Source organism: Agathobaculum sp. TL06, assembly GCF_054658635.1.
Window position 1 is genome coordinate 1 of record NZ_BAAGGY010000012.1, and the last position, 57,189, is coordinate 57,189.

The window sequence follows — 57,189 nt, forward strand, 5'->3', positions numbered from 1 at the left end:
CCGCGTTCCAGAACCCCGCGAACACATACACAAGGTAATCCGCCAGCGTCTCCTCAGGAATGATGATCGTCCCCTTCTGCCCCAGATGGTGATACGGGTGGGAGCCGTACCAGATCGGCTGCGCCACCGTGCAGCCCGTCGCCTTTGCCACCTGCTCGCACAGCCGCGTGTCAAGATAGGTATCCTCTCCAAACGGCGCGCTTGCTCCATGGTTCTCTGTGGAGCCTACCGGAATCAGGATCACGTCGTTCTTCTCCAGACGCTCGCTCACTTCCTTGCGCGTCATGTTCTGATAATAGATACCGTTATCCGCTTCCATATTCCCGCCCTTCGCCGGAATCTCCCATTTGCTCATCTTTTTGTACCTGCCTTTCGTCCTATTCAGTCAAGTCCAAATGTCAACATTACCTTGCGTGCCACATCCTTATGATTGGCTGCCATATCCATCGCTTCCTCCAACCTTTCAAACGGGAAATGATGCGTATTTAGGGCGGCAAAATCATATTTGTCCTTGATTTTGGACATGAAGCGAATCGTCCGCGGGAACCAATGATAGGTGCCGCCGGAACCTGCCAAACGCAGTGTTTTCCATTGTATCTTACCGATTTCAACCGGTACCTTACGGCCGATGGAATGACCTACCATGCCAATACGAGCGCTGTGTCCCGCAATATCGAACACCGACGCAATCCCTGTGTCATTGCCCGAACATTCAATCACCACATCCGCTCCACGACCGTTTGTCAATGCAAGGATCTGTTCTTCAATCGGGCTTTCCGTGGGGTCTAAGACGATGTTCGCGCCATACTGCAGCGCGTTCTCTCTTCGACTTGCAATCGGATCGATTACAACAACTGTCGCACCTGATTCCGCGCACACCATGGCGGCACACAGGCCGATCGGCCCCCCTCCAATAATCGCAACCACATCGGAAGCATCCGGATCACAATGGTTTCCCCAAACTCCCCAGTAGCCGACATTGAATGTTTCTACCCATGCGCCCAACTCATATGTCCAGTCATTAGGGATCACATGCGTATATGCTTCTTCAAGAATCAAATATTCTCCCATACCACCGGGAGAATTAGGGTGAAATCCCACCTCACGCCAGTTCAGACAAGCGGACGGCATTTTCCCGTCTTTACAGTTCGCACAGTTATTGCATGGCAATACGCAGTCTCCTACGACCTTATCTCCAACCTTTACCGAGGTCACTTTACTGCCGACCGCAACCGCTTTGCCCGCCCATTCGTGTCCGGGGGTATATGGCGCGAGATCGTAGCGGCCTTCCGCCGATTTTCCTTCAAAGCACTCAACATCTGAGCCACAAATTCCGCAGGCACCAATCTGAATCAAAATTTGATCCGGTTTCAGTTCCGGCAGCTCCACCTCCTCGATTCGAAGATCAAATGGGCCATACATAAACGCCTGTTTGCATTTCATCATTTTCACCTCATCCAGTCTGTTCCTACTGTTGTGTATTTCCGTTAATCCTCATTGCAAATGACCTGTATCTTCATTTCCTTTTTTTCTTTATTTCTCGCCAGGCACTCAAATCCCTCGGCAACTACGTCCTCCAATGCGATATGTTTTGTAATCAGCTTAGTAACATCAATACGCTTATCTGCCACAAGCTTAATGATATTGTCATAATCATACGGATTGCAGCACCACAAACCTATCATGTTGATATCCTTAAGCGCCCACTGCCAAGGACGCACCTTGACCTCTCCCAAGCTCAATCCACTCTGCACATAGCATCCCTGCTTGCGCATCGCATCAAAGCAAAGGTTAATCCCGCTCTCGCTGCCCGTGCATTCAATGGCAATATCCACACCCAAGCCGTCTGTGCGCCTCATGACCTCATCGAGTACATTCACCTCTGTCACGTTAAATACTTCGCTTGCCCCCAGCTCCAATAATTTCTGGATACGGGCAGGGTGCTTTTCCGTCATATAAACCTTTGCCGCTCCTGCAACAAAAGCGCACATCATATTGAGCGCCGCGATCGGCCCGCCGCCCGTGATCAGTACGGTATCACCCGGCTGCAGATGGGACCGCCGTATACCATACATGGCAAGGCAGGTTGGCTCCACCATAGCGCCCTGTTCGTAGGTCATGTGGTCAGGCATTTTCCGCAGTTGATAATCCTTTACTTTGCAGTACTCCGCAAATCCACCCTCCTTTGTCTGCAGACCAAGACCTGCCTGCACTACACAAAGATGGTGTAAACCACGCTGGCAAAAATAACATTTACCACAGTTTTGCAGCGGAGCGATAACCACACGATCGCCTGACTTCCATCCCGTAACACCTTCTCCCAGTTCGGTTACGACGCCGCACAGCTCATGCCCCATCGTGACGGGTGCAGTCGCACCGGTCAGCGGATCAGGCTTATCCACAGGGATACTGTGTGGTCCTGACATATAGTCATGGATATCTGTCCCACATATCCCGCAGCGCTTGACCTGTATTACGACTTCTCCTGGACCGGCTTTCGGCTTTTCAATATCTTCCACCCTGATATCCCTTGCTGCATACCATCTTGCTGCTTTCATAGCTGCCTCCTTACTCCTGTGGGAGTTGTTCCCAGTTTTATCTTTTTCTACTTTCTTTCGGCGTATTTTCCTTGCCGTGCATTCATAATATACTATTTTTTCAAATGAAGGCTATCACATCAGTGCCGCCTTGCGGGCAGATTTACACATGGCTGCTTATTTTCCTTGATCCGACTGTATTACCCGCCTTTTCTGCCAAAGAAACGCCAAGCGCCTGCAGCAATGCTGCAGGCGCTTGGGCGTCTGTGAACGAAACGAGTCCGCTTTACATGCAGGCATGCACCAATGCATGCACGTCCTCCCGCGTCGGTATCCGGACGTAGTTGGACATATCCCCCTGATAATTTTCAAAAATAAAATCCGCGAATTCCTTCTCCTGCGCCGGCTGCAGGCCATACGTCTGCATGGTCACACGCGCGCCGAGGATGCGCTCGAACAGGCTGTCCAGAATATCCGGCAGGGCAGCGGCCGCCTGCTCCTCCGTTTTGCCGGACAGCGAATGGTCGAACAAACGCGCGATGCGGGCAAGCTTTTCCCTGCCCGCCGGCAGCGTCCAGCGGATGATCTGCGCCGTACACACCGCCAGGCTCGCGCCATGCGGCGCGTTGGTGTAGCCGGACAGGCATTGCCCCAGCACATGCCCGATCGTACAGGGACAGTGTGCGATCGCCAGGCCGCCCAGCATGCTGGCAAAGGCCATATTGCTGCGCGCCTCGATATCCCGCCCGTCCGTACAGCAGGTCAGGATATTTTCCGCGAACAGCCGCATGCTCTCCAGCGCAATCATCTCGGAAAACTTGGTTGCCTTTTTATTGGTATAGGACTCATATGCATGGGCGAACGTATCAATGCCGGTCATCGCGGTCAGCATGGGCGGCGCGTCCAGCGTCAGCGCCGGATCGATGAGCGCCACGGTCGGATACAGGTAAAAGCTGCGGATCGAGCATTTCCGACGCAGCTCGTGATTGGTGACAACCGAATAGATCGTCGCTTCCGCGCCGGTACCCGCTGTTGTCGGCACCGCGATCAGGGGCAACGGCGGAATGGTGATCTCCTCATACGGCCTGGTTTCCAGCGCCGCGTAATCCCAGCTCGAGCGGCCGTTGGTCGCCACCGCAGCGACCGCCTTGCCGATGTCGATGCTGCCGCCGCCGCCCAGCGCCACCACCAGGTCACAACGGTTTTCTACACACGCCGCGGCCTTGGGGTCGATGTCCTCCGCACTGGGGTTGGTCGCCACCGCATAGGTCACAACGGTTTCCACCCCTGCCTCCCGCAGCAGGCTGAGCGCCCGCTCCCCAGCGGGATGTTCCTTGAAAAACGGGTCGATCACGCAATACGCGCGCCGGCCGTATTGCCGGGCGATGCCGCCCAGCTTTTCCAGTGTACCTGCGCCGAATTCCACGATCGTCGGAAAGCGGATAAAGCTTCGCTGCAATGCCATTGCGCTCCCCCCATTCAGTCTCCGGCGTACCGGTCCCAGTCCGTACAGCCCTGCAGGATCTCCACACCCCGGCGGCTGCCCAGGCGCTGCGCGCCCGCATGCAGGAACGCAACCGCGGTGACAAAATCACCGATCGGCCCCGCGGCCTTGACGCCCATATCCGTCCCGACCGTGTCCTTCATCAGCTTGACGTCGCCCAGCACTGCCGCGCCCGAACCGAAGCCCGTGCTGGTCTTGACGTAATCCATTCCTGCCTTTTTCGCAATCTGACAGCTTTTAACAATTTCCTCGCGCGTCAGGTAGCAGCATTCCAGAATCACCTTGACCTCAATACCGTGCTTATGCGCCGCTTCCGCGCAGGCCGCCATATCACGGTACAGCAGGTCCCAGTCGCCCGACTTTGCCGCGCCGATATTCATTACCACATCCACCAGCCCCGCGCCGCGGGCGATCGAATTTTCGATTTCCCTGGCCTTGTCCTCCGGCGTCAGTGTGCCGAACGGGAACGACGCGACCGTTGCGACCTTCACCCCCGTTCCCGCGAAGCGTTCCGCCGCGTATTCGGTGTTGCAGTTGTTCAGGCAGGCGACCCGAAAGCCATACTTGAACACATCTGCGATAAACCGGTCCAGATCACTGCGGGAGGCATACGGCACCAGAAGCGAATGGTCGATTAGCGCGGCCATTTCCGCGACGGTGAACTGTTCCTGTTGAATGACCTCATAAGACATATGACAACTCTCCTTTTCTTTTGTTGTGCTGCAGCGGCCGCTACCCTTACTGTATTCAGCATAGCGCGGCACGGCGCAATAGTTTGTAGCCCCTGCTACAATTCCGGAATTTTCCCTCCCAACCGCCGGACGTCCATGCTATACTATTATAAAAAGGAGGTATCCCTTATGGCTTTGCCGCAGGTTCCGTCCACTCATTTTGATACGCTTTCCGCTTTGGCCCGCGCCGCGGGCATCCCGAAGACGCTGCGCCAGGGGGATATCCTGCATCTGCAGGGGGACGCGCCCACCGGCTTCTATCTGGTGGAGAGCGGCGAGCTGCAGAGCTATGTCATCTCCGAGGAGGGGAAGCAGGTCGTAATCGAGGTGTTCTCCCCCGGCATGCTGTTCGGCGGCGCCTCCTATTTCAATCACCTGCCTCGCCCGACTTCAATCATGGTGAGCACGCCGGCCCGTCTATACCTGTTGCGCCTTGAGGACATCCTGCCGCATCTGCTGCGCTCCCCCGCGCTGATTGAAGCCCTGTGCGGGCTGCTATGCAATTCCATTTTCCCGCTCTCGGTAAAAATTGCGAGCCTGGCCTTCCACACCGCAGACCGCCGCGTGGCCTGCATCCTGCTGGGGCTGGGGCAGCATTTCGGGCAAACCGCGGACGGTGGCTTTTCCATCCCTTACACCCACCAGAACATCGCCGACCTGGCAGGCATTAACCGTGTGACCGCCACCCGCGTGCTGCGGTTTTTCGAGCGAAAGCATTGGCTCGCGCTGCATTACAAGCAGATCGATGTATGCGCCCCCCGCGCGCTGCAGGCATTTCTGGCCTCCCCCGCGCGGTAAAAAAACAGGCCGCCGCCGCGGCCTGTTTTTCTTTTGCGCCGGCCGCGCTTTACCGTATTGTCCCGCGCGTGCCGGATGTGAAATTCCATTTATTGATTACCTATGAAAAATATGGTATAATTGGACGAAAAAGCATGAAATAACCATTTAATTTACCAGAATAATACTATTATATACAGTTTCTTCATTTTATTTTTTTGTTGTTTCAGCGAAAATTCCTTATATTCCCAGAACTACCGCTGTGATTTGTATAAAAGTTCCGTTTCTTACAAGTCACATCATTAAATTACCGCTTATTGTTGGCTTATTTCCGTTAAACGACTTCTACAATCGGAGTCTTTGGGGAATCTATGTTGTATCATCAATGCAAGAGGTGATTCTCCATGTACTCTCATTTTATTGGCCAGCGCATCACGCAGCTTCGGCTTGAGAAGGATATATCCGAATACCAGCTCTCTTTGGAGTTAGGCTTGAGCAAAAGCTATATTCAGGGGATCACTTCGGGTAAATCGCAGCCTTCCATCAAGCAGCTGCTCAATATATGCGACTATTTCGGTATCACGCCCGCTCAGTTTTTCGATACCGATCCGGCGTCCACGCTGCTGTTCAACGAAACGGTCAACGCACTGAAAGAACTCAGCGATACCGATATCCAACTGATCCTGCACTTTGCTCAGCGCATACAGGAGCTTACCCCCAAAAGTATAGCCGGTCTTCCGGCGCTGCCGTTTTCCGATCCCCCCATCATCCCACAGAAATGAGTATGCTGACATGATATCTTCTCTTTTCTCCAAAACCGAAGAAAATGACCCCGCATCACAAGCTCTGCTCATCCATCTCTATGCGGACCACTATGGTCTATGGGTGAGCAAGCTGAGTTCGTTTTCCGGCATCGGTGATGTAAACGACATCATTCAGGACACCTTTGTGGCGATGCTTTCCAAGACCGAACTGCTGAAAACACTTCCTGAGTCCAAGCAGATCGCCTATATAACCAAATCACTCCTTAACCGTGCGCGGCGGGTGTATGCCAACCGGATCCGTTACAAGATAACGGATGAAATTGAAACCGATCTGGCGGACCGGTCGATCGATCCGGCGCTGCTGTTTGATAAAAAGGCAACCACTGAAGCATTCCGGCGCGCGTTGGAGCGCTTGAGCGACCGTGACCGCGAGCTGCTGCTCGACAAATACTTTGCGGACTTGCCCGACGCCGCGATTGCGGATTTGGTCGGGCTCAAGCCGGCGTCTATCAGAAGCGCTCTGACCAGAGCGCGACGGGCTTTGAAAAAGGAACTGGAAAAGGAGCTCGAAGATGAGTAACGACTCTTTTGAACATAAAGGGACAGACAAGGAAGCGGAACTCCAAAACCATCTGGAGGAGGCTTATCTGCGCCTGATGATGCAAAAATATATGGAGCAGTACGGGGAAGAACTGCTCGAAGAAGAGAAAAACCTGCCGGACAGCGTACCCAAGCAGCCGACCGAGGCGCAGATTCAGCAGTTGAAGAACAAGCTGGCGCAGGCTGCCCAAAAGTCCGCGCCCCCGAAGCGGCGCCGTATTGCAAAGCGGCTTATTCCGGTGGCGGCGGTGCTGATCGCGCTGTTTTTAGCCACCTTGGCGAACGCTGGAGCGAGGTCGAAATTTTTTAATTTCTTTAATACGAATGGTTCATTCTCTACAGAATATAAAGCTCAAGATTTTTCTAATAGAAGTTATGTCTTTAGCTATTTGCCTAACGGTTTTAGCGAACATCTTTATGAATACAACGATGATACTATCAGGGCATATTTTGTTAATATTCATAATGAAGACGAATACATACTGCTTAATATAGCTGAAGCTGGACAAGTATTACTTGCAGATACAGAAGATGCTCAAAACATCTCTGTTGTCGATATTAATGGAATGGCTGGAGAACTTTCTGAAAAGGATGGTTTATATAGTCTTGTATGGTCAGATGTATCTACCGCCTCTACTTTCTTATTGCAATCAAGTATAGATAAAAATGAACTAATTAAAATGGCAGAAGGAATAGAGCAAAATTAATTGGTGCAATTTTTACTTTCCTGTATTTATTAATTGGAGGATAAATCAGGAGGGTAAAATGAAAAAAAGAATATTGTCTATTTTTGCAGTCTTTTGTTTTGTTTTAAATTTAAATATTGCAATGGCCGCAAATGTATCCACTAAAGACGATGGCGATATTGAATTAATGTACGAACAAGTTATGAATATGTCTGCAAAGCTTAATATTTCCTCATATGGGCAGGCAACATGTACTGGAACTGTAAGTGTTCGCCCTGGCTATAATGTACGTCTTACAATTGAACTTTTAAAAATGGAAAATAATTCTTGGACCTCTATTAAATCTTGGGTCCATACAGGTTCCGGTGTTTTGGGAGTCAATGAAAGTGAGACTTACTGGGTTGACCACGGAACATATACAACTAAGATAACTGCTTATGTAACTGATTCAAATGGGAACTACGTTGAGTCCCCTACCGCAACTTCATTAATTAAGGAATACTAAAATATAAAAATAAAAAAACATCCTCCACCCATCCTGAAAGGCTTGCCTCCGCGCAAGCCTTTCTTTTTCCATATATTGTATGATTTCAAAAAAATTTGTATATTTTTCCTGCAACCGCATAGAAATTCAATCGACAAATATCGCGCTTTCATTCAGGATTTTCGACACAATTTTCTGTTATTATTCCGCTAATCATTGGATTAACAGGAAATATTCGTCATTTTCCACAACCTGAACCATGAGTTCGTTTCTGTTTCATTTTTCGTGGTTTATGTTTCCTCTAAAGAAGGAGGTAATAAACCATGTCTCTAAATTCTACAATTTCTCGCGAACTCTTCAAAGCGCGCACCCAGCACGGCTGGACGCAGCAACAGGTCGCGGAGGCGGCCTCGATCTCGGTACGCTGGTACCAGCATATTGAAAAAGGGACGCATCTTCCCAGTACGCCTGTTATGCTCCGGCTGATCATCCTACTCGAAATTGATGTCACGTCATTTACCCAGGAGGTCGGTCTCAATGCCACAGCTTCAGTATTATCCTGTTAGAGAAACGCTCTTTTCCGCGGAGGCCGGAACACGCTATGTCTCTTTCGGCCTGCGCTGCTGCGCGCCGGAACAGGGCGCCCCGCAGCTTGCTTTTATCCCCGACGTTTCTTGCGACGAGGCTTTTGTCCGCGGCCTTGCGGACAGGTTCACTAAGCATCAGCTATCACCCTGTCATTTTCTCGACGCGGTGCTGGATTCCCTTTGCTGAATCCAGACCAGCCGCATAAAACAGCGCCGAAGCGGCCCTACAGCCGTTCCGGCGCTTTGTTTATCCTTTTTGTTCGTTCCGTATCAGGTCCATCACCTGCGCCATGTTCTTTTTGCCGAATGAAACCTTGCCGTCATTGACGACCAGACACGGTACGCTCATTACATGGTATTGCTCCCGCAGCGTGGGGAAATGGTTCAGGTCATATACCTCCGCGGAAACCAGCGGACTTTCCGCTGCAATGCGCTGCGCCGCCGTGACCAACTCCGGACACATCGTGCAGGACAGGGAAACCAGTATCTTCAGCTCGACCGGCTTGTCCAGCGCTTCCACCGCCGCCTTTACCGCAGGCTCGATGGCCTGCCCCGGCCCTGCCGCGTTGTACAGCCCCAGAACGAACGAGGTAAACTCATGCCCGCCCGGCACGCCGTGGAACGCAAGGCCGGTCGGCGCGCCGTCCGCACGGCAGATGCGGACAAACGGCCGGTCCGCCGCTTCGGACTGTACCACTTCGACCGACAGCTTATCGGTCAGTCCGGCCAGTTCCTCCATATAGGCTTTCAGTTCCGCCGAAACCGGACGGTCGTCCAAATACAGACACAGCCGCAGCGGGGACGCCATCTTGTCAAACACCGTATGAAGCTGCGCCAGCATATCAGCGGAGAACAGGCCGCCCTCCGCCGCCTGCGCTGCCTGTGCGAGCGGTTCCGGCTCCATCTGCGGCTTTTGCGGGATCAGCCCTGTTTTTCGCTGCAGCTCGGCCGCGCAGCGCTCCATCTCGGTCGCCGCGAGCGCACCGTCACCGACCGCGGTCACAACCTGACGCAGGCTTTTCACGCAGACATCGCCCGCCGCATACACCCCGGGAAGCGTGGTGCGCTGGCACGCATCGGTCACAACATAGCCCTGTGCGTTCAGCTCCGCCTTGCCTTGCAGCAGCGCGGTATCCGGCTGGTAGCCCGCAAACACAAACACGCCGAACGTATCCCCCTCGGGCGGGCGGTACTCGGTGACCTCGCCGGTCTGGCTGTTGCGGTAGCGCAGGTAACGCAGCGCCGTATCGCCCGACACCTCCTCCACCTGGGTATGCGTCCGTACGGTGATCTTCTCGTGGCTGCGCGCCGCAGCCGCCGCAGACGGCGCGCACTTGAAATCGTCGCCCCGTATCAGGATGGTGACATGCCTGGCATACTTGGTCAGGAACACACCCTCCTCCGCGGCCGCGAAGCCGCCGCCGACCACAAAAACATCCTTGCCGGTGAAAAACTCGCCGTCGCAGGTGGCGCAGTACGCCACGCCATGCCCACGAAACGCCTCCTCGCCCTGAAAACCGACCATCCGCGGGTGCGCACCGGTCGCCAGCAGGACACAGAAGCACCGCAGGTCGCCCCGACTGGTGCGGACCGTTTTGATATCCCCGTCCAGTTCAAGCTCCGTTACCTCGGCCAGCAGGAATTCCGCGCCGAAGCGCTGCGCCTGCTTGCGCATTGTTTCGGTCAGGTCCGCGCCGCTGGCGCGCTCCACCCCGGGATAGTTGACCACCTCGGCCGTAATCGTGATCTGCCCGCCGAACTGCGCTTTCTCCACAACCAGTACGCGATAACGCGCACGCGCCAGATATAATGCCGCCGTCAATCCGGCCGGACCGCCGCCGACAACAACGGCGTCGTACAAAACATCCTGATTCATCTTATGCTCTCCCGCGTTTTCCGCGCCGCCCTTACAACTGGCCGACCAGGTCCAGGCTGGGCTTGAGCGTTTCCGCGCCCGGCTGCCACTTGGCCGGACACACCTCGTCGCCATGCTCGGCAACAAACTGGCTCGCCTGTACGCGGCGGAACAGCTCGTCCGCGTTGCGGCCCACATTCCCCGCCGTTACCTCGTAAGCAACGATCCGGCCCTCCGGATTGACGATAAAGCTGCCGCGCTCCGCCAGGCCGTCCTTCTTGATATACACCTCAAAGTCCTTTGCCAGCGCGTGCGTCGGGTCTGCCAGCATCGGGTATTCGATCTTCTTGATACGGTCGGAGGTGTCGTGCCATGCCTTGTGGACAAAATGCGTGTCACAGGACACCGCGTAGATCTCGCATCCGACGGCCTTGAACTCCGCGTACTTGTTGGCCAGGTCCTCCAGCTCGGTCGGACACACAAAGGTGAAATCCGCGGGGTAGAAGAAAAACACACTCCACTTGCCAAGGATATCCTTTTTGGTCACGGTATGAAACGCATTATTCTGATAGGACTGCACGGAAAAATCGCTGATTTCCTTATGAATCAAAGACATAAACAAAACTCCTTTTTTATTTTTTAGTTAGCATTAGCTAACTTATTTTTGATTATATATCTCATTTAATAGTTTGTCAAGTTTAGACGGGGATATCCTTATCATTCTGGAAAAATTCCGGCATTGGCCCTGTTTTACCGCGCGGGAGCTTATGAACTCTGCCCAAAAACGGATATTTTCCGCCGCGCCGCCCTGTTAGCATGTCCGGACGCTTTTGTTTTATCCGTTTTCGGCAAAAAAGCACCGGAGCATAGCTCCGGTGCTTTTTCATCCATTTCGGGTCAGTCCCCCATGGACAGCCCCAGATCGCGCGCCGCCTGCACGATATCGCTGTCCGGCGGGACGGTCTTGAGCTTGCCCGCCACTTCGGACAGCGGCACGGGGACGATCTTATCGTCCTGCACCGCGACCATGTTGCCGAACTTCCCGTCGCGGATCATCTGGGCCGCCGCCACGCCCAGGCGGCTGGTCAGCAGGCGGTCCGCCGGACAGGGCGCGCCGCCGCGCTGGTAATGGCCGGGGATGGTCACGCGGATTTCCTGGCCGGTCAACTCCTTCAGTTCCTCCGCGATCCGGTAGGAGATCGAGGGATACGGCATGGCTTCCCGCGCAGCCTTGAACTCCTTTTTGCTCATTTTCGCCTCCTCCTGGCTGATCGCGCCCTCGGCGACCGCGAGGATGGAGAAGCGTTTGCCGCTTTTTTCGCGCTTCTGGATGGCCTTGGCAATCGCCTTGGCGCTGTACGGGATTTCCGGAATAATGATTACATCTGCGCCGGACGCGATGCCCGCGTACAGCGTCAGCCAGCCCGCCTTATGCCCCATGACCTCCACAATGAACACACGCGAATGCGAGAACGCGGTCGAGTGGATGGAATCGATAACCGTTGTCGCGATATCGACCGCGGACTGGAAGCCGAACGTCATCTCCGTCCCCCACAGGTCGTTATCGATCGTTTTGGGCAGCGTCACCACATGAACACCATGCTCGGACAGCAGATTCGCGGTCTTGTGCGTGCCGTTGCCGCCCAGGATCACCAGGCAGTCGAACTTGGCCTCCTTAATGGTTTTGAGCATTTTCTCGAGCTTGGTCTCCTCGTTCTCCTCCGCCTTGAGCATGGATTTGAACGGCTGGCGCGAGGTGCCGAGAATGGTGCCGCCCACCGTCAGGATATCCGAAAAATCGGATTCCTTCATCGCATGGTAATCCCCCTCGATCAGCCCGCGGTAGCCGTCCCGAATCCCGTACAGGGTCAGCTTGTCCCCAAATTCGTTATACAGCGTCTTCGCCACGCCGCGCAGCGCGGCGTTCAAGCCCTGGCAGTCGCCGCCGCTTGTCAGCATTCCGATTCTCATGGCAGTTCTTCCTCCCATTCGTTTTTATATCCTTATCATACGCTATTTTCCCCCGCTTGTGAAGAGCTTACCCAAGGTTTTACACAGTTTTGCATTTGTCCGCTTTTTGACGGGGCGGGCAGACTATGCTGTTTTTTTCACAGAAATTTTGTCAGTTTCGGCAGTTGCCTTTCCCTGCCCGCTATGATATCCTAAAGCCATGACAGATTCCCTGCAACTGACGGGCAAGGTGGAGCGCAAACCACCGGGAAGCAGGGGTTCCGCAATAAATGCCGACCGTCTGGGCAGTGTCGCAAGCAACAAGCGATGCTGCCCTTTTTTGCATGCAGAAAAGGGCAGCCGGACCAGGAAAAGGAGAAGCGATCAATGAACGCATGGCACAACTTCACCGGCGGCGATTGGCAGAAGGAGATCAACGTCCGCGACTTTATTCAGAAAAACTACACCCCCTATGACGGCGACGGCGCCTTCCTCGCACCCGCGACCGAACGCACCGTGCGGATGCGCGAAAAATTCGACGCCCTGCTCGCGGCGGAACGCGAAAAGGGCGGCGTGCTGAATATCGATACCGAAACCGTTATCACGATCGACGCATTCGGCCCGGGCTATCTGGACCGGGAAAACGAGGTCATCGTCGGCCTGCAGACCGACGAGCCGCTCAAGCGCGCCTGCAACCCGTTCGGCGGCATGCGCATGGTGCGCGACGCCTGCAAGGCCTACGGCTATGAGGTTTCCCCCAGGATTGAGGAGGCATTCCGGCATCACAAAACGCATAACGACGGCGTGTTCTCCGCCTATACGCGGGATGTGCGCGAGGCGCGGCACGTCGGCCTGCTGACCGGCCTGCCGGATGCCTACGGCCGCGGGCGCATCATCGGGGACTACCGCCGCGCCGCGCTGTACGGCGTGGACCGCCTGATCGCGGAAAAGCAGAAGGACAAGGATGCCCTGGGCGGGGTCCCGACCACTGAACAGGAGATCCGCTGCGCGGAAGAGCTGTCCGACCAGATCAAGGCGCTCAAGGACATGGTCAAAATGGCCGCGTCCTACGGCTTTGATATCGCCCGCCCCGCCGAAAACGCGCGGGAGGCGGTTCAATGGCTGTACTTCGCCTACCTGGCGGGCATCAAGGAGCAGAATGGCGCGGCGATGAGCCTGGGCCGCACCTCCACCTTTCTGGATATCTACTTCGAGCGCGACCTGCGCGCGGGCGTGCTGACCGAAGCCCAGGCGCAGGAGATCATGGACGATTTCGTGCTGCACCTGCGCATGGCGCGCCACCTGCGCACGCCGGAATACAACGAGCTGTTCGGCGGCGACCCGATGTGGATCACCGAGGCGGTCGGCGGCGTGGGTAAGGACGGCCGCCATATGGTCACGAAAAACAGCTACCGCATGCTGAACACGCTGTATAACCTCAACCCCGCAGCCGAGCCCAATCTGACCGTGCTGTGGAGCGAGCGGCTGCCCGAAAACTGGAAGCGGTTTATTGCCAGGGTGTCGATCGATACGGACGCGCTGCAGTACGAAAACGACGATGTGATGCGCCCCTACTACGGCGACGACTACGCGATCGCCTGCTGTGTTTCCGCGATGCGCGTGGGCAAGGACATGCAGTTCTTCGGCGCGCGCGCCAATATCGCCAAGCTGATGCTGCTCGCGATCAACGGCGGTCGGGACGAAAACAAATTTGAGCAGGTCGGTCCGGAAATGCCGGTTTACGAGGGCGAATATCTGGATTATAATGAAGTTATGAGGCGGATGGATTTTTACCGCCCGTGGCTGGCCAAAACCTATGTTTCGGCCATGAACACCATCCACTATATGCACGACAAGTACGCCTATGAGAAAAGCCAGATGGCGCTGCACGACACCGAGGTGCGCCGCCTGATGGCGTTCGGCATCGCGGGCATGAGCTGCATGGCGGACTCCCTCTCGGCGATCCGCTATGCCAGGGTGCGCCCGATCCGCCATCCGGAAAACGGTGTCATCGTCGATTTTGAGATCGAGGGCGATTTTCCCCGCTTCGGCAACGACGACGATCGGGCCGACCAGATCGCGTGCGAGCAGGTGCGCAAATTCTACGAAGCCCTCTGCGCGTTCCCGCTGTATCGCGGCGCGGTGCATACGCTGTCCATTTTGACCATCACCTCCAACGTGATGTATGGCAAAAAGACCGGCAACACGCCGGACGGTCGCCGCAGGGGCGAGCCGCTGGCGCCCGGCGCGAACCCGATGAGCGGGCGCGACGCCTCCGGCGCGCTGGCGTCGCTCAATTCGGTTGCCAAGCTCAGCTATGAATACTGCCGCGACGGCATCTCCAACACGTTTTCGATCACGCCGGACGCGCTCGGCAAGACCGAGGACACGCGCATCGGCAACCTAATCTCCATCCTGTCCGGCTACTTTGCGCAGAAGGCCCACCATCTCAATGTGAACGTCCTCCATCGGGAAACGCTTCTGGCGGCCTACGAGCATCCGGAGCAGTACCCCAACCTGACCATCCGCGTTTCCGGCTATGCGGTCAATTTCTACAAGCTCAGCCGCGAGCAGCAGCGCGAGGTCATCTCCCGCACCTTCCACGAGGCGGTATAACTTCCGCCTGAATTCAAAGGCTTCCCGCAGCGGCTTTTGCCGGTACTTCCCGCTTTTGCGGCGGGGCTATCCGTTTCTATCCCACCAGAAAGGTTGTGCAACGATGACCGGACGCATCCACTCCATCCAATCGCTCGGCGCGGTAGACGGGCCGGGCATACGATATGTCGTGTTCCTGCAGGGCTGCCCGCTGCGCTGCGTCTACTGCCACAATCCGGACACCTGGGCGGCAGAGGGCGGCGACACGGTTGAAGCGGACGCGCTGGTTCAAAAGGCGCTGCGCTGCCGCGCTTACTGGGGCGATTCCGGCGGCGTGACGGTATCGGGCGGCGAGCCGCTGCTGCAGGCGCCGTTTGTGGAGGAATTTTTCGCAAAGCTTCAGGCGCAGGGCGTGCATACCGCGCTCGACACCTCCGGCGTCGGCAGCCTTGCCGCGGCCGAGCGTGTGCTGCGCCATACCGATCTGGTGCTGTGCGACCTGAAATTCCTCACCCAGGCGGACTATCTCCAATACTGCCGCGCCGAGCTCACGCAGGTGGAACGCTTTTTGCAGCTCACCGCCATGAAGGGCATCCCGCTCTGGATCCGGCATGTGGTCGTCCCCGGCCTGACGGACAGCCTGGAGCATCTGCGGCTGGTCAAGGCAAAGGCGGAAAGCTATCCCAATCTGGAAAAGCTGGAGTTTCTGCCGTTCCACAAGCTCTGCCTGGAAAAATACGACCGGCTGGGGCTGGAATTCCCCTTGCGCGACACCCCGGCCATGAACGACGCCTGGCTCAAGCTGCTGCTCGACAAGCTGTAATAATAAAAAGAGAGGGAACGCCCGTTCCCTCTCTTTTTTACACCGCCCTGTCAGCGCTCCTCTTTTTCCGGCCGGCGGCCGCAGAAATGCACCTCGTACCGGTCCATGCAGGCTTGGATCACCTCTACCGCGGTCTCCCGATTGAGCGCGTCCGACGTGGCCGTATGCTTATGCTCCAGGCCCTTGTACACCTCAAAAAAGTGCGATATCTCGCTGCCATAGTGCGGAGGAAGCTGGTCGATATCGTGATAAAAATTCCAGGTCGGGTCCTCATACGGGATCGCGATGATCTTATCGTCGATCTCGTCGTCGTCAATCATGCGGATCACGCCGATCGGATAGCATTCCACCTCGACCAGCGGGTCGAGCGATTCCGTACACAGCACCAGTACGTCGAGCGGGTCCCCGTCGTCCGCATAGGTGCGCGGGATAAAGCCGTAGTTGGCCGGATAATGCGTGGAGGTATACAGGATGCGGTCGAGCCGCAGCAAGCCGGTTTCCTTATCCAGCTCATACTTTTTCTTGCTGCCGGCCGGAATCTCGATCACAGCCGTAAAGCGCCCCGGCGATATGTAGCGCGGGTTAATGTCGTGCCAAATGTTTCTCATGCCACGTCTTCCTTTCTCTTTTTTCCAGTGTATCAAATCCTCTCCCTTTCCGCAAGTCTTACGCTGCTGGAAAACGCGCATTATTTTACGCGGTTTTTACAAAATACTCATTGTATGGGCGCGGAAATACGGTATAATAATAGTACGATATTATAATGCAAGCCGTGTGCGCATTCCGCCGCGGCCCTGTGTGGGGAAAAGAGGGATACAGCATGACACAGGCGATTTGGGAACAGGGTTATACACAAAACCGCGAGCTGTCGTGGCTGCAGTTCAACGCACGCGTGCTGGCCGAGGCGGAGGATGAGAGCGTCCCCCTGCTTGAACGGCTGAAGTTTCTTTCCATATTCACCAGCAATCTGGACGAATTTTTTATGATCCGCGTCGGCAGCCTGGACGACATGGCAGCGGTCGATAAAACCCGCATTGACAACAAATCCGGCATGACCGCCCGCGAGCAGCTCCGCCGCATTTACACGGCGGTGGAGCCGCTGTACGAGCGGCGGGACGCCGCGTTTTCCGACGTTGAGCGCCGGCTGCGCGGCGAGGGCCTGTGCCGGCTGCGCATCAGCGAGCTGGACGCGGCGGGCCAGAAGTACATCAAGCACTATTTCAAAAATGTGATGGCGCCCGTGCTGTCGCCGCAGATCGTGGATTCGCACCATCCTTTTCCGCATCTGGAGGGCAAGGTGCTGCACATCGCCGCGCTGCTGGCCCATAAGAAAAACGAGCGCCTCGGCCTGCTGCCCGTACCCGCCTCGCTGCCTGCGCTGGTGTTCCTGCCCGGCCAGTCCGGGCAGTACGTTCCGGTCGAGGATATCCTGCTCGAATACGCGGACCATGTGTTCGAGATGTACGACGTGCTGGAAAAAACCGTGTTCTGCGTCACCCGCAACGCGGATATCAATCCGGACGACGAAACCTTCGGCGCAGAGGAGGGGGACTTCCGCAAACGGATGGAAAAGCTCCTGCGCCAGCGCCGCCGCATGGCCGTGGTGCGCGTTGAGCTCAACCGCCCGATCAGCGACCATTTCAAGGAATACTTCCGCACCCGCTTCGAGGTGGCCGACGCGCAGATCTTCCTGTCGCGTCGGGCGCCGCTCAAAATGGCGTATGCGTTCACCCTGGGCGAGCACCTGCCGGAAAAACAACGCGCCGCGCTTTCCGACCCGCCGTTCACGCCGCAACAGCCGGGCATGCTGCCCGCCGGCCAAAGCCTGCTCAAAGCGGCGCTCAAAAAGGACATTCTGCTTTCCTACCCTTACGAAACCATGGAGCCGTTCCTGCAGATGATCCGCGAGGCTGCGGGCGACCCGCACGTCGTCTCCATCCGCATCACGATTTACCGTCTTGCGCGCAAGGCCAAGCTGGTCGAATACCTGTGCGCGGCCGCGGAAAACGGCAAGGATGTGACCGTGCTGATCGAGCTGCGCGCCCGTTTCGACGAGCAGAACAACATCGACTGGTCCGAACGGCTGGAGGAGGCCGGCTGCAAGATCATCTACGGCTTTGAGGACTACAAGGTCCACTCCAAAATCTGCCTGATCACCCGCCAGGACCGCGCGGGCCTGCGCTATATCACCCAGGTCGGCACGGGCAATTACAACGAAAAAACCGCCGCGCAGTATACCGACGTGTCGCTCATCACCTCCAACGAGCACATCGGCATGGACGCGGGCGCGTTTTTCAACAACATGGCGCTGGGCAATCTGGAGGGGAAATACGAGCGCCTGCTCGTCGCGCCCAACAGCTTCAAGAACCATATCCTCGCGCTGATGGACGAGCAGATCGCCAAGGGCGGCGAGGGCTACATCCTGCTCAAGTTCAACTCCCTGACCGATATCGATGTGATCGAAAAGCTGCGGCAGGCGTCCTGCGCGGGCGTTCGGGTCGAAATGATCGTGCGCGGCATCTGCTGCCTGCTGCCCGGCGTCAAGGGCCATACGGAAAACGTTTCGGTCACCAGCATCGTCGGCCGTTTCCTCGAACATTCCCGCATCTTTGTATTCGGCCGCGGCGCGGATGAAAAAATGTATATCTCCTCGGCCGACCTGATGACGCGCAATACCGAGCGCCGCGTCGAAATCGCCTGCCCGATCGACAGCCAGGAGGTCCGTGCTCGCCTGCATGACATCTTATACGCCATGCAGCATGACACCGTTAAGGCACGCGTCCTGCAGCCGGACGGGACGTACTGCAAAAAGCCGGCCGTCCCCGATCCGGTGTGCGCGCAGGCGCTGCTCATGCAGCAGGCGATTTCCGAAGCGCACCAGCAGGCGGCCAATCCCGCGCCGCCGGCGCCCGGTTGGAAAAAATTTCTCCATCATCTGTTCGGCGGCGGGGACTGACCCCGCGCCCGATCCCCCAAAGCAGAAAAAAAGCGGTTCCTGTCGGAACCGCTTTTTCATTTTTCCCATTTTTCCGCCGTCCGCTCTCACGCGCGGCTCCACTGGGTACCCTGACGGGTATCCTTGATGGTCACGCCCATAGCGGCCAGCTCGTCGCGGATACGGTCGGCCTCGGCGAAGTTCTTTTCCTTCTTCGCCGCCGCGCGCTGGGCGATCAGCGCCTCGATCCGGTCCGCGTCCGGATCGGCGGCCGCGTCCTCGCGCTTCTGCACCAGGTTGAGCACGCCGGTCAGCTCCATGAACAGGCTGTGCGCCGCGGTCAGGAACGCCTTTGTCGCGTCCTGGTGCGCGCCCATCCAGGCGTTGATCTCGCGCGTCAGCTCGAACACAGCAGAGAGCGCGTCCGCGGTGTTCAGGTCGTCGTCCATCGCGTCAATGAATTTCTGCTTGTACGCCGCGAGGGCTTCCAGCTTGGCGGACTCCTCCGCGGTCATTGCGTCGCCCTCGGCCTTGCTGATGCGGAACTCCATATTATTGCGGGCTTCGTACAGGCGGGCGAGGGATGCTTTGTTCATCTCGAGCGACTCGGCCGAGTAGTTGAGCGGGGTGCGGTAGTGTGCGGACAGCATGAACATGCGGATAGTCTCATAGCCGAACTCCTTTGCCGCGTCGCGCACCATGAAGAAATTGCCCTTGGATTTGGACATCTTCTCGTTGTCGATGGTCAAAAAGCCGTTGTGCAGCCAGTAATGCGCGAACGCGCAGCCGTTGGCGCACTCGGACTGGGCGATCTCATTCTCGTGGTGCGGGAAGATGAGGTCAAGGCCGCCGGAGTGGATGTCGATGGTCGGGCCGAGGTACTTATTGACCATGGCCGAGCACTCGATATGCCAGCCGGGACGTCCCTTGCTGCCCCACGGCGTGTCCCACGCCGGCTCGCCGGGCTTGGCGGCCTTCCAGACCGCGAAGTCCATCGGGTCCTCCTTCTGCTCGCCCACCGAGATGCGCGCGCCCGCCTGCAGCTCCTCCATCGGCTGATGGCACAGCTTGCCGTAATCCGGATCGGATTTGGTGCGGAAGTACACATCGCCGTTCGGGGCAAGGTAGGCGTGGCCGGTATCAAGCAGCTTCTGCACAATGCCGATAATCGCGTCCATGGTTTCGGTCGCGCGGGGATGCACGGTCGCCTTGCCGATGCCGAGGCCCTCCGCGTCCGTGTAGTATTCCTTGATATAGCGGTCGGCGATCACGTCATAGGTCACGCCTTCCTCGTTGGCCTTGTTGATCACCTTGTCATCGATATCGGTGAAATTCTGCACGAACTGCACCTGATAGCCGCGGTATTCAAAGTAGCGGCGCAGCAGATCGAACACGATGAACGGGCGCGCGTTGCCGACGTGGAAATAGTTGTACACGGTCGGGCCGCAGGAATACATTTTGACCTCGCCCGGGGTAATCGGGACGAACTCCTCTTTCTGGCGGGTCAGGGTGTTGAACAGTTTCATGGCTTTATCTCCTTTATCATTCGATTGGGTTTTCTTGGTAAATATATTCGCCGATCGCTTTCCTCTGCGGGTTTCGCCGCACCGTTCCCGTTCTGTCTGTCGGCCGCCTCACTTGTCAGGCAGTATCTTGCGGATCAGGCTTCCACGGATCACCAGGCAGCAGGCCGCGCCCTCGTGAACGCTGTGATACGCATGCTGCGTACAGGGGAGCCACACTGGTCCGCCGCCCTCGTCCGGTTCAAAGCAAAGCTCGAAGACTGGGCGAAGCACGCCGAGGAAGCTCCCATGGAAACCGTACACCGGATCTTCGCGTTCCACACGCTGCCGCCGCGCAACGATGCGTCCGCTGCGTTGTTCAGCCGGCAGCGTGATATAAAGCAGCGCGGCCAGGAGCGCAAGCAGCACAAGCAATCCTGCAAAAGCGACAAATCTCATGGTATCCTCCCACAGATGAAAAAAACGCCTCTCGGGGGACAAAGCCCTCGGGAGGCGTACCAATCACGCGGTTCCACTCCTGTTTTTCACTCGAAAGCGCGGTAACGGGCGCATTCCCGCGGGGCGTTTGACCCCGATGCTCGGCGGGCGCACTTCGCCGCGCGGCGCGCAAGACCCTTGCAGCCGATGGGGCCTCTCTCTTGGGCGCGCCGGAAAGCGGTTACTCTTCCCGCGTCGTCGCATACGTTGCGATCTGAATTTGATTTCAGTATACCATATACTGCCCGAAAGTCAAGCCGCCCATGCGCTTTATGCGGTGGCCGCGTATTTCGCCACCAGCGTCTGCGCCATGGCGAGCGGCTCCTCCCCGCGGTTCAGCCGCAGCGACAGGTACGGCGACGAGCCTGCGTTCAGCAACAGGCGGCCCCTGAAGTCGCTGTCCCCGCACAGCACGGACAGGCGCGCGAAGTCGGTTTCCGCAAAGGTGAGCAGCAGGCGGCCGTCCTGCTGTTTGATCTCGGCAATGCCCTGCCCGCTCGCCTGGCTGCGCAGCAGCGCGATATCAAGCAGCGCCACCGCCTCCGCGGGCGGCTCGCCGAAACGGTCGATCAGCTCGTCGAGCATGTCGCTCTTCTGCTCCTCCGTGCGGATAAGCGCGATGCGGCGGTACAGGTCCACGCGCTGGCCCGCGTCCGGCACATAGGCGGCGGGCAGGTTCGCGGAGAGCAGCAGCTCGGCCGCGCAGTCCACGCGCGGCTTGGGCGTTTCGCCCTTTTCCTCCTGCACGGCCTCCTCGAGCAGCTTGAGGTACAGGTCGTAGCCCACGCTCATCATATGACCGGACTGCTCGGGGCCGAGCACGTTGCCCGCGCCGCGGATCTCCAGGTCGCGCATGGCGATCTTGAAGCCCGAGCCGAACGCCGCGTACTCGCGGATGGCGGACAGACGCTTCTGCGCGATCTCGGAAAGCGCCTTGCCGCGCCGGTAGCACAGGTAGGCATAGGCGTGGCGCGACGAGCGACCCACGCGCCCGCGTATCTGGTGCAGCTGGGCCAGCCCCAGGTTATCCGCGTTCTCGATAATCAGCGTATTCGCGTTCGGGATGTCGATGCCGGTTTCGATGATGGTCGTGCAGACCAGGATATCGGTTTCGCCGTCCGCCATAGCATTCATGGCGGCAGCGATCTCCTTCTGCGTCATTTTTCCATGCACCACGCCGATGCGCGCTTCCGGCAGGCGCTGCTGGAGCAGGTTCGCGCACCGCGCGATGGATTCCACATGGTTGTGCAAGTAGTATACCTGCCCGCCGCGCGCCAGCTCGCGCCGGATCGCGTCGAGCAGCACACCGTCGTTTTGCTCCAAAACATAGGTCTGCACCGGATGGCGGTCGAGCGGCGGCTCCTCGATGGACGACATATCCCGAATGCCGGACAGCGCCATGTTGAGCGTGCGCGGGATGGGCGTGGCCGACAGCGTCAGCACGTCCACGGTTTTGGAAAGCTCCTTGAGCGTCTCCTTATGGGAAACGCCGAAGCGCTGCTCCTCGTCCACGACAAGCAGCCCCAGGTCCTTGAATTTGATCCTTTTGTTGAACAGCTTGTGCGTGCCGATCACCACGTCCACCGAGCCGGCCTCCAGCTTTTGCAGCAGCCGCGTCTGTTCCGAGCCGGTCTTGTAGCGGGTGAGCAGCTCGATCGTCAGCGGATGCCCCTGGAAGCGCTGCAGCGCGGTCAGGTAATGCTGGCGCGCCAGCACGGTTGTCGGCACAAGGATGGCGGCCTGCTTGCCCGCCAGCACACACTTCATCACCGCGCGCAGCGCGACCTCGGTCTTGCCAAAGCCCACGTCGCCGCACAGCAGGCGGTCCATCGGCCGGTCGGACTGCATATCCTCCTTGATTTCCGCGATGCAGCGGAGCTGGTCCTCGGTTTCCTCATAGGGAAACGCGTCCTCAAATTCCCGCTGCCATTCGTCGTCCGGCGGGAAGGCGAAGCCGCGGACCTTGGCGCGCTCGGCATAGAGCCGGATCAGCCCCTCGGCCAGCTCCTTGGCCGCGGCCTTGGCGCGCGCCTTGGCCTTGGACCAGTCCGCGCCGCCCAGCTTGTTCAGGCGCACGCGCTCGTTCTCCCCGCCGCCGATGTATTTGGAAATCAGATCGAGCGAGGTCGCCGGCACATACAGGAAATCCGTGCCGGCAAACGCGATCTTGATAAAATCGCGCTCCGCGCCGTCCACGGTCATGCGCTCCATGCCGACGAACCGGCCGATGCCGTGGTGCTCATGCACCACCAGATCGCCCGGCGTCAGGTCGGTAAACGACTTGACCCTGTCGCGGTTGGATTTTTTGACCGGCGCCTTTTTACGGCGCGCCAGCACCTGCCCCTCGGTCATCACGACCAGCCCGAGGTCGGGGTATTCGAAGCCCGCGGACAACGTCCCCTCCAGAACGCTGACGTGGCCCGCCTTGGGCAGCAGGTCGCTGACCGCCGCGCGGATGCCCGCGCCCGTCAGCGCGTCGCACATGTTGCGGCAGCGCAGCCCGCTGCCGCAGACCACCGCCACCGCGCGCCCCTGCTGGATATAGGCGCGGATATCCGCCGCCGCCATGTCCAGATTGCCGCCGTAGGCGTTCATCTGGTTGGCGACAAAGTTTTCCAGATGCTGCGGCGCCAGTTCGGGAACGTTGTTCAGGAAGCTGTCCAGCCGCAGCACCGTGCGCGGCACGCGGCACAGGCCGGCAAAATCGAGCGCATATCCGTCCAGCCCGGGCGGCAGCTCGCCGCGTTCGAGCAGGACGGTCACGTCGTCCGCAATGCGGGCGTGGAAATCGCGCGCCGCGTCCCGCAGGCGCGGCGTGTCCTCAATGATCACGAGCGCGTTTTCCGGCAGGTAATCGAACGCGGACGCCGGCTCCGGATAGACAAGCGGCAGGTACTTGTCCGCCGCGGGCAGGCCTCCGGTCTCGCGCAGGCGCTCCGCGTCGCGCTCCAGGTTGGCCGCCAGGTCGGGATGCTTTTTGCGGCGGGTGGAGAGCAGGCCCAGCACGGCCTTTGCCAGCCCCGCCGCGCCGCCCTTGGCCAGCGCGGGCAGCGTCTCCATGCACGGCAGGCAGCGCAGAACCTCCGCCGTGTCCAGCCGCCGCTGGCTGCCTACGTCAAATGTCGCAATTGAATCGATCTCGTCGTCCCAGAATTCCACGCGGTATGGGTGCTCCGCCTGCGGCGGGAATACATCCAGAATGCCGCCGCGCACCGAAAACTGCCCCGCGCCTTCGACCTGCGTACACCGCTCATAGCCCGCGCGGGTCAGCTGCTGCGCCAGACCGTCCAGCGGAGCCTCCTGCCCCGTGCGGATGGTCACCGACGCGCTCCCGAGCGCGTCGGGCGGCAGCGTCCGCAGCGCTGCGGCCTGCACCGAGGCGACCGCAAACCGCGCCTCCGGCAGTCCGTCCAGCGCCGCCAGCCGCTTCTGCTCATAGCCGCGCGACACGCCCGCCACGTCAGCCATGACGAGGTCGCGCGCCGGCAGGACGGTCACCGGCTTTTCCGAAAACGCATGCAGGTCGGAGGCAAAGCGGTTGGCCGCGTTGTCGTCATCGGTCAGCACGAATACCGGCCGGCCGGTCTCCGCACCCAATGCCGCCGCCAGATGCGCTTTGTGGATCGCCGACAGGCCGACCGCAAGCAGCGGTGTTTTTCCGGCAAGCAGGGCTTCTTTTAACTTTTTGTATTCTTGCAGATACGTTATACTTTTTGTAATTTCCGTCATCGTGTGCCACCCTTGCGGAACGATTTTTGTTTCTATCTGAATCCCTGTATGTTATACTGAAAGTACCGCAATAAAAAGAAGGAGAATGAGAAAATGTATTTCATGAAGCATTTGCATCGCATCGCAGCGGGCCTCGCCGCCCTGCTGGTCGTTTCCCTGTCCGCCTGCGGCGGCCAGCCGGCAGACAATGCCGGCGCGGACACGGCGGACAACGCCGCCGCGCTGACGCCCTATGACGCGCCGAGCGGACGGTTCACGCTGTCCGTACCCGAAATCGAAAGCGGCTGGACCGTGACCGACGGCGGCAACGACGAACATCTGGTGCTGGACAACAGCGACCAGAGCTTCACCGTGCTGGTGCAGGCCCTGCCGCTTGACCAGTCGCTCGCGCTCTTTTCCAACCTGGACGAGCTGGCCGCATACCACCAGCAAACCACGCTCAGCACCTTCGGCGACGCGGCCGAGGCCGAGGTCGCGATCGGCGGCGGTCCGGACGCGCCCGCGATCGAAAACGTCAAATCCGCGTCCTACACCGTCGAACTGAGCGGCGTGACCGCCAAGGCGCAGGTCAGCTATTTCCAAACCGACAGCGCCTACTACATCCTGACCATCACAGGGCTTGCGGACGTATACGACGCCAATATCGGCAAAATGCAGAGCGCCCTGGCTTCCTTCCATGAAAACGCGCTTTAATGCTTCCATCCCCGCAAGGCAGGCCTACGGCCTGCCTTTTTTCTATATGTCAAACACGCCAAAAGGGCAGATTTTGCAATCTGCCCTCATTATATGCGTTTACGCGAGGCTTAATGCGCGTGGTGGTCGTGCTCGTGGTGGCATGCTTCGCAATCCAGGTCGCAGCCGAGGATCTCGGCCGGATCCTTGCCCATGCGCTTGTAATAATCCGCGATGGCCGAGCGAAGCGCCTCCTCCGCCAGCACCGAACAGTGCATCTTGACCGGCGGCAGGCCGTCCAGCGCCTCCGCGACCGCCTTGTTGGTCAGCTTGAGCGCCTCTTCAAGCGTCTTGCCCTTGACCATTTCGGTCGCCATCGAGCTGGTCGCGATCGCCGCGCCGCAGCCGAAGGTCTTGAACTTGACGTCCTCAATCACGCCGTCGTCCGACACCTTGAGGTAGATCTTCATGATGTCGCCGCACTTGGCGTTGCCGACCTCGCCGACCCCGTTCGCATCCGCGATCTCGCCTACGTTGCGCGGGTTGGTGAAGTGGTCGAGCACCTTTTCACTGTACTGCATAATTACGACTCCCTTTATATCTCAAATCTATCAAAAGCACTTGGTTTTCCGTCTTTTCGGGCTTATCCGTGCAGGTTGGAGGCCGCGGTCAGGTTGGGTCTGCCGTTTTCCCACACCGGACTCATGGCGCGCAGCGTGCCTACGACCTGGGTGACCGTCTCGATAATATAATCGACGTCCTCCTCGGTGTTCTGCTCGCCCAGCGTCAGGCGCAGGGAACCATGCGCGATCTCATGCGGCAGGCCGATGGCCATAAGCACATGGGAGGGGTCGAGCGAGCCGGTCGAGCAGGCCGAGCCGGTCGAGCCGCACACGCCCGCAAGGTCCAGGCGCAGGATCAGTCCCTCGCCCTCAATGGCCTCGAACACGAACGAAGCCGTGCCGGGCAGCCGGTTCACCGGATCGCCCGTGTAGTGCGTGTAGGGAATTTTCATCACGCCCTCGACCAGACGGTCGGTGAGCTTTTTGACATAGCCCATTTTTTCCTCCAGGCCCTCGACCGCTTCCTTCATGGCCGCCGCAAGGCCGATGCAGCCCGCGGTGTTCTCCGTGCCGGAAACCAGGCCGCGCTCCTGCCCGCCGCCGTACACCAACGGCTCCAGCGCCACGCCCTTTTTGACATACAGCACGCCCACGCCGCGCGGACCGCGGAACTTGTGCGCGGAAAGCGAGAGCATATCGATGCCCATTTCCTGCACGTCGATGGGCATATGGCCGACCGCCTGCACCGCGTCCGTGTGGAACTTTGCGCCCGCCGCGTGCGCCAGCTCGGCAATCTCCCGAATGGGCTGGATGGTGCCGATCTCGTTGTTCGCCGCCATGATGGTGACGAGCGCGGTATCCTCGCACAGCTCGCGCTTGAGCTGCTCCAGATCGACGCGGCCCTGCTTGTCCACATCCAGATATGTGACGCGGAAGCCCTCTTTTTCCAGCGCCTCGCAGGTGTACAGCACCGCGTGATGCTCGATTTTGGAGGTGATGATATGCTTGCGGCCCTTGGCGCCCGGCCCGTGCATAAAGCCGCGGATGGCGAGGTTGTCCGCCTGCGAGCCGCCGGCGGTGAAAATGATCTCGCCCGGCGCATAGTCGTTCGCTTCATTGACCGGCATGGCCGCGTTCAGGCACCTGCCGACCGTGGCGCGCGCCTCGTTGAGCGCTTCTTTCGCCGCGCGCCCGATACGGTACAGCGAGGAGGGGTTGCCGTAATACTCGGTCAGCCACGGCTTCATCGCCTCGAACGCGGTTTCGGACAGCGGCGTGGTTGCCGCATTATCCGCATAAACAAATCTTTTCATCCTATATCAGCCTTTCTCTGCAAAAGGTTCGTTTGCTGCATGTCCCCATTTGCCAGTAAATCGGTAGGTTCAGGGGGCACTATTAATATACACCTGAACCGCGTATTTTAGCAAGCAAAAAACTGACGAAACCCGACGCACAGCGGCGGCGCTTTTGCATCATTTCGTGCATTTTGTGCAGTTTATCCCTTTTTATCCGGATCAAGGCGCCGCTTCAGGCGCTGCAGCACGTCGTCATATTGGGCCGACCGCGCGCTCGGATTGCCGCGCAGCATGCTCTTGCGCGTGCGCTTGAGGCCCTCCGCGCGCTCGTTGAAGCGCTGCTGAAGCGCGTCCAGCCGCTCCAATATCTGCTCCTTGGTCTCCGACCACTGCTCGCGCGCGTCGTCCATCCTTTCGCTGAGCTGTTCGCGCGCGTCGTCCATTTTCTCCGACCATTCGCCGCGCGCCTCGTCTACCCGATAGGACAGGTTGGTCAGGCGCACCATTGCGGTCTGCGACAGCTCCTGCCGCAGCGCCGCGCCCTGCTCGCGCAGCTCGTCAAGCTCCTCAAGCAGCCTGGCCAGGTCGAGCGCTGTGCGGACGGATACCGCCGCATCGCCCGCGAACGCGGCGGTCAGCAGCGCCACCAGCACCGCCAGCAGCGCGGACGGCATCCCCACCGCCAGCACTTCGACCGGCGGGTGGATGACCCGCGCGAGAAGCAGCCCCAAAAGCCCCCAGCACAGGGACGACTGCAGGCAGATCCGTCCCCGAAACTGGAATCGATGGGAGGAATAGTCCCAGTATTTCACCTTGAACAGTTTTTCCATGGCTGCGCCGACAATATACTCGAACACAGTCGCGGCCAGCATGCTGGCAACGAAAAGCGCCGCCGGATGGTCGTACAGCGGCAGCGAGACGTGCAGCAGCAGCGTGGCCCCAAAGCCATAGATCGGCAGCAGCGGCCCGCGGAGAAAGCCGCGGTTGACAAAGCGCCTTTGCTGCACGGAAACGACCGTGGACTCAAAGCACCAGCCCAGAAAGCAGTAAATATAAAATATCAGCATCCATTGCAGGAGCGAATAATCGTAAACCATATTCAGCCTTTCTCCATCCGCCGTGGTCCTCATCCCATATGGTAATTATTCTATCTAACTTTTTGACTTTTGGCAAGCGCACAGGTATAATATAACTATCTTAAATAAGAAGGGCGGGCGAACCCCACTATGCTGAATTTCACCATCCATACCACAACCGAAGTCGTTTTCGGACGCGATATCGAAAAGGATATCGGCCCCAAGCTCAAGGAGATCGGCGCGCACCGCGTGCTCGTGCATTTCGGCGGGTCGAGCGCCCGCTCCTCCGGCCTGCTCGATCGGGTGGAGCACAGCCTTTTTGAAGCGGGCCTGTCGTTTGTCGAGCTGGGCGGCGTGGAGCCGAATCCCAAAATCTCGATGGTGCGCCGCGGCATCGAGCTGTGCAAGCGCGAGGGCATTGACTTCATCCTGGCAGTCGGCGGCGGCTCGGTCCTCGATTCCGCCAAGGGCATCGGCATGGGCGTCGCCACAGGCCGCGACCCCTGGGAGTTCGCTGCGACCGGCACCGCGCCCGATCAAACGCTTCCGGTCGGCTCGGTGCTGACGCTTTCGGCTTCCGGCTCGGAAACCAGCAACTCCTGCGTGCTTACCAACGAGGAGCTCAAGGAAAAGCGCGGCATCACCAGCCAGACCAACCGCCCCCGCATCAGCTTCCTCAATCCGGAAAACACGTTCACGGTATCCAAATTCCAGACCGGCTGCGGCATTGTGGACATCATGATGCACACGCTGGAGCGCTATCTGACCGCTGGCGGCGAGACCGACATCACCGACCGCATCGCCGAGGGGCTGCTCATCGCAACGCGCGACGCGGGCCGGCGCGCCATCGCCGACCCGAACGACTATGAGGCGCGCGCCACGCTCATGTGGGCGGGCAGCATATCGCACAATAACCTGACCGAATGCGGCCGCCTGCGCCTGTTCCCCGTTCACAAGCTCGAGCATGAGCTTTCCGCTTTCCGCGATGAAATCGCGCACGGCGCGGGCCTGTCCGTGCTGTTCCCCGCGTGGGCGCTGTATGTGATGGAGCATGACGTGCCGCGTTTCGCGCAGCTTGCGCACCGTGTCCTCGGGGTGGAAATGGATTTCGCCCATCCGGAACGCACCGCGCGCGACGGCATCCTGACCCTCAAGCGGTTTTTTGAGGAGATCGGCATGCCTGTGCATATGGCGCAGCTCGGCATCAAGCCGGAAAACTACGAAACGCTTGCCGACAACGCGATCAAGACTGCCGGCGGGCCGGTTAAAAGCTATGTGCCGCTGGATAAGCCGGCAATCCTGGAGATTTTCCGGCTGGCGGAATAACCGGTTTGGAAATGCCCCCTCGGCAACAGGGACGGTGCGCCGCCCGGCGCGGGGATGCTGCGCCGCCCGGCGCGGGGATGCTGCGCCGCCCGGCGCGGGGATGCTGCGCCGCCCGGCGCGGGGATGCTGCGCCGCCCGGCGCGGGGGGCAAAAGGGGAGGACAACCCGCATGGGTTTTCCTCCCCTTTTGAATTCCCTGCTTTCCTTTTTTCGCGGCTGCAGGGCTTGGGCGTTTCCGCAGCGCCGGTTTGCGGCATTTGCTCCCGCAAATAAGGGCGCGCTCCGCGCGCAAAGTAGGTCGCGCGTTCCGTCTGCCGCCCAGTTGCTGTATCACGGTAAGCACAACGGCTTCCACCCCAGGGGGGCGGGGTGGCGGCGGCTTTCCCCCTCCCGCGCGCGCTGTTACGCGCGCATAGACCGTTTGGGACAGGCGGCATCCGTTTTCCCGCTATCCCGCTCTAACCTCCGCGCGAACAAAGCTCCCGCAACAGCCCCCGTATTTTTTCGGAGCGGTCCTGGTCAGAAATAGGAACGGCGCAGCCGTTCCGGCCTCCGGCTTGCGCATCAGGGAAAAGGGGTGATTGGCAAGAGGGGAGAAACCGTTGGTTTCTCCCCTCTTGTCCGCCCGCGCCGCGCAGGCGCAGTTTCCCCGCTTTCGACAAAGCGGAAACCCACGCCCTCCCCCGCCGCTCCCTGATCGCCATTTATAAATTTCCTGTTTTTCTTATATTTACCTATTGACAAACTGAAATAATGCGCGCTATAATATTTAGGCTAACTGTAATAGATGTACCAGCATCTTTGGACATTCCTCAATAGCTCAGTTGGTAGAGCATGCGGCTGTTAACCGCAGGGTCGTTGGTTCGAGTCCAACTTGAGGAGCCATACAGGGGTATAGCTCAGCTGGTAGAGCATCGGTCTCCAAAACCGAGTGCCGTGGGTTCGATCCCTACTGCCCCTGCCATTTTGCTGCTGTAGCTCAGTAGGTAGAGTGCATCCTTGGTAAGGATGAGGTCACCGGTTCAAATCCGGTCAGCAGCTCCAGTAGAGAAGCCCGTCGTTCGCGCTATGCGCCGGATGCCGGGCTTTTTTCGTACACTGTACGCGGCGGTAGCCGAAAACACGCAGCTCTTCCCGCAGGCCTGCCGACCAGATGAACCCCATCTCAAAGGCCTGCTGCTCCAACAGGTCGGCATAGTCCATGCACGCATCCCACAGCCGTTCGCCGCTTTCCCCTGCCTCCGTCATGCTGTGCAGGCGGTCAAAACGGCTCAGGAGCGCCTCTTCGCGGGGCTTTTCACCCTGCTCGCTCCACAGATAGAAAATCTCTGCAAGGATACTTTTCATTTTCTCACCTCTTTTCCTCTGTATTGATAATACACTGCAATCAGTGTATTATCAATTATTAAATTCCACAAAAATAACGCAAAAATTTGTACCGATATCAGTACAGTTATGAGGGATTACTATGCCAATCAGTGAAGCACGCCGCAGAGCAAACGAAAAGTACAACGCCAAAGCCTACGACCAGATCCAGTTCCGCGTCAAAAAAGGGCAGAAGCAGGTCATTCAGGCACATGCCGAACGCCAGGGCGAAAGCATGGCCGCCTTTATTGCCCGCGCCATCCAGGAAACCATGGAGCGCGACCTGCAAAGCGAGGGGAACCCGTGACCCCCGCCCTACATCAAATCCCCTGGGAGGAAATCCTGTGAAACTCCGCAATTCTCTTTTGTTATTCCTTACCGCTACCATTTGGGGCGTCGCCTTTGTCGCCCAGAGCGTCGGCATGGATTATGTCGGCCCGTTTACGTTCCTGTTCGCGCGCAGCCTGATCGGCGGCATTGTGCTGCTGCCGGTGGTCGCCGTGCTGCACCGTTCGGGGCCGGGGCATGCGGGCGAAACGCCCGCCGACCGGCGCAGGGCGCGCAAAACGCTGCTGCTCGGCGGCGTCTGCTGCGGCGCGGCGCTGTGCTTCGCCAGCATCTTCCAGCAGGTCGGCCTGCTGTATACAACGGTCGGTAAGTCCGGCTTCCTCACCGCGTGCTACATATTGATCGTACCGCTGATCGGCCTGCTATTCGGCCGCAAATGCGGCAAGCTGGTCTGGTGCGGGGTTGCGCTCGCGGTCGCCGGCCTGTATTTCCTGTGCCTGACCGACGGCTTCAGCGTCAACCTCGGGGACGCGATCACCTTTGTATGCGCGATCTTGTTTTCCGTTCATATTCTGGTGATCGACTATTTCTCTCCGCGCACGGATGGGGTCAAAATGTCGTGCATCCAGTTTTTTGTATGCGCGGCGATCGCGGCCGCCGGCATGCTGCTGTTTGAACAGCCCAGCCTGGGCGCGCTCCTCGCCGCGTGGAAGCCCGTGCTGTACGCGGGCGCGCTGTCCTCCGGCGTGGGCTATACGCTGCAGATCGTCGGACAGAAAGGGATGAACCCTACTGTCGCTTCACTTATTATGAGCCTGGAATCCGTGATTTCGGTCATTGCCGGCTGGCTGATTCTGGGCCAGTCGCTGTCCGGCCGCGAGATATTCGGCTGTGTGCTGATGTTCGCCGCCATCGTGCTGGCACAGCTCCCCAACGCGCCAAAAGAAAACGCCGTCAATTGACGGCGTTTTCTTTTGTGTATCTTTTTTCTTTCCCGCTATTGACAAATCGCCGTTCTCGGTCTAATATGAATACATGAACATATGAGCAATCATTCATATATATTTTCAGGAGGCGGAATTATGGCGAGCGAAAGAACGCGCACTGCCGTACAGGTGCCGGACGAACATACAGCCGAACACATTCATCATCCGGAAACGTGCGGCTGCGGCCACGATCATGAACATGAGCATCACCACCATCATGAGGACGGCTGCGCCTGCGGCCACGACCACGACCACGAGCATCACCACCATCACGAGGACGGCTGCGCCTGCGGCCACGACCATGAGCACGAGCATCACCATCACGACGACGGCTGCGCCTGCGGCCACGACCATGAGCACGAGCATCACCATCACGACGACGGCTGCGCCTGCGGCCACGACCACGACCACGACCACGAGCATCACCACCATCACGACGACAGCTGCGCCTGCGGCCACGACCACGAACACAGCCACGGACAGGAACACCGCCATCGCACGGGCGCGCACAGCATAAAACGGGTGTACACCCTGCAAAACCTCGGCTGCGCGCACTGCGCCGCCGAGATGCAGCACCAGATCAGCCAGCTCGACGGCGTGGACGACTGCGTGCTGGTCTACGAGACCAAACAGCTCCGCGTGACCGGCGAAAACCCCGACGCTCTGCTGCCCCGCATCCGCGAAATCTGCCAGTCCATCGAAAGCGAGACGCAGGTTATCGCGCCGGAGGAGGAGGCCGGCACCGGCCGCAGCCATCCGCTTGCCGGTATCCTGATCGGCGCGGGGCTGTTCCTCGTCGGCGAGCTGGCGCTCGGCGGCATGCCCAAGGTGCTCGTCATGCTCGCGGCGTACCTGCTGCTCGGCTGGCGCGTGCTGCTGACCGCGGTCCGCAATATCGGCAGGGGCCGCGTATTTGACGAAAATTTCCTCATGGCGCTTGCCACGGTCGGCGCGTGGGCGATCGGCTCGTTCGACGAGGCGGTCGGCGTTATGCTGTTCTACCGTGTGGGCGAATACTTTGAAGACCGCGCGGTCGAGCGCTCGCGGCGGCAGATCATGGCCGCGGTCGACCTGCGTCCGGAGACGGTCAACCTCGTCGGGGAGGACGGCAGCGTCCGCACGATCCCTGCGGAGAACGCCGCGGTGGGCGATATCGTGCTGGTCCGCCCGGGCGACCGCGTGCCGCTGGACGGAGAGGTCATGGAGGGCGAGAGCCGCCTGGACACCTCGGCCGTGACCGGCGAGCCGGTGCCGGTGCGCGTCGCGGCCGGCGACCGCGCGATCTCCGGCTGTGTCAATACGGACGGCGCGATCAAGCTGCGCGTCACCCATGTGCTGGCGGAGAGCATGGTCCAGCGCATCCTGGACAGCGTGGAAAACGCGGCCGCGCGCAAGCCCAAAATCGACCGCTTTATCACCCGCTTCTCCCGCGTGTACACCCCGGCTGTCGTTGCCATCGCGCTGCTGACTGCCATCGTACCCAGCCTGGTCACCGGCGACTGGGGCAAATGGGTGTACACCGCGCTCACCTTCCTTGTCATTTCCTGCCCCTGCGCGCTGGTGCTCAGCGTGCCGCTGACCTATTTTGCGGGCATCGGTGCAGGCTCCAGGCGCGGCATCCTGTTCAAAGGCGGTGCCTCGCTCGAAGCGCTGAACGATGTGAAGGCCGTTGTCATGGATAAGACCGGCACGATCACCAGGGGCAACTTTGTGGTGCAGCGCATATGCCCGGCGGAGGGCGCGGACATCGACGAAAACGAGCTGCTCTGGCTCGCCGCCGCGTGCGAGGGCGCGTCCACGCATCCGATCGCAAAATCCATCCTCGCCGCCTATGAGACGTGCAAGGAGACGGCGGAAAGCGCCGGCCGGCCCAGCCTGATCTCGGTCGGCGCGCCGGAAGGCATCCGCGAGCAGGCCGGCGAGGGCGTGGAAGCCGTCCTGTGCGGCAAGCCCGTGCTGTGCGGCAATGCCAAGCTGCTGCGGCGCCACGGCGTCGGCCTGTCCGGCTACCACGGCACGCCGGGCAGCACCGAGGTCCTGCTGGCGATGGACGGCCGCTTTATCGGCCATATCGACATCGCGGACACGGTCAAGCCGGACGCGCGGCAGGCGGTCGCCCGCATGAAAGCGCAGGGCCTGACGACTGCGATGCTGACCGGCGACGGGCAGGACAGCGCGGACGCGGTCGCGCAGGCGGTCGGTATCGACGAGGTACGCGCGCGCCTGCTGCCGGAGGATAAGCTTTCCGCCCTGACCGATATCCGCGAAAAGCGCGGCGCGGTGATGTTCGTGGGCGACGGCATCAACGACGCGCCCGTGCTGGCGGGCGCGGACGTGGGCGCGGCCATGGGCAGCGGCGCGGACGCGGCGATCGAAGCCGCGGACGTGGTGTTCATGAACGCCGACCTGTCCTCCATCCCGACCTCGGTAAAGATCGCGCGGCGGGCAAACCTGATCTCCAGGGAAAACATCGTGTTTGCGCTGGCGGTCAAGCTGCTGGTCATGGTGCTCGGCCTGAGGGGCATCGCCTCCATGTGGCTGGCGGTGTTTGCCGACACCGGCGTCGCCATGCTGTGCGTGCTCAATTCCGTGCGCATGCTGTATATGAAAACCGAATAAACGTCTGCGGAACAGAAAAAGAGGAAACCGAGGCCGGTTTCCTCTTTTTTCAGTCTTCTGTGGCGAGCTGATACAGGTGCGCGTACGCGCCGCCCCGCGCGAGCAGTTCGGCATGCGTCCCCTGCTCGGCCACACCGTCCTCGGTCAGCACAACGATCTTGTCCGCGTTGCGGATGGTGGACAGGCGGTGCGCAATGGTCAGCACCGTGCGCCCCTTGGCCAGCCGTTCGAGCGACTGCTGCACCAGGCGCTCGGATTCGTTATCCAGCGCGCTGGTCGCTTCGTCCAGGATCAGGATGGGCGGGTTCTTGAGGAACACGCGCGCGATCGAAATGCGCTGCTTCTGCCCGCCGGACAGCCGCACGCCGCGCTCGCCGACAAAGGTATCGTAGCCGTCCGGCGTGGCGCTGATGAACTCGTGCGCGCCCGCCTGCCTGGCCGCCTCGATGACTTCCTCGCGCGTCGCGCCCGGCCGCCCGTAGGCGATATTGTCAAAGATCGTGCCTGAAAACAGGTACACATCCTGCTGCACCACGCCGATCTGCCCGCGCAGCGAATCCAGCTCAACCGTGCGCACGTCATGCCCGTCCACCGTGACGCGGCCGCCGGTCACATCGTAAAACCGCGGGATCAGGTTGCAGATCGTGGTCTTGCCGCCGCCCGACGGGCCGACCAGCGCCACGCTCTGCCCTGCCCGAATGTCCAGCTCCAGATGGTCGAGCACCGGCGTATTCGGGTCGTCCGCATAGGCGAAGCAGACGTCCTCAAAGCGGATATTGCCCTGTACGCGCGGCAGCTTTTCCGCGTTTTCCGGACTCTCAATATCCGGCTCCACGTCCATGACCTCGAAAAACCGCTCGATGCCGGTCATACCGCGCTGGAACTGTTCGGCGAACTCCACGATGCGGCGGATAGTTGCGAGCAGCGTCGCCACATACAGCAGGTAGGCCATAAAGTCCGCGGGGTCGATGCGGCGGTGTACCATGAACAGGCCGCCCGCCACGATGACCGCAATATACATCAGTCCGTCAAACGCGCGGGTGGTTGCGGTGAACGCGCCCATCCAGCGGTAATTCTCCTTTTTGATCTCCAGCCAGTCGCGGTTGCCCTGCTCGAATTTCTCGATCTCGCGCGCCTCGCCGGTAAACGACTTGACCACGCGCACCCCCAGCAGGCTGTCCTCAACCTGCGCGTTGACCTCGCCCACCTGCCGGCGGTTTTTCGCAAACGTCCTGCGCATTGCCATATTGAACTTGCCCGCGACGATGGCCATGACCGGCACAATGGCGAAGATGATAATGGTCAGCGGCACGTTGACCGTACACAGGATGACGAACGACACCACGATCTTCAGCCCCGCGATGAAAAACTCCTCCGGACAGTGGTGCGAAAACTCGGTCACGTCGAACAGGTCGCCCGTGATGCGCGCCATCAACTGGCCGACCTTGGTGTTTGCAAAATAGCCGAACGACAGCTTCTGCAGGTGGCCGAACAGGGCCGAGCGCATGTCGGTTTCGATGCGCGCGCCCATGACATGCCCGATGTTCGCCATAAAATAGGAGGCGGCCACGTCGATCAGCCGCAGCACGATATACAGCGCCGCCACGCGCAGCACCAGCCCGCTCGTCAGCTGAGAAACATCGTCCATGCCGACCTGCGCAAGGCGGCGCATCATCATCGGCAGGCCGATCTCGCACAGCGTCGTCAGCGCGGCGCAGAACAGGTCGAGCAGCAGGACGCCCGCGTAGGGTTTAAAATAGGGGGCAAAGCGCCGCATCAGGGCGCCGGTCGATTGCTTCAACAGAGCACCGTTCCTTTCTCTTTTCCGGCGTGCAAAGCAAAAAGGAGCTGCAGGGCTGCAGATCCTTTTTAACCGGTTTATTTTTTGTTTTTTACAGCATGTGCGCGCGCAGCTCCTCGCCCGTCCGCGCGGACAGGTAAGCGGGCGCGATATCAAACACGGTCTTGGCGCCGCTCATGCCCTCCTGCGCCATGCGGTAGGCCGCGCGGGCGTAGGCGGTCAGCACCGCGCCTGTGAACTCCGGATTGGAGTCAAGCTGCAGGCGGTATTCAATGATATGCCTGTTGCCGGCGCCGGTCTCGCCGCTGCGGATGACAAAGCCGCCGTGCGGCAGGCCCGCATGCTCGCGCGCGAGCGTGTCCGCGTCGATGAAATGCACGGTCGTGTCGTAATCCGAGAAGTAGTTGGGCATCTCCTTGATCTCCCTCTCGATGCGGGCGCGGTCCGCCCCCTCCTCCGCGACGACATATACCTCGCGGGTATGCTTCTCGCGGGTGGTCAGCGCGGGGTTCCGGCCCGCGCGCACGGCCTCGAGCGCCGCCGGCACCGGCACGGTGTACTGGCGCGCGTCCCTTACGCCCGCGATGCGGCGCACCGCGTCCGAATGGCCCTGGCTCACGCCGCGGCCCCAGAAGGTATAGTCCTGTCCCTCCGGCAGGATGCAGGAGGCGTACAGGCGGTTCAGCGAGAACATGCCCGGGTCCCAGCCGCAGGAGATGACGCCCACCTTGCCGGCTTTCTTCGCCGCCGCGTCCACGCTGGCGAAATGCTCCGGAATGCGGGCGTGGGTATCAAAGCTGTCGACCACGTTGAACAGGGCCGCGTATTTGGGGGTCTGCTCGGGCAGGTCGGTCGCGCTGCCGCCGCAAAGCACCAGCACGTCGATCTCGTCCTTCATGCTTTCTGCCGCATCTACATGCAGCACCTTTGCGCCCGCGTCCGCGATCCGGAGGGCTTGCGGGTCGCGGCGGGTGAACACCGCTTTCAGCTCCATATCCGGATTCTGGCGAACCGCGGCCTCCACGCCGCGTCCCAGATTGCCATATCCCAAAATACCGATACGAATGGTCATAGTTCAGAAGTCTCCTTTACTGTGTGCCGAAAAAGCGTATTTTTTCTGCTCCTATGATACCATGTCCGCCGACGTCTGTCCAGTATTCCTATTGGTTTTCCTTGTTTTCCGGCGGGCGGCTCAAAGCCTGTCCAGGAAGCTGTGCCGCCCCGCCCCATCCCGCCAGCCGAGCAGCTTCGCGGTGTCCACGTTTTTGACCGCGTTGAGGATATTCGCCTCGACCTGCGGGTTATCCGCGGCCAGCGACGCGATCAGCTTTTTGACCGCCGCGCGGCGGGTATCGTTTGCGAGCGCTTTCGCCGGACAGTCGCACGGGAGGAACGTCAGCCCGCAGTAATCCGCCCAGGCCTGCACGCTGCGCTCGCGCACCAGGCAAAGCGGCCGGATCAACTCCATCCCCGCGTAATTTTTCGCCCGCACGCGCGGCAGCATGGCCTGCACCTGACCGCCGTACAGCAGGCCCATGAGCACGGTTTCGATCGCGTCGTCATAGTGGTGGCCGAGCGCGATCTTGTTGCAGCCGCGCTTCCGCGCCTCGGCGTACAGGTGGCCGCGCCGCATTTTCGCGCACAGAAAGCAGGGATGCGCCGCCGCGTGCCGGCCCGCGACGCGCAGCACGTTGGTGTCGAATATCTCAAGCGGAAGGGCAAGGCGCGCGGCGTTCTCCTCCAGCCGCGCGCGGCCGGCGGGCGCGTACCCCGGGTCCATGGCAAGGAACACCAGTTCAAAGTCCACCGTGCGCTGCAGGTCCTGCAGCAGCAGGGCGAGCAGCATCGAGTCCTTGCCGCCGGAAATGCACGCCGCGATCCGGTCGCCCGGCCGCACCATATCGTATTCTCGGACCGCGGCCGCAAACGGACGGCGCAGCGTGCGCACAAATTCGCGCTGCAGCGTCCTTTTGATCTCCTGCGCGGTCATCCGCCGTTTTTCCTGTGCTGGAAGTGATAGGTGACGCGCGCGAGCAGGCAGTCGGGCGCAAAGTGGCGCGCCAGGGTCATGGCTTTCATCGCCGCGCCCGGCACAATGACACCCCTGCCCGCGAACAGCCCGCCGACCGCCTCGCGCGCCACGCGCTGCGCGCTCAGGCCGCCGAGCGAAAAGCGCACGCCCGCCACCTTGTTGAATTCGGTATCCACCGGCCCCGGGCAGAGCGCGCAGACCTTGACCGGACTGCCCGCGCGGCGCAGCTCTTCCCGTATGGCCTCGGTCAGCCGCAGGACGTAGTTTTTGGTCGCATAGTAGGTCGCCATGAGCGGGCCGGGCAGAAAGCCGGCCGAGGACGCTACATTCAGAACATACCCGCGCCCGCGCGCGGCAAAATCGCGCACCGCCAGCTTGGTCAGGATATGCACCGCGCGGATGTTCGTGTCGATCATGCGCAGCTCCTCCTCCAGGCTGGTCGAAGCGAATTCACCGAACAGGCCGAAGCCCGCGTTGTTGACGACCACCTCCAGCTCCTCCCCGCGCACCGCCTCGTACAGCAGGCGGCATTCCTTTTCATCCGCGATATCCGCCGCGATCACACGGCACGCGGTGGGCAGCTCGGCGGCGAGCTGCCGCAGGCGCTCCTCGCGCCGCGCGCACAGGATCAGGTCGTACCCGCGCGCGGCAAGCAGGCGCGCGATCTCCCTCCCAATGCCGGAGGACGCGCCGGTAACAAGTGCTTTCATCATTTTTCCTCCCTTTCCGGACTTATTTTCTCCCATCCTTAGTGTATCATGCCGCCGGAGGAACGTCAAACCATGCCTTACGTCAATTTTCCTTTTATTCGGACAGCAAAGATGGTATACTGATACCAGAAGAAAAAGAGGAAGAGGAGGGCTATTTATGCAAGATCATGCGCTGGAAAGCAGGCTGCTTTCGCTGCTCACACAGCCCATGCGGTTGGACGAACTGCGCCGCGCCCTGCCGGAAGCCGGCAAGCAGGAGGTAAAGGACGCGCTCGACCGCCTGACCGCGGACGGCGCGGTCATGAAAAACAAGAAAAACCGCTTCGCCGTTTCCGCGCATTACGGCTGCGTCACCGGCACCTACCTCGCCACCGAGCGTGCGTTCGCGTTCGTCACGCCGGACGTGGCCGAGGGCGAGCCCCGTCCAGACGACCTGTTCATCCCGCCCAACGCCTCGGGCGGCGCCTGGCACGGCGATCGGGTGCTGGTCAAGCTCTCCGAACGGAAAAACGGGCGCGGGCGGCGGGAGGCCGCGGTCGTGCGCGTCCTGCGCCGCGCGGACAGGGAGCTGACCGGCGCGCTGGTGCAGCGCGGAAACGCCTATTTCGTGCAGCCCACCTCCAAAAAATATCCCGAAATCGCAATCGACCGGCACGACCTGGGCGACGCGCGGCCCGGCGACCGCGTGGCGGTATCGATCTCTTACTATGGGGACGAAAAATTCGCGCCGCAGGGCGTGGTGCAGGCCGATTTGGGCGAGGACGGGACGATGGAGGCCTCGATCGCGGCCATCCTGCATGAAAACGGTGTGTTCGATACCTTTCCGGACGAGGTGCTGCAGCAGGCGGACGCCATCCCGCAGACGGTCGACCTGTCCGCCGCCGGAGAGCGGCTCGACCTGCGGGACAAGCTGATCTTCACCATCGACGGGGACGACGCCAAGGACTTTGATGATGCGGTATCGCTCGAGCCGCTCGAAAACGGGCATTACCTGCTCGGCGTACACATCGCGGATGTGTCGCACTATGTAACGCCGGGCAGTCCGCTCGACCAGGAAGCGTACCGGCGCGGCACCTCGGTCTATTATCCCGGCCATGTCGTGCCGATGCTGCCGTTCGCGCTGTCGCACGGCATCTGTTCCCTCAACCCGGGCGTGGACCGGTTGACCTTTTCCGCGCTTCTGGAGGTGGACAGGGACGGACGGCGCTATCGGGCGCGCTTTGCAAAGTCCGTTATCCGCTCCCAAGCGCGCATGACCTATCACAAGGTCAACCGCATCCTCGCGGGCGACGCGGCGCTGCGGGAGGAATATGCGTTCCTCGTCCCCACTGCGGAGAAGATGAACGCCCTTGCGCACGCGCTGTATCAGCGCCGCATCGAGCGCGGCGCTTTGGAACTGGATATTCCCGAGGCGCAGATCACGGTGGACGAAGCGGGCAAGCCCGTGGACATCTGCTTCCGCGAACGGGGGGAAAGCGAAAAGCTGATCGAGGAATTCATGCTGCAGGCCAACGAGGCGGTCGCGGAATTCATGTGCAAGCGCGGCCAGCCCACTGTGTACCGCGTACACGAAAATCCGGATCCGGAAAAGCTGCGCGTATTCGCGCAGTTCGCGCGGCCGTTCGGCTACCGCATCGACCCCGGCAAGCCGGAGGATACGTTCCAGTTCCAGGCCGTGCTGCGCGGCGCGAAAAACGACCCCAGGCAGCGCATCCTGCCGACACTGCTGCTGCGCTCACTCGCCCGCGCGCGCTATGCGGACGAGTGCATCGGCCACTACGGCCTCAAGGCGAAATTCTACCTGCATTTCACCTCGCCCATCCGGCGCTATCCCGACCTTGTCGCGCACCGGATGCTGCAAAAGGCGCTCGCCGGCGAAGCGTTCACCGCTGCCGACCAGAACGCGTGCGAGGAGGCCGCGGCGCAGTCCACTACCCGCGAGCAGGCCGCGGACAACTGCGAGCGCGATATTGACAAGCTGTTCATCGCGGCGTATATGAAGCCTTTCGTTGGCGAGGAATTTGATGCGGAGGTGTCCGGCGTGCAGGCGTTCGGCATCTTTGTCGCGCTGGAAAACGGCTGCGAGGGGCTGATCCGCATCGAACTGCTCACGGGCGACTACTACCAGTATGACGAGCAGCACATGGCCCTGCAGGGCCGCCATACCGGCAAGCGCTTTACGATCGGCACGCCCCTGCGCGTGCGGCTGCTCGCCGCGAGCGAGGTGACCGGCCAGATCGACTTTGCGCCCGCCGAGGGGAGCCTCCCGACCGCCGATGTGCCTGCCGCTCCCCCCGCGCGGGGGCGCACGGACGAGCCGCGCGGGAACCGCGCCCAGCGGCGGCGTGGCGCGCGCGGGGGCAAAGGCCGGAAAAAGCCGCCCACGCGCAAACGCCGGTAGGCCCCGGCGTACCGGACGGGTGCGCCGCGCGCCCCCTGTTATCTGAGAAAGGTTTGAGAAAATGCCCGCACTTGTTTTGGAGGGCGGCACGTTCCGCCCCATCTTTTCCTGCGGCGTGATGGACGCGCTGCTGGACCATGATCTTCTGTTCGACTATGTGATCGGCGTTTCCGCCGGCATCACCTACGCGGTTTCCTACCTGTCCCGCCAGCGCGGGCGCAATCTGGAGGTCCTGCGCCGGTACCGGAACGACAAGCGCTATCTGGGCGCGCGCAACCTGCTGCGCGACCATTCGGTATTCGGCGTGGATTTCGTATTTTCCACCATCCCGAACGAGCTGATCCCGTTCGATTGGGAGACGTTCCACGCCTACCGCGGGCGCGCGCTGGTCGGCGTAACCAACGCCCGCACCGGACAGGCGGAATATCTGGACGGGATGCGGCTCGACCGCCCCAGCACCATGCTGCGCGCGACCTGCGCCATCCCGATCTATTTCCCGCCCGTATCCATCGGCGGCGAAACCTATTACGACGGCGGCCTGGCCGACCCAATCCCAATCCTGAAAAGCCTGCGCGACGGCAACCGCAAAAACCTGATCGTGCTGACACAGCCGGACGCCTACCGCAAGGAGCTGACGCGCGGCACGCGGCTCGCCGTGCGCGCCCTGCGCCATCGCTACCCCCGACTGGCCGAAACCATGCTGTCCCGCCCCAGGCGGTACAACCAAACCGTGTGCTTCTGCCGCAGGCTTGCGGCGGCCCAGCCGGAAAACACCGTGCTGCTCCAGCCCGCCGAACGGCTTGAGAGCTTTGAAAAGGATGTAAAAAAGCTTGAATGGGGCTATGAAATGGGGTATAATATGGCCTGCTCGCGCATGGAGGATATCCGGCGCCTGTTTGACTGAGGAACGCCGCCGCGCGTTTTTCATACAGCGCCGCACGGCGCGGCGCAAAAGAACTGAGAGGGGATAAAAGAAAAATGCAGACAAACAGAATCATCCAGGTAGAGGACAAGGTGCCGCCCCGTCTGCTGGTGCCGCTGTCCATCCAGCATATGTTCGCCATGTTCGGCGCGTCCGTGCTGGTGCCGTTTCTATTCGGCATCAATCCGGCGATCGTGCTGTTCATGAACGGTATCGGCACGCTGCTGTTCATCTTCATCACCAAGGGCAAAGCGCCCGCCTACTTAGGCTCGTCGTTCGCGTTCATCGCTCCGGCGACGTTGGTCATCGAAAAATGGGGCTACCCTTATGCACTCGGCGGCTTCGTGGTGGTCGGCCTGTGCGGCTGCGTCCTGGCGGCGGTTATTTACAAATGCGGCACCAAATGGATCGACGTGGTGCTGCCGCCCGCGGCCATGGGTCCGGTCGTCGCACTGATCGGCCTTGAGCTGGCCGGAAGCGCCGCCTCCACAGGCGAAATCGTGGGGGACAGCGTGACCACCGCTTCGGTTATTACCTTCTGCGTCACACTGGGCGTGGCGGTGCTGGGCAGCGTGCTGTTCCGCAAATTCCTGTCCGTTATCCCGATCCTGATCGCGATCCTCTGCGGCTATGCCGCCGGCCTTGTCACCGAGTATTTTGCCGGAGAGCGCGTGATCTTGGACGGCATTATCGCCGCTTTCCACCAGCCGTTATTCCAGCTTCCGAATTTCCAGGCGCCCAAGTTCGACCTGGAAGCTATCCTCATCATCCTGCCGGTGATCCTGGTCATTGCCAACGAGCACATCGGCCATCAGCTCGTCACCAGCAAGGTGGTCGGGCGTGACCTGCTGCGGGACCCCGGCCTGCACCGCTCGCTGTTCGCGGATAACTTCTCGACCATGCTGTCCGGCTTCATCGGCTCGGTGCCGACCACGACCTACGGCGAAAACATCGGCGTAATGGCGATTACCAAGGTCTACTCGGTGCGCGTGATCGGCGGCGCGGCCGTGCTTTCCATCATCTGCTCGTTCGTCGGCCCGCTCGCGGCGCTCATCCAGACCATCCCCGGGCCTGTCATCGGCGGCATCTCGTTCCTGCTGTACGGCATGATCGGCACCTCCGGCCTGCGCATCCTGGTGGATAACCATGTGGATTACGGAAAAAACCGCAACATGGTGCTTACCTCGGTCATTTTTGTTACCGGCCTGTCGGGCGTAACGCTGTCGCTTGGCAACGTCGCCCTGTCCGGCATGACGCTGGCCGCTATCGTCGGCATGCTGATGAGTTTGCTGTTCTATGTGTTTGACAAGTGTAAACTGTCCAACGATTTGGAAGGCTGACCTTTGCACCGAAAAGCCCCCGTTCCATCGGAACGGGGGCTTTATTCTGCGCTGCGGGGCATGCAGCGCCTGCTGCACGGGGTGGTGGGTCGTGTGCGCCGTTTGGTCCTTGCGGCGCGGGGCTTTGCAATGCCAAAACACTGCGCATCTGTACCGCCTGCTGGCGCGTGTTACGCGCCAGACAGCCGCAGCACCAGCCAGACCGCGGCGCAGGCCGCCAGCGCCAGCGCGCCCACGGCACACCACGCCCATGGATTGCCGAGGTTGACCGTCCACGCACCAGGCATCCTGCGGCGCACAAAGAGGTTTTTGTCGTACGGGTTGCAGTAAATCCGCCCGCGCATATGCTGCCAGACCTCCTGCTGTGTAAACTTCCGCCTGATGCCGGCCACCTCCATTCCTTTTACTGTCAGTATAACACAGGGCGGACAAAAAAGCACCCGTTCCATTTGAACTGCACCCCATTTGTTAGACAGTATGGTATACTGAATAACAGGAGGGGTGCATTATTATGCCAAAAGGAATACCAAACAAACGATACACACCAGAATTCAAAAAGATTGTGAGAAACAATGTTGGAAGAAAAGCCGAGTTACAATGAAACAGCACGTCGATTTGAGATAAGTGATCATCACCGCATCCAAGAATAGGAGCGAATTTATCTGACAGAATGACCGGAAAGCTTTGCAGTAGAACGGCGGGGCCGAGGGAGTAAAGGACGCCCCCAGCAACTGCCGAAGGAAGTAGAAGAGGATCTGCTTACAGAGGTTCAGAGACTTCGTGCGGAGAATGAATACTTAAAAAACTTGCAAGCCTTGGTTTTGGAGGACGAGCGACGCCAGCGCAGAAAACGCAGGTAGTTCAAAAACTGAGGCAAAGACACACTCCGGATATCCTTCTTTCAATCGCCCAGCTTCCCCGCGCGACTTTCTACTATCATCGAAAGCCGGATGGAGCGTGCAGACAAATACGAAGTGGCTAAAACGGAAATCGTAGCCATCTATCACGAAAACAAAAAACGGTATGGTTACCGCCGTATTACCACAGCCCTGCGCTATAGAGGGATTCATCTGAACCACAAAACGGTACAGCGGCTCATGAAGCAGCTTGGATTGGTTAGCCGTGTCAGAGTCAAGAAATACCGGTTCTTACAAAGGAGAAGTTGGTAAAATTGCTCCCAATTTGCTGAACAGGGACTTCTGCGCTAAAAAGCCAAACCAGAAATGAGTCACCGATGTGACGGAGTTCCGTCTGTTTGGTCAGAAACTGTACCTATTGCCAATTCTGGATTTGCACAATGGTTACTTAGTCAGCTATACCATCTCTCAGCGGCCGGTTCTGCGTATGGCTACTACCATGCTGGACAGAGCTTTTGAAACAATTCCGGATGGAACAGGGCTGCTCCTCCACTCTGACCAAGGTTGGCAATACCTGCATAAACAGTATCAGCGTATGCTTCGTGAGAAGGATATTTGGCAGAGCATGAGCCGCAAAGGCAACTGCCTGGACAATGCTGTTATGGAAAATTTTTTTGGCTTACTCAAAAGTGAGCTGCTATATCTACAAGAATTCTATTCCATAAAACACTTTAAGCTGGAACTGAATACCTATCTGGACTACTACAATAACCAACGCATCAAGGCAAAGCTAAAGGGCTTGCCACCTGCAATTCACAGACAACAAGCCCTTTCGGCTGCTTAAACAATTTTTCCTTTCAATTATTGTCTAACTTTTTGGGGACACTTCATGGGGGAGCAGCGGGACTCTTTTTTACTGCCGTTTCCTGCCGACTGCACGCGCCGCTTTCCTGACGATCTCCCGGGCGTTCAGCCGGTATTCCTCCTGCAGAAACCCGATCGCCCCGACTTGCCCAAAACGATCCTGTACGCCGACCATTTCAACTGGTATCGGACAATGCTCCGCAAGCACGCGCGCCACAGCCGCGCCCAGCCCAACCGTGCAGTTATGATTTTCCGCCGTTACAATGCATCCGGTTTTCGCAGCCGACTGGAGCAGCAGCTCTACGTCGAGCGGTTTCCAGGTAAACATGTCGATCACACGCGCCGATATCCCCTGTTCTGACAGAATCTCCTGCGCTTTGAGAGCCTCGTCCACCAAGAGTCCCGATGCAACAATCGTTACGTCATTTCCCTCGCGCAGAAGCACTCCTTTGCCGATCTCAAAATCCGCGCCATCCTCGTATATGCGCGCGGAATTTTTGCGCACCATGCGCAGATAGCTGACACCATACCACGCATACAGCTTTTTCAGTAAGTTAATAAACATCACATAATCAGACGGATCGAGGACTATTGCATCCGGCACAGCCAGATACAGAGCGCAGTCCTCAAACGGCATGTGCGTACCGCCATTATACGCCGCACAGATACCGGGGTCCGAACCGATCAGCTTGACATTCAGCTTCGCATAGGCCGCGGACAGGAACGCCTGATCAAACGCCCGTCGCGAAATAAAAGGGCCAAACGAATGCACAAATGGTATTTTCCCTGCCACCGACAAACCCGCCGCGATGCCGACTGCATTCGCTTCCGCAATTCCAGCGTTAATCACCTGTGCCGGATAAACCTTTGCGATCTCCGACGCTTTGCTGCAGCCAGCAAGATCACAGTCGATATGGACAACGGAGGAATCCTGTGCGATCAGCTCGACCATCGTCTGCGCATATCCGTCCCCGCCCATCCGCTCATCTATTTCATGTTTTCCCGTGATTCGATACTGCATACTGCCTCCATTTCAAGCCTGCGCTGTCAGACGTTCCAATTCATCCTGTGCAAATGCAAGCGTCTCATGCCACTGTTCCGCTGAGAAGCTGGAAAAATGCGCGCCAGTCTGCTCCGCCAGGGGCAATCCTTTCCCCTTGACTGTATTCAATATAATGCAGGCTGGCTTTCCGACGTTATGGTACGCGCGGTCTACTGCTTCATACACCTGCTCTACATCGTTTCCATCCTGTACCTCGCCCACATCCCAGCCGCAGGCTCGAAATTTTGCACCGATGCCTTCCCCATGGCTCATTACTTCGCTGCACAGACCATCCAATTGTCTTTTATTGTTATCCACCAGACATATCAGCCGGTCCAGTCCGTAATGCGCCGCGAATTGCGCACTCTCCCATACCTGGCCCTCGTCACACTCGCCATCTCCCAGTATGACAAACACATGATTGTCCCGTCCGTCCAGCCGGTTCGCGTAAGCAATGCCGACCGCCGCCGAGATACCCTGCCCGAGAGAGCCGGTCGTCATGTCTACCCCTGGGGTCTTGAGGCGATCTGTGTGAGAGGGGAAATCCGTATGTGGCTGATTCAGTGTGTAGATATTCCCCAGAGGGAAAAAACCTTTCAATCCCAAGGCCGCGTATACTGCCGGCCCCGCATGCCCCTTGGACATAACGCACCAGTCGCGTTCCTCCCATCCCGGGTTCTGGGGATCGATTTTCATGATGCCGCCGTACAGCACAGCCAATGCCTCTGCAACCGACATAGTGCCTCCCGTATGGCCAAAGCCCAGCGTTGCGAGTGCGCGTATGGTTTCTACGCGTATCTGTTGTGCGAAAATCTGAAGCTCCCTGATCTTATCCTCCTGCTGCATGAAACGCTCCTTTCCGTTATTCTTCCAGTACGTCGCGCAGGAACCGGCCGCCGGTCTGTGCATCGCATACCAGCTGCTCCAGCGTAGCGCCACGGCTCAGATCGCGCCATACGCGGGTTCGCTTGGCATTAAAAGCCGTAGTCAGCACAAACGGTTCCATCACAACCGCACCAGCATAGCCGGCTTGACGCAGCGCCCGCCCAATCGCTTTCCAGTCCAGATTGGTCGCACCGGTACCCGGCACACGCCGGTTGGATTCCCCTGCATGGAAATGTCCCAGCCGGCCACTGACACCCGCGAAACAGATCGCGGCACAGGTATTATCCTCCTCGATATTCATATGGTAAGTATCCAAATGTACCTTGGCGCGCGGGCTTCCCACCGCCTCGGCGAACGCCACTGCCTCCTGTGCCGTATTGAACAGAAATTGCTCGAACCGGTTGACCACCTCAAAACAGTAATCAATCCCTTCCCGCTCGGCAGCACGCAGGATCGGCTGCAGACTTTGGACCGCATATCCGCAGGCGCGCACTTTCTCTTCCTGCGCATCCCCCTCTGGCTGCGGCGCCCGCAGCCAGGCGGAGTAGTTGACCCCCGACCACAGAGTCATTTCCAGCTCGCTCATGCGTTCCAACACCCGGATACAGTAGTCAATGCCCTTTCGACGCACCGTTTCGTCGCCGGAAGCAATGTCATTTGTTGCATCCAGACCGCCGTTCAGCGTAAACCGTACGCCGCAGTCCTTGGCACGACGCAACAGCTTCTGACACGCTTCCGGCGTCATCCGCAGCAACCAAGCCGGATTCACTTCCAGTATCTCCAGTTCTGCCTGCGCGGTTAACTCCAGCATACGGTTTAAATCATCGGATGCTTCGGTTCCCCACCAATATCCCATGTGCAGTCCTATCTGATTTTTCATATCGATTCCCTCTTTGCCGCGCTATGAAGCGCCCAGCAGGTTCGGCACCAGCATGACAATTCCCGGAACAAAGGTAAGTACCAGCAGCACGCCTACCAACGCCCCCATATAAGGCAGTGACTCCCGAATGTAATCCTCAATGCGGCAATTGCAGATGCCGCAAGTTGTAAACATCTGACTGCCGAACGGTGGGGAAAAACCCGCAATTGTCAGGTTGATACACATAACGATACCGAAATGGATCAGATTGATACCCATAGACTGTGCGACCGGTACAAGCAGCGGTGCGAGCAGAATCATCGCCGCGCCGCCATCGAAAAAGCATCCAATGGCCAGCAGCAGGATGTTGACAATCAGTAAAAACAGGTATGGCGAATGGATACCATTGATGATCGCCTCAGAGATCATCATAGGGATGCGTTCCCAAGTCAGGTAAGCGGACAGCGCCTGCGCGCCCGCCAGAATGAACATGACACCGGCCGTTGCTGTCAGCGACTCCATGATGATTGCTTTGATATGCGCAAACTTTAACTCTTTATAGATAAACGCACCAACCAGGATTGCGTAAAGGATGGAGATCGCACCCGCCTCAGTCGGTGTAAAAGCGCCAAAACGCAGGCCCATTACGATGCCGAACGGTACCATCAGCGCCCAAACTGCATCCAGCAATGCGCGGCCAAATTCTCGGGGTGTGACACGCTCCGTGCGCGAAGGACGGTAATTCCGCTTTTTGGAGATTGCATAATTTAGTATCATCAGCGCCGCCATGATGCAAAGGCCCGGCAGGTAGCCCGCATAAAACATGCTTGCAACCGACACATTGGACGCCGTAGAATACAGAATTAATACAATACCTGGAGGAATGATCGGCGTAATACAGGCAGACGCCGCGGTAACGACACAGGAATAGGCCTTTGAATAACCCATTCGTTCCATTTCAGGCACCAGCATCTTGCTTTCCATTGCCGTATCTGCAATTGCCGACCCAGATAAACCTCCCATCAGAGTGGAAAGCACGATATTGACATGCCCCAGCCCGCCAACCAGATGGCCAACCAGCATATCCGCAAGCACCATTAACCGGTGTGTGATGCCGGAATAGTTAAAGATAACACCCGCACAGGTGAAAAACGGGATAGCGAGAAACACGAATGACGAATTTGCTGCCACCATTTTCTGGCACATCAGTAAAACGTTCATTGCATTTGGGCTGAAAACAAAATACAGGGCTGTAGCAATCAACATCGCAAATGCCACCGGTACGCGCATAAAAAACAGCACAAACAAAATTACAATCGGCAGCCATGTCCACAGTTGTTCCAAAACAGTTCCTCCTTTCCTACGACCGTTCTTCCAGGGCCGCCACTTCGGTTTCCTGCCCCCGAATGGTCTGAACTAGGAATTTCAGCGAATAACCCGCAAGGCAAACCGCCGCCAACGGGATCGGAATATCAAAGAAAAAATAAGGGATATGCAGCGAGGGGCTTTTCCGCGTCCACGCAGACATCGCAAACTGCCAGCCCCAGACAACAAGCGCGACGCAGATCGCCGTGATCAGCGCATAGTTGAGGAGCAATACCACACGGCGTGCTTTTTCCGGCAGAGCGTTTACCAATACGTCAATTGCCGTCAGACCCTGATACCGGTAGACCACTACAACACCAAAGAAAACCGCCCAGTTGAACAGCATATAGGTCACTTCTTCTGCCCAGTTAAATGAGGTGGCAAACAGAAAACGGCTGATAACATTTAAAGAGATCAGAACCACCATGCCCACCAATGAAACACCGCCAATGACCGATGCGACCCAGTTAACGGCATTCTCCAGCTTTGCTCCTTTCCGTTTCATACAATCATTATCCTCCCGTTTCTTTTCGTTGCGCTTTCAGATACGGCAAGGGCAGCGCCGGCTGAACAGCGCTGCCCTGTAACTGCCGTCATTTATTGCCGCGCGCTTCCTCCAGTACAGCCGTCAGTTCATCGTATACCCCCGGCGTCCAATCTGGGAACTTGTCCGGAATGCTCTTTGCCGCCTCGATAAACTCGGTCTTGTCAATTGAGGATACCTGCACACCGGCATCGATCAATTTCTGCTTATATTCATCCTGTACGCCGCCAGACAACTCCAGGAATTCCTGCATATATTTTTGAGCGGTTTCATCCATCGCCGCTTTTGCCGCGTCTGACAACGAGTTATAAACCTCACTGGACATGACGATCGCTGTATAGCCCACCAAATGCTCAGTCTCGATGACATGCGAGAGTACTTCATTCCACTTATTCGAATACATAACAGAGTATACACCCTCAGCCGCATCCGCCACACCCTGACTGAGCGCCTGGTAGGTTTCGCTCATGGCAATATTTGTCGGATTGCCGCCCAGCATTTCTGCCACGGCATTCCACATCGTCGTGGAAGCGCAGCGGATTTTAAGTCCGTTGACATCCGCACGGGAGGTGATATCTTTTTTCGTCAGCAGATTACGAGTCCCCTCATAATTCAGCGCGATCAAATGCAGCCCTTGAGCTTCCAACTCGGTACACATATCCTGGAATACCTCAGAATTCCAGATCGCCATAATCTCCTCCGGCTTCTGGATCAGATACGGGGACATAATCGCCGCCATATCCGGTACATAGTTTGCCAGCCATGCCAGGTCGCAGTCCGCAACCACACGTTCACCCAGCGCAGCCTGTTCGATCACGTCCGCTGTCGGACCCAGGCTCTCCGTGGTATATATCTCGCCGACGATCTCTCCATTTGAAGCAGCCTCCAGATCGTCAAAAAACCGGCCATACCACTCATACTGAGGATCGGTATTGGATTTGACCAGGTTGAATTTCAACGTGGTGGCTTCCGCCGCAGCACTCTGTTCGCCGCCCTGGTTTACATTGCTGTCCGTTTCTCCTCCGCATGCGGCCAGGGAAAAAGCCATTATTGCTGCCAGCATTCCTGCGATCAGTTTTTTCATTCCTTTTTCTCCTCTCTTCTGCTGTAAAATTAATAGTTGGATGCTTTAATAGCGCTCTGCGCTTAAAAATACATTTTTCATTTTATGGGATACGCGTTCAGCCAAATGATCCCTGCCGGCACCTATGTATTTCCGGTAATCGATTTGTTCCGGCGCTTCATGCAGATATTTTCTGATCGCACCTGTCATAGCAAGCCTGAGATCGGTGTCCACATTGATCTTGCAGACCGCAAGCCGAGACGCCTGTGCCAGCATTTCCTCAGGAATACCGATTGCTCCGCTGATGTCACCTCCCATTGCATTAATCTCCGCGATATCCTCCTGGTTAACTGACGATGCCCCGTGCAGTACGATCGGCAGACGCGGCATCAGCCGGCTGACCTGCTCCAGAATATCAAACCGCAGCATCGGCTTTTGTCCCGGTTTAAATTTGTAAGCCCCGTGGCTGGTACCGATGGCGATTGCGAGGGAATCCACCCCTGTCCGTTCGGCAAAGTCGCGCGCCTGCTCCGGATCGGTATAGAGTGACTGTTCCGCGCTCCTGCCATCCTCGACACCGGCCAGCGTTCCCAGCTCGCCTTCCACCGTGATGTCATACCGGTGCGCATATTCGCAGACGCTTCGCGTCAGCGCCACATTTTCTTCATAAGGAAGGTGGGATCCATCAATCATGACCGAAGTAAAGCCAGCTTGAATGAACTCCTTGCAGGTCTCCAGATCTTCACCGTGGTCCAAGTGCAGAGCGACCGGCACATCTGACAGCCGCGCCGCGTTTTCCGCCATACCGACGATATAGCCTAAATCCGCATATTTGCTCGTAAAAGATGATGCCTGCAAAATAACCGGCGACCGCTGTTTTTTCGCCGCCTTTGCAACCCCCTGAATCACCTCCATATTGTTGACATTGAACGCGCCCACGGCATAGTGGTGCTCATAAGCATGCAACAGCATGTTTTTGGTATTGACAAGTGCTCTCAACTCCGTGCTCTCCTTTCCCTACTATGCAATATTTTCTACCAGGTGCCGGTTTTTCCGGATATATTGCCGGACAGTTTCCGCGTCCGGTACGCCGCCGACCGCACCGGGCGCCTGTATGGTATAGGAGGCGGTAGCCGATGCGAACAGCGCGCTCTCATATAGATCGAGCGACAGAAGCTGTGCGGCTTCAAATCCCGCAACGAAGGAATCTCCTGCCCCCGTAGTGGAAGCGATCGATTCCACTGGAAACGCTGGCAGGAAAAACTCTTCCTTGAAATCCGTCATATAGCAGCCCTTCTCCCCCAGCTTAACGCCAAATACTGATAATCCGAACGGCTTGAGCACGTTCCGCATGGCTCGGACATTGGTCTCGCCTGTGATCTGAACCGCTTCCTGGTAGCTCGGCAAAAAGATATCTGTATAGCGCAGGGTAGGCGCAATGCGTGGGAGCCATTCCCCTTTTCGATTCCAAACCGTATCTACTACAGTTCTTACTCCATACTGTCTTGCTTTCTGAAACAGCGGCACAATCCCTCCGTCGTCCAGATTCTTCAGCCGGTAATGGCCGTTCAGACTGAGCAGGCGTGCCTGCCGCAGCCACTCCTCCGGCACCTGCTCCGCGTAAAGCGTATCGAATATCTCCGTATTGGTCAGAAAATGCCGTTCCCCGTTTGGTTCAACCAAAGCGATACTGGTACCAGTTGTTCGCCCGCCCCGTACTGCCAGTGAACGGATATCGATATGCCGTTCGTCCAGCCAGCGCCGAATGAACGCGCCATTTGGATCATCCCCCACGACGGAAACAAGCGAGGTTTCCATACCAAGCGCCGCCGCGTTACAGGCTACATTGCAGGCGTCCCCACCTGGCAGCATCTGTATCGTGTCTACCGGTGTTGCATCCAAAGACAGCGCCTTTTCGGTCACCGGTTTGACGATAATATCGCACATTAACAGGCCAATACAGATAATATCCATTTCATCACTCATTTTCCGCTTCATAATATTGATTTTTATAGATTAGATCAAATTTTATCAAAAATATTTTTATAAATCGATCGATAATAAATCATTTCTCTTTTGTTTAACACTAACTTAACATATTCAATAATATTTGTCAATATTTCGATCAATATTTGACATATTTAAAAATATACAAACTTAACCTTTCCTTTTTGTATATTTAAATGATAATATTTATCTTTTTAATGATAATATTCGTTTCATTATTATTTATTCTCTTATTGACGAAAGTGGAAAGATAAGGTATTATAAAGGTAAATAACAAGGTCATCTTCCCTAAAAATCACGAAAGGAGGTGTCTTAAATGGCCGTTCGCACTTCTCGTCTCGACCAAATGGAGGAATATATCCGTAAACACGATTTTGTTCCTCTCGACGATTTATGTGCAGCATTCCAACGTTCTAAAATTACGATCCGCCGCGATCTCTCCATGCTGGAGGAAAAGGGAGTGATCGAAAAGGTGTATGGAGGCGCACGCCCCAGACACCGCGATATCGGACGTCCCGTTGCGTCATTTACTGAGCGAAACATCTGTTTGACCGATCAGAAGCAATATATCGGTAAACTGGCCGCACAGCATGTCAACGACGGGGATACGCTTTACATCGATTCTGGTACCACCACACTGACCATGCTCCCTTATCTTGCTGAACGTTCGGTCACGATTTTGAGCAACAATTTATATGTGATCATGGAATGTATGAACTATCCCCAGATTAATGTAATCTCTTTCGGCGGCCGTCTGAACGTAAAAACCGCATCTCTAACCGTAGACGACCCCGCTGAGCTAAGTCGCTTCAATATCACAAAGGCTTTTATGGGTACAACCGGCATCAGCTTGCGAAGTGGTGTGACCGATACCTTTGTTGGGGAGAGCACGCTCAAAAGCACGATCACCAAGAACAGTCGGACACGGTATTTGTTGGCAGATCATACCAAATTCGAACTGGTGGCGGTTTCCACCTATGCACGCTTAAGCGATTTCGATTTTCTGGTCACCGACCTTGCACCATCGCAGGAGTATCTGCAGTACTGCAAGGAGCACCAGCTCACCTGCTGTTATTAAACAAAAGCGTCCCCTGGCTTCCCTAAGGAAACCAGGGGACGCTTACTGCCATACACCCTATTCCTCCTGCTTATCCCGTGCAAGCAGGAAAATGGTGGACAAAATCAGTGCAAAGCCGATCAGGTCGATCGGGCTGAAATCTGCTTTCATCCAAAGGACGGCAAACACCGTTGCGGACACCGGCTCGATCGAGGAGAACAGGCTGCCTTTCTTGGGTCCGACCAGCCGGATCCCCTCCAGATGCAGCGTGAACGCCGCGACCGAGCCGATCAGAACAACGACCGCAAGCGCGCTGACCGCCCCGATGTCCAGCGTCACAGGCATTCGCCACGGGCGGAACAGACAGGACAGCGCTGTGCCGCCGAGCAGCATGCCCCATGCTGTTACAAGCGCCGCACCGTATTTGTGCAGCAGCGGCACCGGCTGCACTGCATAGATCGACATGGCTACCGCGCTCAGCAGCCCCCAGAACAGCGCACGGCCGGACAAAACCATCTCCCCCGGATGCCCGTGCGTCGCCAGCAGGAAGGTTCCGCCCACGGCCAGCAGGATGGACAGCACCTCGATGCCCCGCGGCGGGCGGTGGCTGCGGACCGACAGATACACCAGGATCAGGACCGGCGAAAGATACTCCAGCACGGTGGCGGTCCCCGCGTTGGAGTATGTGATTGCGGAAAAATATGTATACTGGCACATGCTCATGCCCAGCACGCCAAACACCAGGATGCCGGTGGTGTCCTGCTTCCAGATGCGGAACACCTGCTTTTCGCCCCGCAGCAAGCATAGCAGCAGCAGGATCGCGCCGGCCGACAACAGGCGCACCGAAACCAGCCATCCGGTCGGTACGCCCTTTGCCTGCAGCAGGAACTGGCCGCAGGCGCCGGAAAGCCCCCAAAAGATACCGCCCGTCAGCGTCAGCAGCACGCCGCGCAGCATTTTATCCCGCTTCACACAGTTTTCCCCTTTCACAAAAAGACCTCTTGTGCAGATCACAAGAGGTCTTTTGGTTTTACGTTGCTACAGGACTGACTTACTTGTTGTCAACCTCAGCCATGTGCTCGATGAGCATCAGCAGCTTGTTGGAGTAGCCCCACTCGTTGTCGTACCAGGAAACGACCTTGACAAAGGTGTCGGTCAGCGCGATGCCAGCCTTCTTGTCGAAGATGGAGGTGCGCTCGTCGCCCAGGAAGTCGGAGGAAACCACGTCCTCGTCGGTGTAGCCCAGAACGCCCTTCAGGCCGCCCTCGGAAAGCGGCTTCTCAGAAGCAGCCTTCATCGCCGCGCAGATCTCGTCGTAGGTGGCCGGCTTAGCCAGGTTGCAGGTCAGGTCAACAACGGACACGTCCAGGGTCGGAACACGCATGGACATACCGGTCAGCTTGCCGTTCAGCTTCGGGTAAACCTTGCCTACCGCCTTGGCAGCGCCAGTGGAGGACGGGATGATGTTGCCGGAAGCCGCGCGGCCGCCGCGCCAGTCCTTCTTGGAGGGGCCGTCAACGGTCTTCTGGGTGCCGGTGGTGGAGTGAACGGTGGTCATCAGGCCCTCGGTGATGCCGAACGCCTCGTCCAGAACCTTGGCGATCGGCGCCAGGCAGTTGGTGGTGCAGGAAGCGTTGGAAACAAAGGTCATATCCTTGGTGTAGGTGTCCTGGTTAACGCCCATAACGAACATCGGGGTGTCGTCCTTGGACGGGGCGGACATGATGACCTTCTTCGCGCCGCCGTCGATGTGGGCCTGTGCCTTCTCCTTGGTCAGGAAAACGCCGGTGGACTCGACAACGTAATCAACGCCGTCCTTGCCCCACGGGATGTTCTTGGGATCCATCTCAGCGTGGAACAGAACCTTCTTGCCATCCACGGTGATGGAGTTGTCGTCATACTCAATGGTACCGTCATAGCGGCCGTGCATGGTGTCGTACTTGAGCATGTACGCCATGTAGTCCGGCGTCATGAACGGATCGTTTACCGCTACGAATTCGATGTTCGGGTTCTTCAGACCAGCGCGGAAAACCATACGGCCGATACGGCCAAAGCCATTGATACCTACTTTAATCGCCATTTGCAGTGTTCCTCCTCAATTTTGACAATTATCTTCTTGTCGATGGCTTTATTATACACTATCTGGACGATATGCCGCAAGGTGTAATATTTGTGAAATTTTTGTCATTATATTCTGGGTTTTTGTACATTTTTCTTTGCAAAGCGGTCTCGTCTGGTGGTATAATAGAAGCATCATACAAAATATAGTATTGCAGTCCGCAAGCAGCCTTATACCCACAAAAAAACAGAAAGATCAGCGATTCGGAGGATAGAGATGGCGGATACATTTTTCTCTCAGCTCGACAGCGCGGCTCTGCGCGCCCTGCTGAACCGTACCGCGCTGCACGACGCAGCATTGCTCACAGTAGGACCGACGCTATATATTGAGGCCTGCAACGACGCCGCGGCGCGCCTGACCGGCCTGCACCCGCTCGAACGCATCGACCAGCTCTTGAGCGGCGCCTCCGCCGGCGCGCTGCGCGACTGCATCGCGCAGCAGGCACCGCGCACCGTTTATGAGGAACTGGACGGCGCCGAATACCGCCTGGAGCTGCTGCCGCACCGCGGCGGCGCGCTGCTCGCGTTCCTGCACGACAGCCGCTCCTCTTACGACGGGAGCCTGCGCGTACTGC

At 58.4% G+C, this 57,189-nt stretch carries 51 protein-coding genes, 3 tRNA genes, 1 pseudogene and 1 riboswitch (1 of these 56 only partly in view); of the genes and pseudogenes, 24 read left to right on the top strand and 31 right to left on the bottom strand.

Annotation, left to right across the window (positions count from 1 at the left end; genetic code table 11):
• The 5 genes from ACYQ3S_RS08460 to deoC all read right to left on the bottom strand — a co-directional run.
• On the bottom strand, positions 1-355 hold a 355-nt coding region (locus ACYQ3S_RS08460), incomplete at its 3' end, for a creatininase family protein (RefSeq protein WP_459688472.1).
• A gap of 26 nt (positions 356-381) precedes the next feature.
• The gene (locus ACYQ3S_RS08465) at positions 382-1,446 is read right to left on the bottom strand and encodes a zinc-dependent alcohol dehydrogenase (protein ID WP_459688474.1); all 1,065 of its coding nucleotides are present in this window, start codon (positions 1,444-1,446) and stop codon (positions 382-384) included.
• A gap of 41 nt (positions 1,447-1,487) precedes the next feature.
• Positions 1,488-2,558 carry a 2,3-butanediol dehydrogenase gene (locus ACYQ3S_RS08470; protein ID WP_459688476.1) on the bottom strand — a complete coding sequence of 357 codons (1,071 nt, stop codon included), beginning with the start codon at positions 2,556-2,558 and terminating at the stop codon, positions 1,488-1,490.
• Positions 2,559-2,823: 265 nt separating this feature from the next.
• Entirely contained in the window at positions 2,824-4,002 is a 1,179-nt protein-coding gene (locus ACYQ3S_RS08475; protein ID WP_459688478.1) for an iron-containing alcohol dehydrogenase, read from the bottom strand.
• A gap of 14 nt (positions 4,003-4,016) precedes the next feature.
• Positions 4,017-4,733 (bottom strand): deoxyribose-phosphate aldolase, encoded by a 717-nt coding sequence (gene deoC, locus ACYQ3S_RS08480; protein WP_459688479.1) that lies wholly within the window; start codon positions 4,731-4,733, stop codon positions 4,017-4,019.
• A gap of 168 nt (positions 4,734-4,901) precedes the next feature.
• Here deoC and ACYQ3S_RS08485 point away from each other — a divergent pair, with 168 nt between their 5' ends.
• From ACYQ3S_RS08485 to ACYQ3S_RS08515, 7 genes are all read left to right on the top strand, one after another.
• Positions 4,902-5,570 carry a Crp/Fnr family transcriptional regulator gene (locus ACYQ3S_RS08485; protein ID WP_459688480.1) on the top strand — a complete coding sequence of 223 codons (669 nt, stop codon included), beginning with the start codon at positions 4,902-4,904 and terminating at the stop codon, positions 5,568-5,570.
• A gap of 383 nt (positions 5,571-5,953) precedes the next feature.
• Positions 5,954-6,331, top strand: coding sequence for a helix-turn-helix domain-containing protein (locus tag ACYQ3S_RS08490; protein WP_459688482.1), 378 nt, complete (start codon positions 5,954-5,956; stop codon positions 6,329-6,331).
• Between the two features lie 10 nt (positions 6,332-6,341).
• Complete coding sequence (locus tag ACYQ3S_RS08495; RefSeq protein WP_459688484.1) at positions 6,342-6,893, top strand: RNA polymerase sigma factor; 552 nt, start codon at positions 6,342-6,344, stop codon at positions 6,891-6,893.
• Entirely contained in the window at positions 6,886-7,620 is a 735-nt protein-coding gene (locus tag ACYQ3S_RS08500; RefSeq protein WP_459688485.1) for a DUF4367 domain-containing protein, read from the top strand. Before ACYQ3S_RS08495 ends, ACYQ3S_RS08500 begins: the two co-directional genes overlap by 8 nt.
• 58 nt (positions 7,621-7,678) lie before the next feature.
• The gene (locus ACYQ3S_RS08505) at positions 7,679-8,104 is read left to right on the top strand and encodes a hypothetical protein (RefSeq protein ID WP_459688487.1); all 426 of its coding nucleotides are present in this window, start codon (positions 7,679-7,681) and stop codon (positions 8,102-8,104) included.
• Positions 8,105-8,406: 302 nt separating this feature from the next.
• Positions 8,407-8,649, top strand: coding sequence for a helix-turn-helix transcriptional regulator (locus ACYQ3S_RS08510; RefSeq protein ID WP_082397365.1), 243 nt, complete (start codon positions 8,407-8,409; stop codon positions 8,647-8,649).
• Complete coding sequence (locus tag ACYQ3S_RS08515; RefSeq protein ID WP_459688489.1) at positions 8,621-8,857, top strand: DUF6514 family protein; 237 nt, start codon at positions 8,621-8,623, stop codon at positions 8,855-8,857. The genes ACYQ3S_RS08510 and ACYQ3S_RS08515 overlap by 29 nt, the downstream gene beginning before the upstream one ends.
• 60 nt (positions 8,858-8,917) lie before the next feature.
• Here ACYQ3S_RS08515 and ACYQ3S_RS08520 read toward each other — a convergent pair whose 3' ends face one another.
• From ACYQ3S_RS08520 to ACYQ3S_RS08530, 3 genes are all read right to left on the bottom strand, one after another.
• Entirely contained in the window at positions 8,918-10,546 is a 1,629-nt protein-coding gene (locus ACYQ3S_RS08520; protein ID WP_459688491.1) for an FAD-dependent oxidoreductase, read from the bottom strand.
• Between the two features lie 31 nt (positions 10,547-10,577).
• Positions 10,578-11,141 (bottom strand): alkyl hydroperoxide reductase subunit C, encoded by a 564-nt coding sequence (ahpC, locus tag ACYQ3S_RS08525; protein WP_459688493.1) that lies wholly within the window; start codon positions 11,139-11,141, stop codon positions 10,578-10,580.
• A gap of 281 nt (positions 11,142-11,422) precedes the next feature.
• The gene (locus ACYQ3S_RS08530) at positions 11,423-12,496 is read right to left on the bottom strand and encodes a 6-phosphofructokinase (protein WP_459688495.1); all 1,074 of its coding nucleotides are present in this window, start codon (positions 12,494-12,496) and stop codon (positions 11,423-11,425) included.
• A 203-nt stretch (positions 12,497-12,699) separates the two neighbouring features.
• Positions 12,700-12,789, top strand: a riboswitch (ZMP/ZTP riboswitch).
• Between the two features lie 73 nt (positions 12,790-12,862).
• Between ACYQ3S_RS08530 and pflB the strand changes: the two genes are divergently transcribed.
• Both pflB and pflA read left to right on the top strand, forming a co-directional pair.
• Positions 12,863-15,091, top strand: a complete 2,229-nt coding sequence (pflB, locus tag ACYQ3S_RS08535; protein WP_459688496.1) for a formate C-acetyltransferase — start codon at positions 12,863-12,865, stop codon at positions 15,089-15,091.
• A gap of 103 nt (positions 15,092-15,194) precedes the next feature.
• Positions 15,195-15,893, top strand: coding sequence for a pyruvate formate-lyase-activating protein (gene pflA / locus ACYQ3S_RS08540; RefSeq protein WP_459688498.1), 699 nt, complete (start codon positions 15,195-15,197; stop codon positions 15,891-15,893).
• A gap of 50 nt (positions 15,894-15,943) precedes the next feature.
• On the opposite strand, the gene ACYQ3S_RS08545 is transcribed toward pflA, so the two are convergent.
• Entirely contained in the window at positions 15,944-16,501 is a 558-nt protein-coding gene (locus tag ACYQ3S_RS08545) for an inorganic diphosphatase (protein ID WP_459688499.1), read from the bottom strand.
• Positions 16,502-16,713: 212 nt separating this feature from the next.
• Here ACYQ3S_RS08545 and ppk1 point away from each other — a divergent pair, with 212 nt between their 5' ends.
• Positions 16,714-18,849: a polyphosphate kinase 1 gene (gene ppk1, locus ACYQ3S_RS08550; protein WP_459688502.1), complete on the top strand. Its 2,136-nt coding sequence runs from the start codon at positions 16,714-16,716 to the stop codon at positions 18,847-18,849.
• Positions 18,850-18,935: 86 nt separating this feature from the next.
• Here the strand turns inward: ppk1 and cysS are convergent, their stop codons facing one another.
• The 3 genes from cysS to mfd all read right to left on the bottom strand — a co-directional run bounded on the left by cysS (position 18,936) and on the right by mfd (position 24,557).
• On the bottom strand, positions 18,936-20,354 hold the full coding sequence (gene cysS, locus ACYQ3S_RS08555; protein ID WP_459688504.1) for a cysteine--tRNA ligase: 1,419 nt from the start codon (positions 20,352-20,354) through the stop codon (positions 18,936-18,938).
• A 108-nt stretch (positions 20,355-20,462) separates the two neighbouring features.
• Complete coding sequence (locus ACYQ3S_RS08560) at positions 20,463-20,789, bottom strand: hypothetical protein (protein ID WP_459688506.1); 327 nt, start codon at positions 20,787-20,789, stop codon at positions 20,463-20,465.
• Positions 20,790-21,098: 309 nt separating this feature from the next.
• Positions 21,099-24,557 carry a transcription-repair coupling factor gene (gene mfd, locus ACYQ3S_RS08565; RefSeq protein ID WP_459688508.1) on the bottom strand — a complete coding sequence of 1,153 codons (3,459 nt, stop codon included), beginning with the start codon at positions 24,555-24,557 and terminating at the stop codon, positions 21,099-21,101.
• A gap of 93 nt (positions 24,558-24,650) precedes the next feature.
• Between mfd and ACYQ3S_RS08570 the strand changes: the two genes are divergently transcribed.
• Positions 24,651-25,250 carry a hypothetical protein gene (locus ACYQ3S_RS08570; RefSeq protein ID WP_459688510.1) on the top strand — a complete coding sequence of 200 codons (600 nt, stop codon included), beginning with the start codon at positions 24,651-24,653 and terminating at the stop codon, positions 25,248-25,250.
• A gap of 110 nt (positions 25,251-25,360) precedes the next feature.
• Here the strand turns inward: ACYQ3S_RS08570 and nifU are convergent, their stop codons facing one another.
• The 3 genes from nifU to ACYQ3S_RS08585 all read right to left on the bottom strand — a co-directional run bounded on the left by nifU (position 25,361) and on the right by ACYQ3S_RS08585 (position 28,184).
• Positions 25,361-25,810, bottom strand: coding sequence for a Fe-S cluster assembly scaffold protein NifU (gene nifU, locus ACYQ3S_RS08575; protein ID WP_459688512.1), 450 nt, complete (start codon positions 25,808-25,810; stop codon positions 25,361-25,363).
• A gap of 62 nt (positions 25,811-25,872) precedes the next feature.
• Positions 25,873-27,105, bottom strand: a complete 1,233-nt coding sequence (locus ACYQ3S_RS08580) for a cysteine desulfurase family protein (protein WP_459688514.1) — start codon at positions 27,103-27,105, stop codon at positions 25,873-25,875.
• A 182-nt stretch (positions 27,106-27,287) separates the two neighbouring features.
• Positions 27,288-28,184 (bottom strand): putative ABC transporter permease, encoded by an 897-nt coding sequence (locus tag ACYQ3S_RS08585; protein ID WP_459688516.1) that lies wholly within the window; start codon positions 28,182-28,184, stop codon positions 27,288-27,290.
• Positions 28,185-28,313: 129 nt separating this feature from the next.
• On the opposite strand from ACYQ3S_RS08585, the gene ACYQ3S_RS08590 reads away from it, so the two are divergent.
• From ACYQ3S_RS08590 to ACYQ3S_RS08605, 4 genes are all read left to right on the top strand, one after another.
• Positions 28,314-29,489 (top strand): iron-containing alcohol dehydrogenase, encoded by a 1,176-nt coding sequence (locus ACYQ3S_RS08590; RefSeq protein WP_459688517.1) that lies wholly within the window; start codon positions 28,314-28,316, stop codon positions 29,487-29,489.
• Between the two features lie 809 nt (positions 29,490-30,298).
• Positions 30,299-30,374, top strand: a tRNA-Asn gene (locus ACYQ3S_RS08595).
• 3 nt (positions 30,375-30,377) lie between these two features.
• Positions 30,378-30,453, top strand: a tRNA-Trp gene (locus tag ACYQ3S_RS08600).
• Between the two features lie 4 nt (positions 30,454-30,457).
• Positions 30,458-30,533: transfer RNA gene (locus ACYQ3S_RS08605), tRNA-Thr, on the top strand.
• Here ACYQ3S_RS08605 and ACYQ3S_RS08610 read toward each other — a convergent pair.
• Positions 30,522-30,836 carry a hypothetical protein gene (locus ACYQ3S_RS08610; RefSeq protein WP_459688519.1) on the bottom strand — a complete coding sequence of 105 codons (315 nt, stop codon included), beginning with the start codon at positions 30,834-30,836 and terminating at the stop codon, positions 30,522-30,524. The genes ACYQ3S_RS08605 and ACYQ3S_RS08610 overlap by 12 nt on opposite strands.
• Positions 30,837-30,957: 121 nt before the next feature.
• Here ACYQ3S_RS08610 and ACYQ3S_RS08615 point away from each other — a divergent pair, with 121 nt between their 5' ends.
• From ACYQ3S_RS08615 to ACYQ3S_RS08625, 3 genes are all read left to right on the top strand, one after another.
• Entirely contained in the window at positions 30,958-31,161 is a 204-nt protein-coding gene (locus tag ACYQ3S_RS08615) for a hypothetical protein (RefSeq protein WP_459688521.1), read from the top strand.
• Positions 31,162-31,198: 37 nt separating this feature from the next.
• Positions 31,199-32,104: a DMT family transporter gene (locus ACYQ3S_RS08620; RefSeq protein ID WP_459688523.1), complete on the top strand. Its 906-nt coding sequence runs from the start codon at positions 31,199-31,201 to the stop codon at positions 32,102-32,104.
• Positions 32,105-32,224: 120 nt separating this feature from the next.
• Positions 32,225-34,747 (top strand): heavy metal translocating P-type ATPase, encoded by a 2,523-nt coding sequence (locus ACYQ3S_RS08625; RefSeq protein WP_459688524.1) that lies wholly within the window; start codon positions 32,225-32,227, stop codon positions 34,745-34,747.
• Between the two features lie 49 nt (positions 34,748-34,796).
• Here ACYQ3S_RS08625 and ACYQ3S_RS08630 read toward each other — a convergent pair whose 3' ends face one another.
• From ACYQ3S_RS08630 to ACYQ3S_RS08645, 4 genes are all read right to left on the bottom strand, one after another.
• Entirely contained in the window at positions 34,797-36,524 is a 1,728-nt protein-coding gene (locus tag ACYQ3S_RS08630) for an ABC transporter ATP-binding protein (protein WP_459688621.1), read from the bottom strand.
• A 115-nt stretch (positions 36,525-36,639) separates the two neighbouring features.
• Positions 36,640-37,620, bottom strand: coding sequence for a diaminopimelate dehydrogenase (locus tag ACYQ3S_RS08635; protein WP_459688526.1), 981 nt, complete (start codon positions 37,618-37,620; stop codon positions 36,640-36,642).
• A 120-nt stretch (positions 37,621-37,740) separates the two neighbouring features.
• Positions 37,741-38,538, bottom strand: coding sequence for a tRNA 2-thiocytidine biosynthesis TtcA family protein (locus tag ACYQ3S_RS08640; RefSeq protein ID WP_459688527.1), 798 nt, complete (start codon positions 38,536-38,538; stop codon positions 37,741-37,743).
• A complete protein-coding gene (locus ACYQ3S_RS08645; protein WP_459688529.1) occupies positions 38,535-39,290 on the bottom strand; it encodes an SDR family NAD(P)-dependent oxidoreductase in 756 nt (251 codons plus the stop codon). Before ACYQ3S_RS08645 ends, ACYQ3S_RS08640 begins: the two co-directional genes overlap by 4 nt.
• Positions 39,291-39,447: 157 nt before the next feature.
• On the opposite strand from ACYQ3S_RS08645, the gene rnr reads away from it, so the two are divergent.
• The 3 genes from rnr to uraA all read left to right on the top strand — a co-directional run bounded on the left by rnr (position 39,448) and on the right by uraA (position 43,953).
• Positions 39,448-41,691 carry a ribonuclease R gene (gene rnr, locus ACYQ3S_RS08650; protein ID WP_459688530.1) on the top strand — a complete coding sequence of 748 codons (2,244 nt, stop codon included), beginning with the start codon at positions 39,448-39,450 and terminating at the stop codon, positions 41,689-41,691.
• Between the two features lie 61 nt (positions 41,692-41,752).
• Positions 41,753-42,595 (top strand): patatin-like phospholipase family protein, encoded by an 843-nt coding sequence (locus tag ACYQ3S_RS08655; protein ID WP_459688532.1) that lies wholly within the window; start codon positions 41,753-41,755, stop codon positions 42,593-42,595.
• A gap of 74 nt (positions 42,596-42,669) precedes the next feature.
• Positions 42,670-43,953 (top strand): uracil permease, encoded by a 1,284-nt coding sequence (gene uraA, locus ACYQ3S_RS08660; protein ID WP_459688534.1) that lies wholly within the window; start codon positions 42,670-42,672, stop codon positions 43,951-43,953.
• Positions 43,954-44,123: 170 nt separating this feature from the next.
• On the opposite strand, the gene ACYQ3S_RS08665 is transcribed toward uraA, so the two are convergent.
• On the bottom strand, positions 44,124-44,297 hold the full coding sequence (locus ACYQ3S_RS08665) for a hypothetical protein (protein WP_459688536.1): 174 nt from the start codon (positions 44,295-44,297) through the stop codon (positions 44,124-44,126).
• A gap of 575 nt (positions 44,298-44,872) precedes the next feature.
• Between ACYQ3S_RS08665 and ACYQ3S_RS08670 the strand changes: the two are divergent.
• Positions 44,873-45,654 (top strand): annotated as a pseudogene (locus tag ACYQ3S_RS08670) (IS3 family transposase); the annotation flags it as partial.
• Positions 45,655-45,723: 69 nt separating this feature from the next.
• Here the strand turns inward: ACYQ3S_RS08670 and ACYQ3S_RS08675 are convergent.
• From ACYQ3S_RS08675 to ACYQ3S_RS08710, 8 genes are all read right to left on the bottom strand, one after another.
• Positions 45,724-46,695, bottom strand: a complete 972-nt coding sequence (locus ACYQ3S_RS08675) for a transketolase family protein (RefSeq protein WP_459688537.1) — start codon at positions 46,693-46,695, stop codon at positions 45,724-45,726.
• A 12-nt stretch (positions 46,696-46,707) separates the two neighbouring features.
• Positions 46,708-47,562: a transketolase gene (locus ACYQ3S_RS08680; RefSeq protein ID WP_459688539.1), complete on the bottom strand. Its 855-nt coding sequence runs from the start codon at positions 47,560-47,562 to the stop codon at positions 46,708-46,710.
• Positions 47,563-47,578: 16 nt separating this feature from the next.
• A complete protein-coding gene (locus ACYQ3S_RS08685) occupies positions 47,579-48,481 on the bottom strand; it encodes a sugar phosphate isomerase/epimerase family protein (protein WP_459688540.1) in 903 nt (300 codons plus the stop codon).
• Between the two features lie 21 nt (positions 48,482-48,502).
• A complete protein-coding gene (locus tag ACYQ3S_RS08690) occupies positions 48,503-49,804 on the bottom strand; it encodes a TRAP transporter large permease (RefSeq protein ID WP_459688541.1) in 1,302 nt (433 codons plus the stop codon).
• 16 nt (positions 49,805-49,820) lie between these two features.
• Complete coding sequence (locus tag ACYQ3S_RS08695; protein WP_459688542.1) at positions 49,821-50,330, bottom strand: TRAP transporter small permease; 510 nt, start codon at positions 50,328-50,330, stop codon at positions 49,821-49,823.
• Positions 50,331-50,418: 88 nt separating this feature from the next.
• Positions 50,419-51,453 (bottom strand): TRAP transporter substrate-binding protein DctP, encoded by a 1,035-nt coding sequence (dctP, locus tag ACYQ3S_RS08700; RefSeq protein WP_459688544.1) that lies wholly within the window; start codon positions 51,451-51,453, stop codon positions 50,419-50,421.
• Between the two features lie 45 nt (positions 51,454-51,498).
• Positions 51,499-52,431, bottom strand: coding sequence for a ketose-bisphosphate aldolase (locus ACYQ3S_RS08705; RefSeq protein ID WP_459688545.1), 933 nt, complete (start codon positions 52,429-52,431; stop codon positions 51,499-51,501).
• Between the two features lie 21 nt (positions 52,432-52,452).
• The gene (locus ACYQ3S_RS08710; protein WP_459688547.1) at positions 52,453-53,418 is read right to left on the bottom strand and encodes a carbohydrate kinase family protein; all 966 of its coding nucleotides are present in this window, start codon (positions 53,416-53,418) and stop codon (positions 52,453-52,455) included.
• A 337-nt stretch (positions 53,419-53,755) separates the two neighbouring features.
• Between ACYQ3S_RS08710 and ACYQ3S_RS08715 the strand changes: the two genes are divergently transcribed.
• The gene (locus ACYQ3S_RS08715; protein ID WP_459688549.1) at positions 53,756-54,517 is read left to right on the top strand and encodes a DeoR/GlpR family DNA-binding transcription regulator; all 762 of its coding nucleotides are present in this window, start codon (positions 53,756-53,758) and stop codon (positions 54,515-54,517) included.
• A gap of 57 nt (positions 54,518-54,574) precedes the next feature.
• On the opposite strand, the gene ACYQ3S_RS08720 is transcribed toward ACYQ3S_RS08715, so the two are convergent.
• Together ACYQ3S_RS08720 and gap are read right to left on the bottom strand one after the other, a co-directional pair.
• The gene (locus tag ACYQ3S_RS08720; protein ID WP_459688550.1) at positions 54,575-55,468 is read right to left on the bottom strand and encodes a DMT family transporter; all 894 of its coding nucleotides are present in this window, start codon (positions 55,466-55,468) and stop codon (positions 54,575-54,577) included.
• Positions 55,469-55,547: 79 nt separating this feature from the next.
• Complete coding sequence (gap, locus tag ACYQ3S_RS08725; protein ID WP_054328005.1) at positions 55,548-56,576, bottom strand: type I glyceraldehyde-3-phosphate dehydrogenase; 1,029 nt, start codon at positions 56,574-56,576, stop codon at positions 55,548-55,550.
• A 255-nt stretch (positions 56,577-56,831) separates the two neighbouring features.
• Between gap and ACYQ3S_RS08730 the strand changes: the two genes are divergently transcribed.
• Positions 56,832-57,189, top strand: the start of a protein-coding gene (locus ACYQ3S_RS08730; RefSeq protein ID WP_459688552.1) for a sensor histidine kinase. 725 nt of this gene lie beyond the right edge of the window; only the first 358 of its 1,083 coding nucleotides appear in the window; its start codon is at positions 56,832-56,834; its stop codon lies off the right edge, out of view.

Bases quoted from the DNA above. Each gene is read 5' to 3' on its own strand.
- ACYQ3S_RS08710 (WP_459688547.1), bottom strand. From the start codon at position 53,418: ATGAGTGATGAAATGGATATTATCTGTATTGGCCTGTTAATGTGCGAT.
- mfd (WP_459688508.1), bottom strand. From the start codon at position 24,557: ATGACGGAAATTACAAAAAGTATAACGTATCTGCAAGAATACAAAAAG.
- ACYQ3S_RS08655 (WP_459688532.1), top strand. From the start codon at position 41,753: ATGCCCGCACTTGTTTTGGAGGGCGGCACGTTCCGCCCCATCTTTTCC.
- ACYQ3S_RS08680 (WP_459688539.1), bottom strand. From the start codon at position 47,562: ATGCAGCAGGAGGATAAGATCAGGGAGCTTCAGATTTTCGCACAACAG.
- ACYQ3S_RS08640 (WP_459688527.1), bottom strand. From the start codon at position 38,538: ATGACCGCGCAGGAGATCAAAAGGACGCTGCAGCGCGAATTTGTGCGC.
- ACYQ3S_RS08500 (WP_459688485.1), top strand. From the start codon at position 6,886: ATGAGTAACGACTCTTTTGAACATAAAGGGACAGACAAGGAAGCGGAA.
- pflB (WP_459688496.1), top strand. From the start codon at position 12,863: ATGAACGCATGGCACAACTTCACCGGCGGCGATTGGCAGAAGGAGATC.
- ACYQ3S_RS08505 (WP_459688487.1), top strand. From the start codon at position 7,679: ATGAAAAAAAGAATATTGTCTATTTTTGCAGTCTTTTGTTTTGTTTTA.
- deoC (WP_459688479.1), bottom strand. From the start codon at position 4,733: ATGTCTTATGAGGTCATTCAACAGGAACAGTTCACCGTCGCGGAAATG.
- ACYQ3S_RS08495 (WP_459688484.1), top strand. From the start codon at position 6,342: ATGATATCTTCTCTTTTCTCCAAAACCGAAGAAAATGACCCCGCATCA.
- ACYQ3S_RS08470 (WP_459688476.1), bottom strand. From the start codon at position 2,558: ATGAAAGCAGCAAGATGGTATGCAGCAAGGGATATCAGGGTGGAAGAT.
- ACYQ3S_RS08635 (WP_459688526.1), bottom strand. From the start codon at position 37,620: ATGACCATTCGTATCGGTATTTTGGGATATGGCAATCTGGGACGCGGC.
- ACYQ3S_RS08685 (WP_459688540.1), bottom strand. From the start codon at position 48,481: ATGAAAAATCAGATAGGACTGCACATGGGATATTGGTGGGGAACCGAA.
- ACYQ3S_RS08570 (WP_459688510.1), top strand. From the start codon at position 24,651: ATGTATTTCATGAAGCATTTGCATCGCATCGCAGCGGGCCTCGCCGCC.
- ACYQ3S_RS08560 (WP_459688506.1), bottom strand. From the start codon at position 20,789: ATGAGATTTGTCGCTTTTGCAGGATTGCTTGTGCTGCTTGCGCTCCTG.
- ACYQ3S_RS08715 (WP_459688549.1), top strand. From the start codon at position 53,756: ATGGCCGTTCGCACTTCTCGTCTCGACCAAATGGAGGAATATATCCGT.
- ACYQ3S_RS08485 (WP_459688480.1), top strand. From the start codon at position 4,902: ATGGCTTTGCCGCAGGTTCCGTCCACTCATTTTGATACGCTTTCCGCT.
- ACYQ3S_RS08465 (WP_459688474.1), bottom strand. From the start codon at position 1,446: ATGATGAAATGCAAACAGGCGTTTATGTATGGCCCATTTGATCTTCGA.
- dctP (WP_459688544.1), bottom strand. From the start codon at position 51,453: ATGAAAAAACTGATCGCAGGAATGCTGGCAGCAATAATGGCTTTTTCC.
- cysS (WP_459688504.1), bottom strand. From the start codon at position 20,354: ATGAAACTGTTCAACACCCTGACCCGCCAGAAAGAGGAGTTCGTCCCG.
- ACYQ3S_RS08530 (WP_459688495.1), bottom strand. From the start codon at position 12,496: ATGAGAATCGGAATGCTGACAAGCGGCGGCGACTGCCAGGGCTTGAAC.
- ACYQ3S_RS08610 (WP_459688519.1), bottom strand. From the start codon at position 30,836: ATGAAAAGTATCCTTGCAGAGATTTTCTATCTGTGGAGCGAGCAGGGT.
- rnr (WP_459688530.1), top strand. From the start codon at position 39,448: ATGCAAGATCATGCGCTGGAAAGCAGGCTGCTTTCGCTGCTCACACAG.
- ACYQ3S_RS08475 (WP_459688478.1), bottom strand. From the start codon at position 4,002: ATGGCATTGCAGCGAAGCTTTATCCGCTTTCCGACGATCGTGGAATTC.
- ACYQ3S_RS08665 (WP_459688536.1), bottom strand. From the start codon at position 44,297: ATGCGCGGGCGGATTTACTGCAACCCGTACGACAAAAACCTCTTTGTG.
- ACYQ3S_RS08625 (WP_459688524.1), top strand. From the start codon at position 32,225: ATGGCGAGCGAAAGAACGCGCACTGCCGTACAGGTGCCGGACGAACAT.
- nifU (WP_459688512.1), bottom strand. From the start codon at position 25,810: ATGCAGTACAGTGAAAAGGTGCTCGACCACTTCACCAACCCGCGCAAC.
- ACYQ3S_RS08645 (WP_459688529.1), bottom strand. From the start codon at position 39,290: ATGAAAGCACTTGTTACCGGCGCGTCCTCCGGCATTGGGAGGGAGATC.
- ACYQ3S_RS08630 (WP_459688621.1), bottom strand. From the start codon at position 36,524: ATGCGGCGCTTTGCCCCCTATTTTAAACCCTACGCGGGCGTCCTGCTG.
- ACYQ3S_RS08615 (WP_459688521.1), top strand. From the start codon at position 30,958: ATGCCAATCAGTGAAGCACGCCGCAGAGCAAACGAAAAGTACAACGCC.
- ACYQ3S_RS08515 (WP_459688489.1), top strand. From the start codon at position 8,621: ATGCCACAGCTTCAGTATTATCCTGTTAGAGAAACGCTCTTTTCCGCG.
- ACYQ3S_RS08490 (WP_459688482.1), top strand. From the start codon at position 5,954: ATGTACTCTCATTTTATTGGCCAGCGCATCACGCAGCTTCGGCTTGAG.
- ahpC (WP_459688493.1), bottom strand. From the start codon at position 11,141: ATGTCTTTGATTCATAAGGAAATCAGCGATTTTTCCGTGCAGTCCTAT.
- ACYQ3S_RS08695 (WP_459688542.1), bottom strand. From the start codon at position 50,330: ATGAAACGGAAAGGAGCAAAGCTGGAGAATGCCGTTAACTGGGTCGCA.
- ACYQ3S_RS08675 (WP_459688537.1), bottom strand. From the start codon at position 46,695: ATGCAGTATCGAATCACGGGAAAACATGAAATAGATGAGCGGATGGGC.
- ACYQ3S_RS08580 (WP_459688514.1), bottom strand. From the start codon at position 27,105: ATGAAAAGATTTGTTTATGCGGATAATGCGGCAACCACGCCGCTGTCC.
- uraA (WP_459688534.1), top strand. From the start codon at position 42,670: ATGCAGACAAACAGAATCATCCAGGTAGAGGACAAGGTGCCGCCCCGT.
- pflA (WP_459688498.1), top strand. From the start codon at position 15,195: ATGACCGGACGCATCCACTCCATCCAATCGCTCGGCGCGGTAGACGGG.
- gap (WP_054328005.1), bottom strand. From the start codon at position 56,576: ATGGCGATTAAAGTAGGTATCAATGGCTTTGGCCGTATCGGCCGTATG.
- ACYQ3S_RS08510 (WP_082397365.1), top strand. From the start codon at position 8,407: ATGTCTCTAAATTCTACAATTTCTCGCGAACTCTTCAAAGCGCGCACC.
- ACYQ3S_RS08520 (WP_459688491.1), bottom strand. From the start codon at position 10,546: ATGAATCAGGATGTTTTGTACGACGCCGTTGTTGTCGGCGGCGGTCCG.
- ppk1 (WP_459688502.1), top strand. From the start codon at position 16,714: ATGACACAGGCGATTTGGGAACAGGGTTATACACAAAACCGCGAGCTG.
- ACYQ3S_RS08545 (WP_459688499.1), bottom strand. From the start codon at position 16,501: ATGAGAAACATTTGGCACGACATTAACCCGCGCTACATATCGCCGGGG.
- ACYQ3S_RS08590 (WP_459688517.1), top strand. From the start codon at position 28,314: ATGCTGAATTTCACCATCCATACCACAACCGAAGTCGTTTTCGGACGC.
- ACYQ3S_RS08585 (WP_459688516.1), bottom strand. From the start codon at position 28,184: ATGGTTTACGATTATTCGCTCCTGCAATGGATGCTGATATTTTATATT.